Source organism: Mesorhizobium sp. M0615, assembly GCF_040320805.1.
GTDB lineage: Bacteria > Pseudomonadota > Alphaproteobacteria > Rhizobiales > Rhizobiaceae > Mesorhizobium.
Genome location: NZ_JAMYQI010000001.1, coordinates 164891 through 220251, shown reverse-complemented (window position 1 = coordinate 220251; position 55361 = coordinate 164891). Strand labels below are relative to the sequence as shown.

Sequence of the window (55361 nt, the reverse complement as noted above, 5' to 3'; positions counted from 1 at the left end):
GGGTTGCAAAGTCCCGTTCACCCGCGCTTCGGGCAAATATGTCGAACTTGGCCGATGCGCCGGGCAATGCGCGCATCAAAGGGGCGAGGAGATTGTTGTGAAGCGACGCTGGAACAAGTGACCGGTAGACACCCGCCAGAGACTCTGCGCGATGTTTGGGGTAGCCGCCGAGAATCTCGTCCGCCCCTTCGCCCGTAAGCACCATCTTGACGTCCCGCGAGGCTCGAACCGACATCAGGTAAATTGGAATGTCCGTACTTTGTGAAACAGGTGCCCCCCGATGGCGGACCATCTTAGGCAGATGATTCATCAGGTCATCCGCCTGGATGACGATTTCGCAATGATCGGTCTTGAAATGATCGGCGACGCGCCGGGCGAATGGAAGCTCGCTGTAAGCCTGTTCGCTGAAACCGACCGAAAACGTACGAATCGGGTTGTCGCTGTGCCTGGTCATCAGGGCAACGATTGCCGACGAGTCGAGCCCCCCGGATAGAAAGGCGCCAAACCGCGCATCACTGCGCATCCTGATCTCGACAGAACGGTCGAGCAATTCCAGAAATCGTCGCTTGGCGGTTCCTGGATCGATATCCGCTGTCAGATCGGTCTGATCCGGGGGCGCATAATAGCGCGTTTCCGTTACTTCCCCTTGCGACCACACAGCGTAGCTTCCCGGGTTGAGCTTACGGATCTGTTTGAAAAGCGTCCGCGGTCCAGGCACGTAACGCCAGGTCAGATACTCGCGCACTCCATCCAGATCGAGCTGCTGGCCATCCGGCTGCGCAGACAACAACGCGCTGATCTCCGAGGCAAACGACAGCAAATTTCTGCCTTGCATGAGGTAAAGGGGTTTTTTTCCAAAGGGGTCGCGAGCGAGGATCAATTCGCGCCGTTGAGCGTCCCATAGCGCAAAAGCGAACATCCCGCTCAATCGGTCGAACATGGCCAGGCGCCACTGGTCATAAGCCCTGAGCAGCACTTCCGTGTCGGAGCGTGTGCGAAAACGGTGACCGAGACCGATCAACTCCTCACGCAGCTCGATGTAGTTGTATATTTCGCCGTTGAAAATAATCCGGAGCCGTCCGTCCTCGGTCTGCATCGGCTGATTTGAATCGGCGTTTAAGTCAATAATCGCCAGGCGGCGATGCACCAATGCCAACTGGTCCTCGCCTGTATTCAGGTCCAAGAGTTCGATGCCTTCGGCATCGGGACCACGATGCTGCAAGGCATTCGACATCCCGACGGCCCGATCTTGTGGCTTCTCGACCCTGCGCCCAATCCAGCCGGCAATTCCGCACATTCTTTCCCTTGGCCCTCTTTCCCTTGTTTGCGTATGATCGAGGACACCAATCTACAGCGAATATATTAAATAGCTGCTCGGTGGAGTGATTTTAAAACTGAGCCTGATTTGGTTCGATCAGGCCCTCTCGGCTGCAACTGGAGACGACAGTCCTTGGGTTTCCACGCAATTGATCGCCAGCAACCAGGCAGACCGCTCGAACCGATCCTGACCCGATGACGAGTTATCGCAGGCCTAGTGCCCGCAACATCTCCCGGTCCGGGATCGCAGGCCCCTTGGGTTGGATAACACTCATTCCGTAAGGATTGGAGAATTCCCAGGCCGACCACGGCATCGCGAAACGTTCCGCCTCTCTGCGCACTGCCATGAGATAGCGCAGGCGATCAGCATCGAAAGCTCCCATGCGGCCATCCGCAGACATCAAGATAACGCCGAATTCGCCCACGAACAGGCGTCGGCTCGCTATGCCATGGGCTTCAGCCCAGTCGACCGCCTGACGGAAACCCGCTTCGAGCTGGCTCTGCCCCCAATTCTGCTCAAAGTATCGGGCGATCGTTTCACGCGCCGAGGCCATGTTCATCACCTCTTCGATCTGGCTCAAGCCGGCGGCGTCCATCTGCGCCTTGAGGGTTTCGGCGACCACTTCGGGCGTGCTGGCGTCGGCAGGCCAGGGAAGGCCGGAGGAGAAAGCGTTCTTGTCATCGGCCCGCTGGTGCGTGAAGCTGTGCGGATCATACATGTGGAAGCTGTAATAGACGTTAGGGTCGTCGAAGTTGGGGTCCAGGTTGACCAGTCCGGCGATGCTCCCGCCGCAGGCGCCGGTCGCGACGATGGTGAGTTCGCTGCTGACGGCGCGAATATCGCGAACCGTGCCTGCCATGATCCGCTGCCAGTCATCGCTGCCGCTTGAATCGCAAGGGTAGTAGGCGGGCTCGTTATAGGGCTCGAGGGCGACCTTGTCGGCGCCAATTTTGATCAGCATGGCAGCCACCGCCACTACCATTTTGCGATAGCGGGCAACACCCTCGCTGTCGGCCCCGCCATAGATCATTTCCATGCTGTAAGCCGGAACCTGGCTGACGCCATGCAGATCGAAAACCACCTTGAGCCCGCTTGAAACGACCCGCTGCACCGCAGCGGCAAGCATGTCCAGCGCCTGTTGTCGTTTGGCGCCCTCGCTGGCAAGCAGAGGGCCAGGGTCGACACTCAGCCGGACAAAGTCGAAGCCCATGGATCGAATGCGACCAAACTGGTCGCCGTCCGGCCAATCGGTGAGCGGCCTGCCGCCCGCAAGCCATTCCTTCTCGCTGCGATAGGGCGGCCATTTGTAGGAACCATCTTTCTCCACCGGCGACCAGTTGAGCCATTCATGGACGCCGACGCCGCGCTCAAGCGGGATCGGCGCCGCCTCGGCTGACATAGCCATGCCAAGCGCGCACGCTATGACGTAGACAACTATTCTCATCGCAAAACTCCGCGTCATGGCCGAAGATATTAACCGCGGGAACGGAAAAGAGGATGCCGCCACACGCTTTTTCGACGGGATGGTGTATGAGGATCAAAATCTTGGCGGAGCGCGGATGAGGGTCGGGTGGTATTTCAACCGATTGCGCAGCATGGAGTTGGCCGAGATATTGCATCGGTTGGACGAGCAGCGCCGGAGGACCGTTTCGCGCCGCCGCGACAACGGCTGGCAGCGCTATGCGTCGCCGCAGTTGCACCCGGTGCTGCACGGATTGCGGAATGCTGTGCCGGCCGCTGCGACACCAGCCCAGCGGCAAGCTATCGAGGCGGCTGCGCAAAACACTCTTCGGGGCCAGTTTTCAGCACTTGGGCAGACCTGGCCACAGCGAGACCCCTATACTCTCTTTCCACCCGAGCTCTGGCGCCTTGATCCGGTGACCGGCCGGCTTTGGCCAGGCCCCAAGACCCATACTTTCGATATCGATTTTCGCCATGCCACCGGCCGTGGCGATGTAAAATATGTCTGGGAAATCAACCGGCTGCAGCAACTGCCGCCACTGGCTGCCCATCTGCTTCTCACCGGCGATGATCAATCCCGTGCGGCCATCGAGGCGGCGATCGAGAGCTGGCATTTCGCCAACCCACCATTTCGGGGCGTTGGCTGGGCCTCGGGCATCGAGGTCGCGCTACGAGCCATCAGCCTGATTGTCACGCTCGACCTCGTCGGCGACCGGCTTGGCGCGGCGACACGAGAAAAAGTCGGTGAAATACTGGCGGCAAGCGCCTATTGGCTGCCGCGGTTTCCCTCCCGTTTTTCGTCCGCCAACAACCATCTCGTCGCGGAACTGGCTGGCGAATATCTGATCGGTCTGGCTTTCGGGGCCGAGGTAGCTCGCGAGTCGCTCCTGGCTGAGGTGCTCAAACAGATCCTGGCCGATGGCGCCGGGGCCGAGCAGACCCCGACCTACGCCGCCTTCAGTGCCGAACTTTTCCTGCTGTGCGCTGCGGCGGCGCGCCAGGCCGGGCTGCCTTTTCCCCAGCCCGTCGAAGCGCGTTTGGCCGCTTTCGCCAATTTCGCAGGCTGGCTCCCGCCGAAAACCAGCGGCTTCGGCGACAATGATGAAGGCCGCGTGATCACGCTGGGGGGCGAAACCGATTATGTCGGATCGGTCGCGGCCGCCATCCGTGGTTTTCTACGGATGCCGGGCAGCGCACCGGAGCCTGGCGATTTTCGTGCGCTTTTCTTCGGCGCGCCACCGCGGCCGGCGCCGGTGCCGAATGGATTGCATACATTCACGCAAGGCGGGCTCTCCGTCTGGCGCGGCGAGATGAATGGTCGCAACGTCCATCTGACATACGACCACGGCCCGCTGGGCTACCTTTCGATAGCGGCGCACGGTCATGCCGACGCGCTGTCGCTCACCCTGTGCATTGACGGCGATCCGGTGCTGGTCGACCCCGGCACATGGCTCTATGGTTCGGGGGGAGGCTGGCGGGACTGGTTCCGCTCGACGCCGGCGCACAACACGCTGAACCTAGAGGGTAAAAGCCAAAGCATCATCTCCGGGGCGTTCAACTGGTCGCACAAGGCGGTTGCGACATTGGTGGAGAGCGAGCCGGGGCCGCACTGGAGGCTGTGTGCCCGACATGACGGGTACAAAGGCCGCTTCGGCGTTGTGCATCAACGCGCCGTGACACGCGATGGCGACGGCATCCTCGTGACCGACCAACTGCTCGGCGGCAGCCGCGTCGCTGAGATCGTCTTCCAACTCGCCGCCGACCTCCAGGCCAACAGGGATGGAAACATTGTCACGATATTGCGCGGCGCTGAACCTTTGATGACTATCCACTTTCCAGACGCAGCGATCGACATCCGTTCCGGCGGCGACACACCGGGCCAAGGCGGCTGGGTTTCGCCGCGTTTTGGTGCAAGGCAGCCAGCCGAACGCCTCGCATGGCGTGGCCAAGTAGGCGAAAAGGGAGTAGTCATCCGGCTCGCGCCAAGTCCGCCGCAGACCCGATAACGGGCAGGTTGCAGGCGCAGTGTTCGACATTAATTACGTTCAGATATTTAGCGGTTTTGACACTGTTGATCTGCTAATTTGGCCATGATTGTTTTGCCAGTCGCACCCCGATACACAGTTGCCGGCAGCATATGATGGGCTTGGCAATATGTGCTTCGCGACGAGCCGGATCGCCATTTCACCACCTAGGAGCCACTGCATCGATGTTTTCGGAATTCGCCAGAGTGATCGTGGAAAAACTCTCACACATCGATCTGCTGACACTCGGTCTCCTGTTGCTCACGGCGCTGGGGAGCGCGGTGGTCGCCTACTGGCGAACGGTCGAACAGAAATCCTTCCGGGACTTTTTCGACTTCGCCTTTCCCGCGGAAGTCATCATGCACCCATCCGCGCGAGCGGACGCATTGTTCTGGATCACGAAAAGACTGGTGATGCCCTTCCTGCTCATTCCCGCCGGTGTCACCTTCGTTGCCGCCACGGGATATGCAACAAACCAGGCAGTCGGCTGGCTCTTCAGCATCTCGCAACCGCTGATACCCGGCCCCGCCGGCCCAGTGACGATCATCCTCTTCACCGCAACCATGCTCGTTGCTTACGATATCTCCTACTACCTATATCACGTTGCCCAGCACCGTTTTCCGTTCCTGTGGGAATTGCACAAGGTGCATCATTCGGCCGAAGTGATGGTTGGGATCACCAAGGACCGGGTTCACCCCCTGGACGATCTGATGAACCGGATCTGGGACGGCGTCATACCGGGGATCAGTTTCGGCTTGTGGAGCCTGATTGCGCTTAATCCGGTCGAGATCGCCATATTTGGCATCAACGTCTATGTCATTCGCAACATTCTCATGATGGACTTTGTTCGCCACACGCATCTGAAGATTTCCTTCGGCCGGTTGAACGGCGTCATCTTGTGTCCGCACTGGCACCAGGTGCATCACAGTGTCGACCCTCGCCACTACGACAAGAATTTCGGGCTGCTTTTTTCATTCTGGGATCGCATATTCGGAACGCAGTTCATCCCGGATCCGGACGAAGACCTCAAGTTTGGACTGATAGATCGCGACGTACGCGACTATCAGTCGCTTTTTGGACTTTACGTGCTGCCGCTCAGGAAAATGGCAAACCATATCGTGCGACTTTTTCAAAAGCGCATCGATGTCGCGCGGCCGCAGGACCGTCTCCAACCATGAACAAAATGGCTTCGATTGACGCTGTTGGTGCGGAGCGACTGGAAATCGTCAGTTCGACGGATCGCCTGGCCGCCATCGAAGCCGAATGGGTAGACCTATGGCATCGTACCCATGCACTGATCTTTCAGAGCCATGCCTGGGTTTCGGCATGGTGGAGCACCGTGCGCGACCGCGACCGGCGCTCGCTGCGGATCGGCCTGGTATGGCGCGATGACAGGCTGGTCGCTGTCATTCCCCTGGCGATCGGCAGACGAAAAGGACTTCGGCTCCTCGAATGGGCCGCCAATAGCTATACGGACTATGGTGATATTCTTGTCGCGCCGGAATGCTCCCTATCGGCCCTCCAGAACCTCTGGAACCGGATCTGTTCGGCGGGTGGCTTCGATCTTGCTTTTATCAATCGTCTGTCGCCGGATGCGGCAGCCCGCAGGATTTTTACACCGGGCTCTTCCAGCGGCGTCAAGCTTCGCGCCAATCACCGGGAGGAAGTCAGTTATCGCGTCGGTGGACAGTGGGCCAGCGGAGCAGCGTGGCTGGCGGACCAGTCGAAAAAGATGCGCCAGAACTATCGGCGCGGCATCAAGATACTGGAAGAAACAGGCGAAGTGAAATTCCGCCTCCTGTCGGCCGACGAGCCGCTGCAGCCATTGCTGGAGCGACTGTCGGCGCTGAAGCGCAGATGGCTGGAAAAGCACACGCGTGAATCCGACCTTTTCGAAGAGGGCGAGCCGGCTTTTGCCGCCCTGGTGGACGCGCTGTCACGCGCCGGTGTGCTGCGCATTTTCGTACTTGAATGCAATGGTGCGATGGTCGCGGTTTCCATCAACATCGTCCAGCACAACGTCATGATGGCATTCGTTACCACCTACGACCCTGATTTTAGCCGAGCGTCGCCGGGTGCGGTCCTGATTACGGAGTATATACAGTGGTCGTTTGATCACGGCTTGGGATTGGTCGATTTCCTCTGTGGCGGAGAGGCCTTCAAACATAGGTTTGCAACACAGGCCGTTACCCTCCAATCCGTTCTCGGGGCACGCACTGTGCAGGGCGCGCTCGCTTCTCTCGCTGATCGTATCTGTCAGACGATCCGCGTACGCTCACGCGGATTGGCGTCGGCGAATCCAGAGCGCCCGCCCGATGAGACTGCTTAATTTAGCTGGATAACTCGGGCAGAAGCCGCCGAGCGTCAGGGGCTTGGCGGGCGACACGGGCGCGCCATTCGAAAATCCGCGTCGATTGCGCCTCGGAATCGGGACCGAATGGGTCCGCAGGTGGAGACTTTCGAGGCGCAGTTTGTTGTCTGCGAAGCGTCGCAACACGTTCGTTGGCGTCACAATGGCAGCAGGCTAGGTCCTAAAATCATTGAAGACTTTTTCGGACAGGGCGCCTACCATAGGTCCGCGTCTTTGCTATTATTTCAATAGCTTAAGGTGGGCTGGTAGCGGGAGAGGGACTTGAACCCCCGACCCCAGGATTATGATGCTTGGTGCCATTGCTGATTTTGTTGAAGAATTTGCCTCTGTGTCGCGTCTATGTCGCACTCAACCCAAAAGCGACCGCTCGGCTGCAGCCATTTCATCGGCGTCATCGCCGCGCGGGAACAGGTGCCCATACACGTCCATCGTCATCATGATCGAGCTATGCCCGAGCCGTTCCTGAATGACCTTTGGGGGAAGACCGAGCCCGCCATCCTGCGGCCGATTGATCGACCATGAGGCATAGAAATGGCGAAGGGCGTGCATGCCGCCATACTTGCCCACCAGGACCACCTCGCCAGCGTCGTCTCGCTCATCGCTCGGCACTGTCACGCCGGCCATGACCTGGGTCGGCAGGAAACCGCGCTTGGTCATGTTCGAGCGGCTTTCAATGTTGCCGCTTCCCGTCGGGAAAACGTAGTGCAGTTCCTTCACCGGATTGCCTGCGGCATCGATGTCGCCAGTCGGTCGGCGAGGGCAGGCGAGCTTCCATTCTCTCAACGCGTTGACGACCATCGGCGGAACCGGGATCGTCCTTTCTCCCGCTTCGGACTTCGGGCGACCGATCTCGCCGTAGTCGTCGGCGCGCTGGTGCACGCTGATCTGCGCTCGCTCGAAATCGACATCCTGCCAACGAAGGCCGCGCAGTTCTGACGATCGCATGCCGGTGAAAATCGCGCTGATCAGAAGAGGGCGCCAGCGGCCTGTCGCCGCGCCGACGATAGCCTTGATCTCCTCACGGGTCGGGATGTCGACGCCAATCTTCAGCCTGCTTTTCTGACGCTTGTCGGCTTGGCGTTCCTTGCCTCTCCGCCGGGCGCCGCGGAGATCCTTGACCGGATTCCGGGTAGCAAGCCCGCGTTCCTGTGCGTCTGAAAAGATGGAGGCCAATGAACCCATGACCTTTCGAACCATGGCCGGCGAGCGGCCGTTCTCTCGCAGTTTGTCAGCGAACTCCCGAGCGCCCGGCACGGTGAAATGCGATAGGAGCGTTTGCCCGATGAACGGTTCGATGTGCAGTTGCAGGTGTCGCTTGCGCTGGTCGATCGATGACCGCTCGAGCCCGTCCTGTTCGCCGGTTGCAATCCAGAAGGCGCCCGCAGCCTTCACAGTGACGCTGGCATTGTCGGCAACGTGCGAGCCTTCGCGGACCTCGACCTTGGCCGTGGCGGCGAACTGGTCGGCATCCTTTTTCTTCGCGAATGTCTTCAGCCGGCGCGTGCCCTTGCCGTCGGCATAGTCGACCACCCAGGCCGTTTTCTCCTCGCCCTTGCCGTTGGTCCATGTGCGCTTACGGATCGACATGAGGTCAAGTCCTGTTCCTGATGAACGCCGGAATGCTGCCCTGACCTTCGTTGTCTTTGAATGCCTTGCGTTCCCAACGAGCCAATCCGCGGAGGATCTCGCCGCGCGTGTCCTCATCGACATCTGTTGTCCGTCCAGTGGCGACCGCGGTCAGCGTCGCATGAACGTGCTTAATCACATCGTCGGCAGCCTCTTTCGGGGTGGCCTGGCCGAGCATGGATAGAAGGCCATGCAGGTGGGTGACACGATCTTCTAGCGTCCACGGCTCCGGAAATTCACGCTCCAGGACGCGAACTATCTCGGCGTTCATCGATCGGCCCTCTTGATCAGCCCGGGCCTTGATCCGGTCTCGAAGGCCGTCGGGGAGTCGCAATTTTAGCTGGGGGTCTTCTCTAGTCATCGCTCGTTTCCATCCATTCCGCTTTATGGACCACCGTGGTCTTGACTGCAATGGGGCGCACTAGCTACAAGGACCACCGTGGTCCATCCAATTGGAGACATTCACATGGAATCACTTGCAAGTGTCAGCACGCCGTCAATCGCGCCGTCGACCGAGGACATCGTCTGGGAGGTGAAGAACATCGCCCTGGTGATCGGCCGGACGGAGCGCCAAACCTTCCACATGCTCAGCGCCGGACACCTGCCTGCGAAAAAGATTGGCGAGAAGTGGGTGGCTTCCCGCCGCAAGCTGCTCGCCGCCGTGCTGGGCGAGACGGCCGAAGCCAAAGGCGCCTGACCTTCATGGCGCCGGTGAACTTCGCCGGCAACGATAGGATCGCCCGATGCGCGGAATGGCTGGTCAAGACGCCGCCTTCCCAGCGCCCGCCAGCGAACGTCTATGCCAGCGTCCTTCGCGACTATTTCAAGCTTTCCTCGGCCGAGCTGATCCTCGCCGAGCGGGAGGCCGATCGGCTGCGCGAACTCAGGAATGACGGCAAGTGACCTCAAAAGTGCCGCCCTGGTATCGCTTTCAGCCCGACACTTGGGCGATAGAGACGCGCAACCTAGAGCCATACGTGGCAGTCGCTCTACTCACCATCCGCGGCGAGTCTCACCTCCGTGGTGGCGCGGTGCCTGAAGATCCGAGAATCCTGGCTTACCGCTGCAACATGACGCGGCAGGCAATGAGGAAAGCAATCGACCATCTCGTCGGCGAAGGGCTCCTCAGACGTGTCTCTGGTGGCTTGGTGTCGGACTACATTCTTGACGAGATTTCCTATCGTGAAGAGCGATTGAAAAAGGCGGGCAAAAATGCGGGTAAGCGATGGGGAAAAGATGAACAATATCAACAAAACGGCGATGCTAGGGAAGATGCTAGCAAGGCTGCTGGCCCGATGCTACGCGAGCGCGCGACACCGTTAACCAGTAGAGAGGATGACGGTCCAAAAGACCGTCATCACCCTCAATCGTCGAGCTCTACGTTTGACCATGCTCCGCGATCTACGTTCGACGGTAGCAGCAAGGGGGACGCTCGAGCTTCGCTCGCGTCCCCTGCACCACGATCAGACGTCGTCTTCAATCACGAGCCGCCATGGAGTCAAGGCGACGACGGTCCCGAAGAATACGACGGTCCAGAAGACGACGATGACATCGAAAGGTTTGGCGAATGACACGTGGTGACCGCGCGATAGCAGCTGCCCGCAACTATGTCGACGAGACGTACGACAGCATGGCTCCTCCAACCTTCCTCGAGCTCCTCTCCCGCATCGTCGCAGTCCTGCACGGTCTACCGCCGGCGCACTTCGTGGCATGTGTGACGCGTGCCATCGAGGCAGCTGTCGAGCGAGAGAACGAGAGGTTGGGATCATTCTGATGAGCATCGATCCGACCGCCCTTCAACGCCACCGCGAGTTCGGCCAGGAGATGGCCGAACGTCACTTCCGCTTGTACCCCACCGATCGATATCCGGCCGCTGTTGTCGTCGACATCATGCGCGATGCAATGCAGGAGCCCGCCGCCGACGCCGGCATCGGCAGCCGCGCGCTGGAGCCCTATGCAAGGGTCGCCGCGGCCGGCTTCATTCGGGCCTGGCGCCGGCTGCTGAGGGCAGCACGATGACGAGGGGGTGGGGGGAGTCAAATCTTCACGGGGATTGGGGTCGCCAACCGCTCGGGGCTCATGCTGAGATAATTTTTTCACCGTCCCGAGATTTTGGGAAAAATCGCGAAAACACCGAAAAAATACCCTCCCTCTTGTTCAAATCGAGCGGGCAGGATAGATTTCCTATCGCGCGCCACCATCGGGATGATGGGGCCGCACCTCTGCGACACGCTCGGGATGAGCGGTGGCGAGATCGAAAGTCGATTTCACTCACAGTCGAGGTGCGCCCGTGCGCGACCAGCTCTTGAGCTTCAAGGAAGCCGCCGATCGGTTCTTCGCCGCTCCGGTCGAGGTCAAGTTCGCCTCCGACCAGGGCGTAATCGACGGGTACGGGTCCGTGTTTGGCGTCCGCGACCAGCACGGCGATGTCGTCCTTCCAGGCGCCTTCACAAAATCCATCCAGCAGCACGCCGCCTTCGGGACACGGCCTGTCATGCTATGGCAGCACGACATCGACAGGCCGATCGGCGTCTGGGACAGCTACGTCGAGGACAGCCGCGGCCTAAAAATGTCCGGTCGGCTGAATATGGATGTGCAGGCCGGCCGCGAGACCTTTGCGCTGCTCAAGCAGGGCGCCATCGGCGGCCTGTCGATCGGCTACAGGGTCGGCCTGGGTGGCGCGGAGATCGACACCAAGACCGGTGTCCGGCGCCTCAAGGAGCTCGCGCTTCACGAGGTCAGCGTCACCGCGTTCCCATCGAACCGAAGCGCCACGATCGACGGCGTGAAATCGTTCGACACGCGCCGCGACTTCGAAACCTTCCTGAGGGATTCGGGGGTCTCACGCGCCGCTGCAACCAAACTTGCCGCCGGCGGCTGGCCGGCTCTCTCCACACAGGACAACGCCGCCGCGATCGAACTCGCCGCGGCCGTGAAGTCCGCTATCGCTGAGCTGAAAGGAACATCCAAGTGAAGCACACCTACCTCGAAATGCTGCGCGGCGCCGCGCTGCTGCGCGGCCTCTCGCTTGAGACCAAGAACGCGCCGGAAGGCCTGGACGAGCTGAAGACGGCGTTCGCTGGCTATCACGGCGAAGTCAAGACGCTGGTCACCGGGCAGAAGAAGCTCGAGACCGATTTCAAAAAAATGGATGACATCCTCGCCCAGCTCCAGGTCGCGATGCAGCGCTCACCCAACGGACTCGGCACCAAGATGCGCGACGGCAAGGCCAGCGCGCCCGAGATCGAGGCCGAATACAAAGCCTTTGGCGCCTTCATCAAAAGCGGCTCTGATATCGAGATCAAGGCGCTCTCGACCGACGAGGGGCCAGCCGGCGGCTACATCACCGGAACCAACATGGCGGCAACAATCAACCAGAAAACGTTCGACCAATCGCCGATCCGCCGTCTTTCCCGCATCATCACGATCGACAACGGCGACCTTTGGGAGGAACCGCTCGACGTCTCGGATCTCGGTGCGGAGTGGGTTGGCGAGCGTGAGACCAGGCCGGACACCGGCGATTCGGAACTCGGTTCGCTGTCGATCCCGCTGCATGAGGTCTACGCGAAGCAATCCGTCACCCAGAAGCTGCTGGATCTCTCCTTCGTCAACATCGGCTCCTGGGTCGAGGGCAAGATTTCCGACAAGTTCGGCCGCACGGAAGGGCTCGCTTATGTCGCCGGCAATGGCGTCAAGAAACCCCGCGGGTTCATGGATTACGCCGCGACCAGCGTGGCGACGTCCGACGCGACACGCGCATGGGGAGTGCTGCAGAACGTGATATCGGGATCTGCTGCGACCGTTGCCGATGCCAGCGGCCAGGCCAACGGCATCAAGGATCTATACTGGGCACTCCGGGCGCCCTACCGCACAAATGCGACGTGGCTGATGTCCAGTGCCACGGCCAATGGCCTCGACAAGCTGAAGGATTCAACCGGCGATTATATCTGGCGTGCCGGCATGACGGCCGGTGCGCCGCCGTCACTCCTCGGCCGTCCCGTTGAGTTCGACGAGAACATGCCAGCGCCCGGCGCCGGTACCTACCCGATCGCATTCGGCGATTTCAAGAAGGCTTACACCGTGCTCGACTGGCAGTCGATCAAGACGCTGCGCGACCCCTATAGCGATAAGCCGAACGTCATTTTCTACGTCTACAAGCGTACGGGCGGCGACGTCTCGAACTTCGAGGCGATCAAACTGCTGAAGTGCTCGGCCTAGTAAGGATCCGGCGAGGAATAGCGCGGCCTGGGAGGTTCACGAGGCTCCCGGGCCACGCGCTTGTAGGGACGGCGGCTCCTCCCGCAAAGAGGCCGCCGTCCTTCCCCAAAAAAGAAAGGAATGAGGATGACCGACAACATCCCCGAACTCGACGAGCGCGCGCTCGATGCCGACCCCAACGCGGAATACGACAGATTGGCGCTCGCCATGGCGACGCCGGCGCAGCTCGCCGACCTCGAGGAGTTGCCGAACCGCGTCACCTCCCTCGACATGGACGAGCTGAAGGAAGTGGCGATCGGCGCCCGAAAGGTCTGCGACCAGGTCAAGGCCACCTTGATGGAAACGATCGAGGGCGGGGTGAAAACCGAGGCGCAGGCGCAGCTGGTCCGCGGATCCATGGTCGAAGAGTACATCTTCCGCCGCACCTGCCTGATCCTCGCCGACGAGTTCCAGCGACGCCGCACTGGTTTCGCACCGCGGGCGTCGGGGATGAACTAATGTCAGCCCGCGATCTCCTCGCCGCCGCTCACCAACACATGACGCCCGACGAGATCGCCGAGCACGCGCTCAAGATGGCCGACGAGCTTGAAGGCTTGGTGGAGGCGATCGGCGGCCAGAACACCATGCTCGCCTCGCTGGCTGAACTCGTTCGGACACTGAAGGTGAGCACTCGCGCAATCAACATCCTCGTCAAGGAGGGCAAGAAGCGCGCGGCGAGGGAAGCGCTCTCGGCGATGGCCGCAATCCCGGACATCGTTCCAGTCCCGGTGGCGATATTCTCGCCAGAATGGTTGGTGGCGATGTTCAACCCTGCCGATGCAGAAGAGGTCAGACACTGATGGCAAACGAAACCGTCGTCACGGAACTCATAATCGACAGTCGGCCAGCCGAAGCCGGCTCTGCTGCATACGTCAAGGCAATGAAAATGGCCGAGGCGGCCCAGGCGAAATTCGTCGCGGGAGAGAACGCCGCGGCCACCGCCATGGAAAAGCAGGCCGGCGCACTGACGATGATGTCGGGTTCGATCTCGTCAACCGCGAAGTCATGGGATCGCCTGAAGGCCAGCGTCGATCCGGCGTTTCAAGCGACCCAGCGGATGGAACGTGCGCTGCTCACGGCCGATGCCGCAGCACGGAAGCTTGGCATTGACCAAGTCGAGATCAATAGGGTGATGGATCTTGCCCGGGCGAAGCATCTCGGCACTGCTGTTGCAGTCGAAGAGGGCGCCACCGCTGCCCGGCTCGGGTCGAGCCAGATGATGGCGTTGAGCCACGCCGCTCGTTCGGCGGCCGAAAGCATCGCCCTGGGCGCGCCTGTCTCGCAGGTGCTGACGCAGCAGCTCAACCACCTTTCCTTTGCGATGTCTGGCCCGCAGGGCCTGGTCGCCGCCAGCGCCGGCGTCAGGGCGGCGTTCGGCACATGGTTGACCACGTTGCCCGGCATGCTCTCGGCGGCGGGCGTTGCGGCCGTTGGTGCGGTTTCGGTCTTCATGCTGGCGACCCGCGAGAAGATCTTCACCGTCAACGAACTCCTCGAGAGCCACAAGACGCTGTTGGACTCGATCGCGGCGACGTATCCACACCTTTCCGCCGAACTGAAGACGTACGCCGACCAGGCCGCCAAGCTTCCGCATTCCGTGCTCGCTGCCGACACACAGACGCAAGTCGATCGGGACCGGGCCGCGCTCGCCGCGTCGCTCGATCACCTCAAAGTCGACTTGCGAGAGTTGGCGTCCGCCGAGATGGTCGTCGGTACCGCCGGCGCGGCGGCCTTCGGCAAGCTCGCCGACACGATCGATGCCGGCAACGTCAATGTCGACAATCTGGTCGGTTCGATCGGCGACCTGCGGCTCGACCCCGCACTGACGCCTGACGCCAAGAAATTCGCCGAGAACATTCAGCTTGGCGCCAATGAAACGCTGAAGCTGCGCGACATCCTCAACAACGATCTCGGCATTAAGAACGTGGGGATCGACGGCGGCCACGCGGCGAGCACGCTGTTCGACATGGCGGGCGGCTTCAAGGACGTCGGCACGAATGCCGGTGGCGCCGACGCAATCGTTTCCAAGTTCTTCGGCACGCTCAATTCCGGCTCCGACCAGCGCTTTGGCGTAAGTCGAATGGGCGGCGGGTTCCAGGGCATCGCCAGCGAGTTCGAACAGGCCAACCAGGCCATGCAGCGTGCTCGCGAAAGCCAGCTTCAGGGCATGCTTGAACTGGACAGTCAGCTTCGCCGCGTGACCGCTGACGCCGCCAAGTGGAAGGAGGCGATCGACACGGCATCCGGCGCCGACAACATCAAGAAGTTCTTCGGCGACGTCCGGGATATCAAGGGCGCGGATGATGCGATCTCCGATGCGACGCACACGATCGATCGGCTGTTCGCCACGCTCAGCACCGGCAGCACGTCGGTCAGCACCGTCTACCAAGGTCTCGACATGGTGCGGCAGACGCTGATCCATGATGGCCTTGGCGTCGATGCGGTCAACGCGTTCATCGATTCACTGATCAAGGCGCACATGCAGTTGGACGCCGACACCGGCGCAGCAGCAACACTCAATCGCACGATCCAAAGCATTCGCGACAAGACGGTCACCATCACTGTGGTTACGCGTCAGGTCGGCACCGGCACGCAGTCGACCTACGATGTGCCAAACCAGACAGGCGGCACTAGTGGCGTCGGCGTCACGCGGTACTCATCGAATGGTCCGGAGGTATCGAAAACCCCGATCTTCAACACGTCGACGAACTCATGGGGCTATACGCAGCCCAAGACCTATCAAGACCCCTATGTACTGGCGCTGGTCAACGCCAAGTACCCGCAGCGCGCGGCAGGCGGTCCAATCTCGGCTAACTCGCCATATTGGGTCGGCGAGCGTGGCCCCGAGCTGGTGGTGCCGAAATCGGCAGCTACCGTCATCCCGAACGCTCAGTCAATGGCACTTGCCAATCCGCAATCCGCCTATACCGGACAAGTAGCCACGCGCGAGACCGATCGCATGTGGCAGTTGTTCATGAACATCGAGGCCAACACGCGCAAGACATATGAGGGTGTCGAGAAGTGGGGCACGTCGAGCAGCTATAGCGGTTCCGGTGGTTCATCGGGCAGCGGCTCGTCGGCGTCGTCTGGCGCCGAGGCGGATCCTTTGGCGGCCGCATATTCGAAAGCGCTGGCGACCGCCAGGTCCAATGCCCACAACGTCAGCGGCATCATCGGCTATGGTGCACAGGGACTTTCGGCAACCCCGCAGCAGATCGCGCACCGGGCCGTCTATGGCTTCGCCAGCGGCGGCATCATGGGGCAGGACACCCAGCACGTCGAGTTCTTCAAGAACCCGAACGAGCGCGTGATCGTGGCGCGTCCGGATCAGTTCGAGGATCAGCGCGGCGGCGGCTCGTCAAGGTCAGGCGGAGGCAGTAGTCGGTCGATGCAGGTCAACGTCAACGTCAAGGTCGAGGGCGGCACGACGATTTCAAAGGACAGCATCTCCGAAATGCGCCGCCAGATGGCTCTTGCCGGCCGTGACATGCAGCGGTCGATCAATGGCCGATAAGCATGCCGTGGACGTCCACCGTGTGGCCGAGCAGTGCGGGATCAAAATCCTGAAGCCAGCGCTGCACGGCGCCAACGCTGGACGAGCAAGGGTGTGTTTCTGCCCGAAGACGCTAAAGCGCATTGGCCAGGCGCACGGCCCCGATCACCTCCGCCTGGTGCTTCGTCTGATCGTCGAGAGCGAAGGGAACGCCGGCGAGCTGCAGGGCGACACCATCACGGCGGTTTCCGCCGTCGTGCTCTCCGGCCTGGTCGAGATCCACGCCGACCTCTTCGACGATATCGACCTCGGCCAGGTCCGCACCTGGGCGCAGTTCGTCAAGCCCGGGTGTTCGACGCAGCAAACCATGGCAACTGCGCTGCTATGGCTGCTAGCGAGCCCGGAGCGCGTCATGCCGAAGCTGTCGGCCGAGGAAGAGGCCGCCGAGCTGAAGCGCGTCGAGATCGCCCGCAAAGGCCGCGAGAACGCGAAACGGCGACGGCTTATCAAGGCTGAAACAGAAAAGGCCGCCAGGTTTCCCTAAGCGGCCTTTCCAGGTGTCCGTGGTGGTTCCAACATTAACGGGCGATTTCAGACCCTCAACCTGGGGGCCTAACTCCCAGGAGCGCTCTACTCGGGAACCGCTGCTAATCGGGGCTGCAGCTGCTCAGCTACCCGAACCGGAGGCGCCAGCCGAAGCCAGCTCCACGGACGAATCAGGAATACCGCAGGTAGCTGGCTTTACGCAATCGAATTGACGCGCATCAATGGGTTATCCCCAGGGGGGAGTTTCGCTTGTGCTTGACGAGAATCGGTGCGGAGAGCATCGTGTCCGTGGGGCTTGAACACCCGGACCAGTGACGACCAGAAATCGTTGGCGCGATTTTCCAGTCGTTTATCCCGTTCATCGGGATGACGCGCAGCTTGGCGGCTGCCGCGATCGGCCTTTTCATAGGCCGGAGGCGGTGGTGCTGTCCAGACCTCGCGGTTAAAAGCCATCGGCCTGTCTCACTGGCAGGTGTTCAACCTCCGGCTTCGGCGCCGATCGCCGCGCGGGCCTTGAACAGCCCAAACCAGTGAGACCAATCAAAATGAAAAATATGGGGGTTACAATCGACCGGCGGCGCGTGCTGTTCGGTGCGGGGACAGTCGTCGCGGCATTGGGCGCCATTCCAGCCACAGCGGGGCCAGGACGAGCGATCGGCGCTCCGGAGGTCCCAGACACCGCGCCAACCCTTCCGCAGCCACCGCTGGCGCGCCTGCACGCCCTGCATGATGAACTTTGCGAACTGGTCGAGGGCCGTAACCAGCACTGTGGCGGCAAGTGGGAGTTGCGCGTCCGTGCACCCGCCGGCGACGGCTACCCGCCGATCGTCTATATGAACGTCGGATCGATAGCGCCGAGGGATCGCTTTGAGATGGCACGGCGCGAATTTATCGACGCCACGAAAGCGATGCATCCTGGTATCCATCTCTGGACCGTCCACGGCGAGGACTTCACTGGTGATCTCCCTGGATTTTCACTGATCTACGGGCAACGAGTGCAGGCCTAACCCGCCGTCGGCCCGCTGTCGAAAGGCGGCGGGCTGTCAGCCCGCGAAAGCCAACCCCACCGCAATTCCGACGCCGATCGCCACGCCAGTCATTAAGTTGCCTGCCAAGCGAAAAGCCCAAGACCTGGCAGCGGCGCGCCAGCGCTGTTCCGGCAGGCAGAGAGCGCCTATCAACTCGTCGAAAACTCGTTCCACGATGGTCCCTCGTGTCGCGTTCATGTCGCGTGGAGTTGCCGTCATCTTCGGCAACCCATTGTAAATCAACGGTACCGGTTTGCAACATGGCGCGACATGGAACTGCCGGTCGAGCCGCCTTCATGTCCGGTAAGTATCTAATTTCATTGAGAGAAATTTGGTAGCGGGAGAGGGACTTGAACCCCCGACCCCAGGATTATGATTCCCGTGCTCTAACCAACTGAGCTACCCCGCCAGGGCGGCGAAAGGCCCGAAATCCGCCTTAAATCGAAAGGCATTTCGAGGCGTTCGCCAAGGTCGCGCGGATATAAGGTTGGGAGGGCGAGCCTGTCAAGCATCGATGCGCGAGGGGCGCCGGCATATTGTCGCCGGTAAAAGCTTTGCCGGGCTGGCATCTCCGGTAAGCCACCGGGGTTGAGTTCGACGGGGCACGCCGCTATGTCTCGGCCAAGAAATTAGAGTTTGAAGCTGATGAAGCCGCGCATTGCAGTCCTCGGTTGCGGATACTGGGGCAGCAACCACATCCGCACCCTCAAGGCGCTCGGCACGCTGCATGCGGTTTCCGATGCCAATCGGGCGCGGGCCGAAGGCTTTGCCAGCGAGCAGGACTGCCTGGCGATCGAGCCCGACCAGCTGTTCGTGCGTGATGATATCGACGCCATCGTCATGGCGCTGCCGCCGCAGTTCCATGCCGATCTTGCCGTGCGCGCCGCTGAGGCCGGCAAGGACGTGCTGGTGGAAAAGCCGATTGCGTTGACCGTGCCCGACGCCGAGCGCGCCGTGCAGGCGGCCAGGGACAATGGCCGCGTGTTCATGGTCGGCCATGTCTTGCGCTTCCATCCCGCCTTCGAGACGCTGAAGGCGCTGATCGACAATGGCGAGCTCGGCGAGGTCCGCTACATCCACTCGCACCGGCTCGGCCTCGGCAAATTCCACACCGAGAACGACGCACTGTGGGATCTGGCGCCGCACGATCTGTCGATGATCCTGGCCATCACCGGCACCGAGCCGATCGAGGTCAGGGGCGAGGGGGCGGCACTCCTCGACAATCTCAGCGATTTCGCGCATCTGCACATGCGTTTTCCCAACGGGCTGCGCAGCCATCTCTTCACCTCGCGGCTCAATCCCTATCGCGAGCGGCGGCTGACCGTGGTCGGCACCAAGGCAATGGCGGTGTTCGACGATGTCGAGCCCTGGGAGCGCAAGCTGGCCGTCTACCGCCACGCGGTGTGGCAGGACAGCGGCCAGTGGGCCTTCACCACCAACGAGCCATCCTATGTCGCGGTCGGCCAGGGCATGCCGCTGACGCGCGAGCTCGAGCACTTTATCCAGTGTATCGAGACGCGGGCCGAGCCGCGCACCAGCGGCGAGGAAGCCATCAGGGTGCTCCGCATCCTGACGGCGGGTACAGTCACGCACACAAAGTCCTGAGACCGTTTCGAAACTCTGCCCGTAAGGCAGATCGAAACTAAAACTGTCTCCGAGAGGGGTAGTGTTTACTCTGCGGGAATCTGCGCCGGCCTGGCTGCGAGCCGGCTGAGCATGGCTTCGGCCTCGGCGCCGCGCTCGGAGCGCTCGATGAAGCCGCCGCCGAAGACGCGGGCTTCGTTGCCGTCGTCGGAATAGAGCACGCAGGCCTGTCCGGGCGCGATGCCGGACTCGCCGTCGACCAGTTCGACAAAGGTGCTGCCGGCGCGGTGATGCAGCACGGCCGGGCGCGGCGGCCGCGTCGAGCGGACCTTGGCGAACAGCTCCATGCCGGCGGCCGGAATGTCGGACAGCGCGCGATCGCCCAGCCAGTTCATGTTGCGCAGATAGATCTTGTGGGTCTCCAGCGCCTCGCGCGGGCCGACGATGACACGGGCCCGGTCGGCGTCGAGATGGACGACGTAAAGCGGCTCGCCCGAGGCGATGCCGATGCCGCGGCGCTGGCCGATCGTATAGCGCAGGATGCCGTCATGGCGACCGAGCACGCGGCCGTCGATATGGACGATGTCGCCTGGGTTGGCGGCAGCTGGCTTCAGCTTGGCGATGATGTCGGAATATTTGCCCTGCGGCACGAAGCAGATGTCCTGACTGTCCTGCTTGGCGGCAACGGTCAGCCCCATTTCTTCGGCGATGGCCCGCACCGCAGGCTTGGACAGCCCACCCAGCGGAAAGCGCAGATAGTCGATCTGCGCCTGCGTGGTGGCAAACAGGAAATAGCTCTGGTCGCGGTCGGCATCGACGGGCCGGAATAGCGCGCGGTGGGCGCCATTGGCCCCGGAGCGGATATAGTGGCCGGTGGCGAGCGCATCGGCGCCAAGGTCCTTGGCGGTGGCCAAAAGGTCGGCGAACTTCACCGTCTGATTGCAAGAGACGCACGGAATGGGCGTTTCGCCGGCGACGTAGCTTTCGGCAAACGGGTCGATGACCGCCTTACGGAAGCGCTCCTCATAGTCGAGCACGTAATGCGGAATGCCCAGTGTCTCGGAAACGCGGCGGGCATCGTCAATGTCCTGGCCGGCGCAGCACGACCCGGCCCGGTGCGTTGCGGCGCCATGGTCGTAGAGCTGCAGCGTGACGCCGACGACATCATAGCCTTCGCGCTTCAAAAGGCCGGCAACGACAGACGAATCCACACCGCCCGACATGGCGACGACGATGCGGGTGTTTTGCGGGCTGGCGGGAAGGTCGAGGCTGTTCATGGTTCTTTCGTTCTGCGCGGCGCTTCAATGGCAGTGGCGCGAATATAGGTCAACCACACCAGCGGCGCCAGCTTTGCGGCGGTGCCGATTTTGCGGGAAAATTGCGCGCCTGCCCGCCGTTGCCTCAAATGCCGACGAAAAGACTAACGCGGCGTTCATGATCCTTACCTACTCATTAGGGTTCGCTTAGGCAATTTTTAAAGCTGTGGCGGTAATGTGGTGGGGATTGGGTCTTTGAGTTTTTAGTAGAGAGTACGATGACCGATCTTGTTAGACCGCGAGTCAAATATGTTATTGGGCCTGACGGCAGCCCTCTTACGATTGCCGATCTTCCGCCGACGAATACACGTCGCTGGGTTATCCGGCGCAAGGCGGAAGTGGTTGCTGCGGTGCGCGGCGGGCTTTTGAGCCTCGACGAGGCATGCCAGCGCTACAAGCTGACCACCGAGGAATTCCTGTCCTGGCAAGCGTCGATCGACGAATACGGCCTTGCCGGGCTGCGCACGACGCGCATCCAGCAATACCGGCACTAGAGCCAGGACCACAATAGAAAAGGGCGCGGTAACCGCGCCCTTTTGCCTGTCGGTAATGCCTGCTTCAGACCGTCAGCACCACCTTGCCGATCGGCCTAGTGGCGAGAAAAGCGTGCGCGGCGCCCGCCTGTTCGAGCGGAAACGCCTTTGCCACATGGACCGCAAGCTTTCCCGCATCGACCAGTTTGGCAAGTTCGACGAGGCCTTCACGGTCGGGCACGACGGACATGCGCTCGACGCGGATCCCACGCGCAGCAGCCTTGGCTCGGGTGGTGTCGTGGACATTGAGCAGCGACACCAGGGCGCCACCGTCCTTCAGGACTGTCAGCGATTGGTCGGCATGGTCGCCGCCCATCGGCTCCAGCACCAGGTCGACGTCGCTGACCTCGGCGGTGAAATCTCGCTTGGTGTAGTCGACCACTTCATCGGCGCCGAGCGAGCGGACGAAATCGAGTTTCTTCGGGCTGGCGGTGGCGATGACATAAGCGCCGTGCGCCTTGGCGATCTGCACCGCCAGATGCCCGACGCCGCCGGCCGCGGCATGGATCAGCACGCGCTGGCCGCGCTTCAGGCCGCCATGGCGGACAAGGCCTTGCCAGGCGGTCAGGCCGGCCAGCGGCAGCGCGCCTGCATGAAAGTGATCGATGCCTTGCGGCTTCGGTGCGATTTCATCAGCCGGGGTGACAGCGAGTTCCGCATAGGCTGCGGCCTGCTTGGGAAAATGCGGCATGCCGAACACGGCGTCACCGACCTTGAGGCCGCCATCGACGCCTGGGCCCACCGCCTCGACCGTGCCTGAAATATCCCAGCCCAAAGTGAAGGGCGGTTCGCCCAGCAAAGGATAGTAACCGGCGCGCACCGAGCCATCGACCGGATTGATGCCGGCGGCATGCACGCGCACGAGCACTTCGCCTGACTTGGGCGAGGGCGCGGGGCGATCGGCGATGACGAGGACGTCGGGTCCGCCGACTGAATTCTGGACAACGGCACGCATGGGAGGCTCCTGCTGGGGTTTCTGTGCCACTATCATTTGGATAGTAATATTCCCTTGTCCAGTATGTACCTTTTCCATATATAGGCACCTAATGGATAGTGATAATGATTGCGGCTCCGGCTATGACGCCTTCCAGCGGACGTGTCCTTCGCACGCCGTGCTCGAGATGCTGGCCAGCAAATGGGTCTATCTGACGGTTTGTGCGCTGCGCCGTGGCCGGATGCGCAACGGCGAACTGGCGCGTAAGCTCGAAGGCATCACGCCTAAAATGCTGACGCAGACGCTGCGCGTCCTCGAGCGCGACGGGCTTGTGCGGCGCGAAATCTTTCCGGTGATCCCGCCGCGGGTCGAATATGAATTGACCGAACTTGGCCAGAACCTGGCGGGGCTGCTCACCCAGATACGGTCCTGGTCGGAAGAGCATGTGCCTGACATCAAGCAAGCGCGGGCGAGGGCAGCGGCGAACCTGGACAGGGATTTGGCACGGGCCTGAAGCTGCGGCCGCCTTACGGGCCGGATCAGCAGCGCCGGAGCCTTTTGGCGCGCTACACGCAAAGCAAAGCGCGGCGTCAGGCGGCGCCGGTCGGGTTAAAACCCTGCCGTCAGCCGATCATGGCGCTGCGACCGCCGAGTTCCGCGTCGCGGATCTTGGTGTCGCGCGATTCCAGCATCTCGGCCTTGGAAAGCTCCGCTTCAGCTTCGCCGAGTAATGATTCGGCAGCGCTTCGCTGCTGGGCGAGGTCGCTTTGAGAGTTTCTGAGGTTATCACGGCGCAGACGCGCCGCCTTGGCGAAGGTCGGATAGGCAAAATGATTGATGTCGGTGATGCCGGCCTTCTTCTCCTCGGCGGTGATCTGAAGCTCCAGTTCAACGGCCATGCGCTCGAACTCGGCGATCATCATGTCGAGCTGCAGCAGCTGCCGCCGCTTCTCATTCACCTGAAATTGCTTCAGCCGAACGAGGTTTTCACGTGACTTCATGATTCGGTACTCCCGGAAACGCACACCTGCACATATCGTCCAATCCGCCCGCCAGGGCCTGGCGCCGCCCGTATCCACCGGCATTCCCCGAACTATGGGAAACAAATCCCTAAAGTTTTTTGCCGGCGGTAACCATTCGTTTACGCGCATTGTTAATCATAAGGGCGAGGACTTAAGGCCGGGTAAAAATTCCGGCTCCCGATACGGAAGCCGGCCAGCGAGTCCCTTGAGTCACTTAGTCCGACTTATTAATGTGTTGCATTAGCGATTTGGTTCTGTGATTCATCATTAGATTCAAGAGGGTGTAGAAAGGGGTTAAAAAATCTGGTACCGTCTTTGGTGCGGAATTAGGTTTTGTTAACCATTCGATGGCAGCCTCTGTTCAGGCAATCACTGCTCCGGTCCCGGATGGGTCGTGACATGGTCCGGCGGCAGAAAAGGGGAATGAAATGCGCGTTCTGCTGATAGAAGACGACAGTGCAACCGCTCAGAGCATCGAGCTGATGCTCAAATCTGAAAGTTTTAATGTTTACACGACCGACCTCGGCGAAGAAGGTGTCGATCTCGGTAAACTTTATGATTACGATATCATTCTTCTCGACCTCAACCTTCCCGATATGTCCGGCTACGAAGTCTTGCGGACACTTCGCCTGTCCAAGGTGAAGACGCCGATCCTGATCCTGTCCGGCATGGCCGGTATAGAGGACAAGGTGCGCGGCCTGGGCTTCGGCGCCGACGACTATATGACCAAGCCGTTCCACAAGGACGAGCTGGTCGCCCGCATTCATGCCATTGTGCGCCGTTCCAAGGGCCATGCCCAGTCGGTCATCACCACCGGCGACCTGGTGGTCAATCTCGACGCCAAGACCGTCGAAGTCGGCGGCCAGCGCGTGCATCTGACCGGCAAGGAATACCAGATGCTGGAGTTGCTCTCGCTGCGCAAGGGCACCACGCTGACCAAGGAAATGTTCCTCAACCACCTTTATGGTGGCATGGACGAACCGGAACTGAAGATCATTGACGTCTTCATTTGCAAGCTGCGCAAGAAGCTCGACGCAGCATCCGGTGGCCAGAACTACATCGAGACGGTCTGGGGTCGCGGCTATGTGCTGCGCGAGCCGGAAGACATCCGCGTCAGCGCCTGAGCGAACACCATCCGATTGAACCAATGCAAAAAACCCGGCTCAGGCCGGGTTTTTTGCTGTCCTTTTTGGCCGAAAACGAGCCGAATCAGGCGGCAACCTTCAAGGTACGAAAACGTTCGAGCAGTTGCGGCCGGTTGAACGGCTTCAACAGATAACCCTGGGCGCCGGCGCGCTTTGCCTTCATGATCGAGGCAACATCGACCTCGACCAGTGAGATCAGAATCTGCGGTTTGATCGTGCTCTCCATGGCGCGAACCTGGCGAATGACGTCGACCGCTTGCATGTCCGGCAGGGCGCCGTCGACGACAATCACATCAGGCATCTCGGCAGCGCACATCTCGACAGCATCAAGTCCAGTTGCTGCTTCGATCACCACCATGTCGGAGCCGCCAAGAATCCGTTTTGCAACCTTTCTGATGACGCTCGAATCGTCGACAAACATGCAGCGCTTCATTTCCGGGTCCTCTTTGCCATGGGGCGAACCGGCGGCATCCGGGTATCGGGATGCACACTAGGCCGATCTGGTAAAGAAGCAGAAAAGCCGTTAGGTAAAGTTTTTACAAACATGTCGTTTGCAGCCCCATTCTGCAGGGGCGTTGCCGGCAATGAAACTTGCCTGTTCTGAATTGCCGCAAATATCAGCGGGAAAAGATACTTGATTGTTCTTGATGCTCGGCGTCCTGCCGAACGGCTTCGCTCAGGCCGCGGACAGCACGATCTCTTCGGCGGTCGCGTGAATCGAGATCGTCATGTTGGCCTCACGCGCCAGCAGCAGCGTGTAGTAGGGCTGGACGGTATGGGCGTCGATAGGCTCCTCGGGCTTGTTGCCGGAATGGAGTTCGAGGAATTTCGGCGGCACGCGCAGCATCGGGCCGCTTGCGGCAAGCGCAAAGCGCGGCTCGGTGTCGAGGTTTTCCAGCGTGACCACCAATCTGCCACCGCGCGGGATGGCGGCATTGGCGACAAGCAGCAAATTGAGCAGCAGTTTGACCTTGTTCTTGGGGAGCAGGGCGCGAACCCCGTTCCAGATCAATTCCGGCTTCTCGTTCTTCAGGAAGGCGATGGCGACGGACTCGGCATCGCCGGTGTCGATCATCATGCCCGCCGAACCGGCGGCACCGAAGGCGATGCGGGCGAATTGCAGGCGGGCCGAAGCGTTTCTGGCGCTCTGCCGGATCAGTTTCATGGCGTCTTCGTCGGCGCCGCCCTCGTCCAGGAGTTCAAGGCCGTTGTTGATGGCGCCGACCGGCGAAATGATGTCGTGGCAGACTCGGCTGCACAACAAGGCTGCGAGATCGGGTGCGGAGAGAGAGAAAAGCTCAGCCATCGGCGAAAAATCCCTGCTAAAATTCACATCCTGGTGGCCGCGCGGCCGACAGCCACGCTCACCACCCGAATCACGCTCTCTCCCCCCAGGCATTCTGAATACACAGCGCCCGAGCGTGCAGCAACAATCCACAATTCTTGTGAGAAAAACGGCATCTTTGCACAGGATGGGAGCCCGCGCAGACCGTCAGAAACAGCCTTCGAACCGCCATGTTCATGTGGGAGGTTAATGGTTGAAAAAGGATTACGGCATAGTTTGCCCGTAACAGTCATCCTTAACGGCCGCCTAAAGAGCCGGACGGGGTGCGAGGCGTCGGCGAAAGTGCTCCCTGACGGAGATTGGAAGCATGGTTTCCCGATTCTACGACCGGACGTTTGTCCGCGTCTTCTTCATGGCGATTGCCCTCATGGGCGCTCTCGCTTTCTCAACCTCTGCGTCGCGGGCACAGGAATACACCGCTCAGGAGATCGTCGATTCCGGTCACAAGTTCTTCGGCGCGACGTCGGGCGGTCTCGCAACCGTCGTCGAGAAGATTTTTGCCTCCTACGGCCTGCCCAATGGCTATCTGCTCGGCGAAGAGGGATCCGGCGCGCTGATCGGGGGCCTGACCTATGGCGAAGGTACGCTCTACACCAAGAATGCCGGCGACCATAAGGTGTTCTGGCAAGGGCCTTCGCTCGGTTGGGATTTCGGCGGCGAGGGATCGCGGGTGATGATGCTCGTCTATAACCTCGACGACGTCAGCAATCTCTACAATCGGTTCGGCGGCGTTGCCGGTTCGGCCTATGTCGTGGCCGGCGTCGGCTTCAACGTGCTGCAGAACAACAGGGTGCTGCTGGTGCCGATCCGCACCGGCGTCGGCGCGCGACTTGGCGTCAATCTCGGCTATCTGAAGCTGACGCAGAGGCCGACCTGGAATCCTTTCTGAGCGATTCCGACCACACTTCGACCCGATCAACAGATTCTGACCCGGTGCAGCTGCGGCAAACCCTTGCCGCAGCGCTGGATTTGCGTCATGCGAACATGGCAAAGTCCAGACTTGGCGGTTGCCGGATAGCGGCCCGCCCGTAACGGGTAGTCACCTTGGTTCAGTCGATCCTGTTCTTCGCCCTCGGCTTTCTGTGCGCAGGCTTTCTGGCGCTGCTGGTCGCGCCGGCCATCTGGCGGCGGGCGGTTGTGCTGACACGCAAGCGTGTCGAGGCGTCGGTGCCGCGAACGCTGACCGAGATCCAGGCCGACAAGGACAGCTTGCGGGCCGAGTTCGCCATGACGACGCGCCGGCTCGAAATCAGCATCAAGACGCTGCGTGAGCAGGCGAATGAGCAACTCGTCGAAATCAATCGCGGGCGCGAGGCGCTGAAGGGCCTGGCGGTCGAGCGCAAGGACAAGAAGCTGGCGCTTTCGGAGCTCGGGGAAAAAAACGAATTGCTCCTGCATCGCGAGCAGCAGATACGACAGCTGTCGGACAGGCTTGCACAAACAGAGCGCATGATGGAGAAGCGCGCGCTCGAGCTGGAAAAGCTCGAGCATATGTACGACGACGCGTCCTTCTCCTCCAGCAATCGTCAGATCGAACTGGTGGCTCGCGAATCCGAGCTGGAAAAACTTGCCAACGACATTTCAGTGCTGCGCGGCCAGCGCAAGGAGGCCGACAAGCGCCATCAGGAAGTCGTCGCCGAAGGCAAGGCCGCGCGCGATGCCTTGAAGGCCGAAAAGAAAAGAACCGCCGACCTCGACAGAAAGCTCGAGCGCCTGCTCGCCACGCTTGCCGATCGCGAGGACAAGCTCGATCGCCGCGAAAAGGAACTGGCCCGGCTTCGCGAGCGGGTGAAGGGCGAGGCTACAGGAGGCGCCGCGGCTGCTGGCCTGGTTGGTGCGCAAGACAGTGCCCGCGCCAGGAACGAGGACATCGACAAGACGCTCGCCAAGCTCGAAGGCGACCGAGAGCGGCTCGAAGCCAGGCTGACGACGCTGGCCCGCGAAAACAAGCGGATGAAGGCGGAGCTTGGCGGTTCTGGATCCGCGAAGCCCCGGAATGGCTCCGGCAATGGCAATGATGCCGGTTCTGCCTTGCGCGAACAGATGAACAATCTGGCGGCTGAGGTCGTCCATTTGACGGCCAAGCTCGAAGGACCGGATTCACCGATCGCCAAGGCGCTGGCGGCGCCGCAGGAAACGCGGTCAGGAACCACCAGCCTCGCCGATCGCGTCCGGGCGTTGCAGAAGGCGGACTCGCCGAGCTGAGTTTCGAGCCTCGGCTTGGAATTGCCCGACTACCCCTATCAGCGCGAAAAATGATGCAGCGCGATGGCTGAGGCGGCCGCAACATTCAGGCTGTCGAACCCTTCCGACATCGCGATCCGCACCGTCCGCAGGCGAGTGAGCAGCCTCTCCGGGAGGCCCTCGCCTTCGGTGCCGAGATAGAGCGCCAGTCGTTTCGGTCGCGCGGCATCGCGAATGTCAGCCTCACCACGCGGCGACAAAGCGACCTGGCCGAAGCCCAACTCGCCGAGCTTCGCGATGAAAGCTTCAGTGTCGCCGAAGGACGCAAAGGGCACCTTCAACGCGGCGCCGACGGAGACGCGGATCGCCTTGCGATACAGTGGGTCGCAACAGGTGGCGTCGACGAAGACGGCATCGGCGCCGAAGGCGGCGGCATTGCGGAAGATCGATCCGATATTGTCATGGTTGGCGATGCCGATGAGAACGACGATCAACGCTTCGGCAGGCAAGGTGTCGAGCAAGGCCTCGGCGGGCTGTGGCGTGCCCTTGCTGCCGATCGCCAATATACCGCGATGCATGTGGAAGCCGGCGATCCTGTCCATGACGGCGCTTGCCGCAACGTAGACCGGCAGGTCGGCAGGGGCCTTGCGCAGGATGTCGTCGAGCCCGACCAGCCGGTTTTCGAGGACCAGGACCGACTCCGCAGCAAAGCGTCCGGCTGACAGCAGGACGTCCAGCACCACCTTGCCTTCGGCGACGAACCGGCCATGGCGGCCGATGAGATCGCGCTCGCGGATGTCAAGATAGGCGGCGACCCGCGGATCGCGCGCGTCGTCGATCTGGATCGGATCCATCAATACCTCGGCCGGCGAAAAATCGTCAGCGACGTAAGGAGCGATCGGAGCCGCCAGTCAAGCCCTGCAGGTCAAGTCCCGGCGCGGCGCAGACGCGTTGCCATTTGGGACAAGTCGCCTATCCCGAAAATGCCGTCCAGCATGCGCAACAGTTCGCGCACGGCTTCGGACTTGCAGGAATAGTAGATCATCTGCCGGTCGCGGCGGGTCTCGACAAGATCGAGCGCCCTGAGCTTGGCCAGATGTTGCGACAAAGCGGACTGGCTGAGCATCACCTTTTCGGCGATGGCGCCGACCGACATTTCACCGTCGGCCAGATAGCTCATGATCAAGAGCCGCTTTTCGTTGCCCATAAGGGTCAGAAATGTCGCCGCCGATTCGGCATTGGCGATTAGTTTGGTCGAGACCATCGATGCCCCATGTTTTCCTGCTCATCCAAACGCTATGGGGGCAAATAGCGTTGGCTGCTATAATTCAGCTATGGATCACGCTGCTGATTCAGCGTCGCCTGAATCGTAGATCATTTCGCCCAAATCTCAAGACGTGCTTTTGATTCATGACGATTATCCTTGCGTAGCTGGCGCACGACCCGCTTTGGCCAGGTCGACCAGAACCGACCGCAGGTCGCGCGCGGTCTTCAATGGCTGCGGAAAATAGACCCTGCAAACGGTGTCGCCCGATGCCAGGTCAATGCCATCGGCATCGAAGCCGGTCATGGTCCAACCATCACCTTCAACCCTGGCGAAATGATGGGCATAGACGGCGATGGCGTCGAGATGGTCGGCATTCATGTGGTCGAGAGCGGATTGTTCGCTGGCGGCCAGCTCGTCGACGATCAACCCCTCGGTGATGAGATCGGCACGGTCGAGCAGGTAGGCCTTGCCGAAGCCGCCATTCAGGCTGGCGCGCTCCGGCTCGAGGCGAAAGATCGAGAAATCGCCGAGCTCGGCATAGAGCTTTGCCTTGGGATTGCGGTTGAGATAGCGCCGCTCGGCGCGGGCATGCGCGCTCGACCCGCGTTCCAGCGGCTGCGCCCGGCAGACCAGCGTTATCCTGGGATGCGCCAGCGGATCGCCCTTGCCGGGTTCGCCGACAAGCAGCGAGCAGCGCGGCTCGGCAAGGATGGCGCCGGTATGGGCTGACAGCGCCGAGACAAGGATTAGAGGCGTGCCATCGATGTCGGTGGCGACTCCGACCCTGGAGGCCAGCGGTGCGCCGGTCGAGGGCTCGATCACCGCGAGGGCGCCGAAACGGGCGCTGCGGATCAGCGTTGCGGCCAGCCTGATCGCCTCGGCGTCCGTCGCGCGAATGACGTCCTTCTTCGGCTGGTCCAAAATGCTCACCAGGTAAGTTGATTTTCTAAATCCAGTTATTGGCCAATCATGCCGGCTTTGACAAGCGCTTTGATCTCGGCTGTCGAAAAGCCGAAGCGCGCCAGCACGGTCTGAGGTCGCTGATCGTCATCTTCAGGCATGCCGGCAAGCGCCGGCTGCGAGGCCGAGAAGCGTGGCGCGGGTGCGGGCCGCTCGAGCGCACCGGCTTTCACAAATGCGTGACGCGCCCGGTTGTGCGGATGATCCCTGGTTTCGGCCAGCGACAGAACCGGCGCCACGCAGGCATCGCTTGCGGCAAACAGCGCGTCCCAGCCGTCGCGTGTCTTCTGCCGGAACCGGTCGGCAATGGCCGCGCGCATGTCCGGCCACAACGCCTTGTCGTATTGGCCGCGGACAAAATCCTCGCCGAGCGGCAGCAGCCTTGCGAATGCGGCGAAGAAGCGCGGCTCAAGGCAGCCGACCGCAACGTGGCGTGCGTCCGCCGTCTCATAGGTGTCGTAGAAGGGCGCACCGGAATCGAGCAGGTTGGCGCTGCGCCGGTCGCTCCACAGACCTGCCGACATGAAGGCGTGTATGGGGGCCGCCAGCATCGAAGCGCCCTCGACCATCGCTGCGTCGATCACCTGGCCTTTGCCGGAGCGCGAGCGCTCGAACAGCGCTGCAAGCACCCCGGCGATCAGCATCATGGCGCCGCCGCCATTGTCGGCGATCAGATTCAGCGGCGGCACCGGCCGGCCTTCCTCCCGACCGATGGCATGCAACACACCGGAATAGGCGAGGTAGGTGATGTCGTGGCCGGCGCGACCTGCGAGCGGCCCGTCCTGGCCGAAGCGGGTTATGCGGCCGTAAATCAGCGCCGGATTGCGCGCCAATGCAGCATCCGGGCCGAGACCAAGCCTCTCCATCACACCGGGGCGAAAGCCTTCGACAAACAGATCGGCCTTTTCGGCAAGGCGCAGCAGCAGTTCCGTTCCTTTGGCCTGCTTGAGGTCGACGTGCAGGATGGAGCGGCCGTGACGGTCGAGATTGTACGCATCGGAGAGCGGCAGTAGGGGTTGGTCCGAACCGGTGCGCTCGATGCGCAGCACCTCGGCGCCCATCTCCGACAGCATCAGCCCGGCCAGAGGCACCGGGCCGAGCCCAGCCATCTCGATGACTTTCAGGCCGGCCAGCGGACCGGTCTTCACTGCGCCGGCCGCCATGGCCGTCTATTTCGGCGCCATGCGGATTGCCCCATCGAGGCGGATGGTTTCGCCGTTCAGCATCTGGTTTTCGACGATATGCAGGGCGAGCGCGGCATATTCGGACGGCTCGCCGAGGCGGGACGGGAAGGGCACGGCCGCGCCGAGCGAATCCTGCACCTCCTGCGGCATGCCGGCCATCATTGGCGTCTTGAAGATGCCGGGCGCGATGGTGCAGACGCGAATGCCGGAGCGCGCCAGGTCGCGGGCAACCGGCAGCGTCATGCCGACGACGCCGCCCTTGGATGCGGCATAGGCGGCCTGGCCGATCTGGCCATCATAAGCGGCCACCGACGCGGTGTTGACGATGACGCCGCGCTCGCCGCCCTGCAGCGGTTCGAGTTTGGCGGCACGGTCGGCGACGAGGCGGATCATGTTGAAGGTGCCGATTAAATTGATCTCGATCACCTTGCGGTACTGGTCGAGCGGATGTGGACCATCCTTGCCGATCGTCTTCACGCCGATGGCAATGCCCGCGCAATTGACCAGGATGCGCGCTGGCCCAAGTCTCTTTTCCACCTCGGCGACCGCGGCCGCACCGCTGTCGGCGCTGCTCACATCGCACTGGATGGCGGCGCCGCCAATGTCGCCCGCCACCTTCGATGCCCGGTCGATGCCGATATCGAAAATGGCGACGCGCGCGCCCTTGTCGGCCAGCGCGCGGGCGGTTGCCTCGCCGAGGCCGGAGCCGCCGCCGGTTACGATCGCAATCTGGCCGTTCGGGTTCATGCTGCATGCTCCGTGCTGTTCCGGGTCATGCTACGGAGGTCGCCGCCATGGTGCAACCTGACCAATGGGGATCCATCGCGACCGGTGCCGCGACCGATCCTGGAGCTCAGGCCATCATTGGTGCCTGCTCCGCGATCCTGGCAAGGCTGGCATGGCCGACCTCGCCGGAGAGCCGCGCCACGGCACCGGGCACGATCTCGTGCGACAGCAGCCGGTCGAGGTCGACCGGGCGCGGCATGGAGATCTGGCCGCGGGGGATCTTTCTGAAGCCGAGCGGGCCGTAATAAGGCTCGTCGCCGACAAGGATCACCGCCGGCGCGCCGGCCTTGGCGGCCGCCTCCAGCGCGATCGCCACGAGCCGGCGGCCGATACCGAGATTCTTGAAGGCGGGCCGCACGGCGAGCGGCCCGAGCATCAGCGCGCGTCCGGCGCCGGCGGCGATGCGGGTCATGCGCACCGAAGCAACGACGATGTCGCCATCCATGGCGACAAAGGATAGCGAGCGCTCGTGGCCGCCGGTCTCGCGAATCTTGTAGGCGGCCAGCACGAAACGGCCGGGGCCAAAGGCTTCGTCGTTGATGGCTTCGATTTCGGGATCATGCGCCGGAGTTTCCGGCAGGTATTTCACGTCGGCAAGGCTCATGGTCTTCGCGGTCCGATAAAGAGGAAAGGTTGCTGCAAGCGGCAGCGTTCGCCAGTCAGCGCTTTCTAAGCGCGGGCGCCCTTTCGTCGTCGGTCAAACCGGATCAAGCCAAGATCGAACATGCGGAGTGTCCGCTAGCATCAATTTCCGGCGGCTGCAATCGGCTGTTTTCATCCGGCGTTTCATACGAGTGACGCTCTGTTCAGCAGATGACGGCTTCGGCATTGCCGCCTTGCGACTACATTGGCCAAGGCACGCAAGGAGATTTCGTATGGGATTGCTGGTCGAAGGCAAATGGCAGGACCGTCCGGCCAATGTCGATAGCAGCGGCAGGTTCATCCGCACCGAGACGCAGTGGCGTGACTGGATCACGCGCGACGGCGCGCCGGCGCAAGGTCGTACGCGCGGCTTCAAGGCCGAGCCCGGACGCTACCATCTTTATGTCTCGCTCGCCTGTCCGTGGGCGCACCGCACGCTGATCTTTCGCGCGCTGAAGAAGCTAGAAGACATCATCCCGGTTTCAGTCGTGCATCATTTCCTCGGTGCTGAGGGCTGGACGTTTTTGGCCGAGGATGGCGCCACCGGCGACACGCTCTACGGCCTCGACTTCCTGCACCAAATCTACACCAAGGCCGATCCAGCCTATTCGGGCCGGGTTTCGGTGCCGGTGCTGTGGGACAAGAAGGAAGAGACCATCGTCTCCAACGAATCCGCCGAAATCATCCGCATGCTCAATTCGGCCTTCGACGAGTGGGGCGATGCCGCTCTCGATTCCTATCCGCCAGGCCTGCGCGGCGAGATCGACAAGGTCAATGCGCTGGTCTTTCCCGCCGTCAACCGCGCCGGCTTTGCCCACGCAAGCGGCCTATGAAGAGGCGTTCGGCGAGCTGTTCGCGGCGCTCGACACGCTGGAGGGCCGACTGTCAAAACAGCGCTATCTCACTGGCGAGCGTGTCACCGAGGCCGATTGGCGGCTGTTCACCACGCTGGTGCGTTTCGACCCGGTCTATGTCGGCCATTTCAAATGCAATCTGCGCCGCATCGCCGACTATCCGAACCTTTCGAACTATCTGCGCGACCTCTACCAGGTGCCCGGTATCGCCGGCACGGTGAACCTGCACCACATCAAAATGCACTATTACGGCAGCCACGAGAGCATCAACCCGACGCGCATCGTGCCGGTCGGGCCTGGGCTCGACTATGGCGCGCCGCACGACCGGGCGCGGTTCAGGCAGGCGGCGTGAGCATCGGATTGACAGCCTACCAGTACGGCGATACCGGCTCGCCTTCAAAAACCTCGGCAAGCCGCCGCAGCGTCGCCGGCGTCGTGCCATGCGGCAAGCGGTCGAGCGGAAAGAAGCCTGCTTCGGCGATCTCGTGGTCCGGCAGTTTCGGCGCGGTCTGGTTGAAGGTTTCGATGAGATAGAGGCCGACATGGTCGCGGCGGCTGGAGCGGCAGTTGAAATGCATCGACTTCAGCACCGGCGGGGCGGTGAGCGCGATATTGCCTTCCTCGGCCAGTTCCCGCGCCAGCGCTTCACCAAGCGTTTCGCCGACCTCGACGCCGCCGCCCGGCAATTGCCAGCCGGGAACATAGGTGTGGCGGATGAGGAAGACGGTGTTCGAGGCGCGATCGTGGATCAGGCCGCGCACGCCCAGCGTCATCGGCCGCCGCAGCAGGAAATAGAGATGGAACAGCCTTGCTCTGAGGCCTGCCCAGCCGGTCTGGCGAAACGCCTGCTCCGGGTCCGACATAGCCATGACTAGCGAAACCGTGGATGGACAGGAAACAGTGAGTGGAAAGCGGGGAGCGCGTCGCCTATGAAGGAAGGATGTTCAGGCTCGCGCATATTTCCGATGTCCATCTGGGGCCGCTTCCCGGTGTAACCTATCGCGAACTCGCGTCCAAGCGCGTCGTCGGCTACGTCAACTGGCAGCGCAACCGCCGCCGCCATATGCACGATGCCGTCATCGACACCATCGTCGCCGACATGAAGGCGAGCACCCCCGACCACCTCACCGTTACCGGCGATCTGGTCAATCTGGCGCTCGACGGCGAGATCGAGATGGCCAAGCACTGGCTTGAGACGCTGGGTTCGCCGGAGGATGTCTCGGTGGTGCCGGGCAACCACGACGCCTATGTGCCGGGCGCCTTCGACAAGGTCTGCCGCTCCTGGGCGGCGTGGATGAGCGGCGACGGCGTGACTGCGCCGATCGACCGCAACGCTTTTCCCTATCTGCGCGTACGCGGCAATGTCGCGCTGATCGGCGTTTCGACGGCGCGCGCCACGGCGCCGTTCATGGCCAACGGCTTCTTCCTCGAAGGTCAGGCGCAAAGGCTGGCGACAGTGCTCGACGCAACGAACAAACGCGGCCTGTTGCGGGTGATCATGATCCATCATCCGCCGGTGCGCGGCGCCGTCGCCCAGCAAAAGCGCCTGTTCGGCATCTCCCGCTTCCACAAGACCGTTCATAGGCATGGCGCCGAACTCGTGCTGCACGGCCATTCGCATCTGCCGTCGCTGTTCTTCATCGGCGGGCGCGGCGCCAGGATTCCTGTCGTCGGCGTCGCCGCCGCCGGGCAGTCGCCAGGCAGCAAGAACCCGGCGGCACAGTACAATCTGCTCGATATTGACGGGGAGAAGGGCAATTGGCTGATTCGCCTGACGCGGCGCGGCCTGACCGGGCCGGCCTTGCCGCCATCGGACCTGCAGGTCATTGAACTCGGCGCGCAGACACCGAGGCCTTCAGATCGTTGATCAGAAGCTGATCTTCATCGCCATCAGGCGATCCCAAAACAGCGCGGCCGCCACCGCCAGGCCAACAAGCGCGCCGGCGGCGACGAAGCCCAGGCCTGCAAAGAAGGTCGACCAGCTCTTGCCTGGCGCGGCTGCTTGCAAGGGCGGCTCCGCTTCGACCACCGCAGGGCGTTTCAGGTCGGCGACGGCCGGCTCGACACCGCCCTCCATCATGCGCTGGCGCTCGACGATACGCTCCGCCACATAGCGCGTGACCTGATCGGCGACCGGTTTCATATCGGTCGATTCGGCGAGCACGACGCGGCCGATGCGGGTATCCCTGAGAAAGCGGTAGGTGCGGCGGTCGCGCCCCATGGCGACATGGCTGACGGCGTCGATCCACAGGCGGGGCTGCAGGCCGGAGGAGACGACGAAGTCGAAATTGTCCATGTCGGCGGGCACGTCGGCAAAGACCGGGGCGAGCTCGGCGGCGAGCAGATCAAGCCGCATCCGGTGCGCCTCGCGCATGTCGACCACGACATCGTCGCGATCGGCGAAGGCATTTTTCACATCGCGAACGGCGTCGGACAGTTTGCGGGAGGTGTCGATGGGGGTGATGTTTTCGCCAGTGTCCTTCATCGGCGTCGCCTCGCTGATATGGTTAATTGCGAGTTAACACAGGCGGCGGCAAAATGCACTGGCGAGATGCGGGGCGCAAGTAACTTAGCTCGCCGCGGCCTCGAATGTCGGACGCAGGCGCCTGCCGCGGCGTGCCATGTTTCGGCGCACGGCCTGGGCGACCACATCAGGCACTTCCTCGACCAGCATATGGCCGGCATCGAGCACGTGATGAATATGAAAATGCGCCGGCAGACAATCAGCCTGGGTAAAGGGCAGCACCGGATCGTCCGTTCCCCAAACCACCATCACCGGCATGTCGAGGGTGTCCAGCTGTTCGCGGGGTATGACCCCCTGCCGCTCGTTCCTGGTCATGACGGCCGATATCTCAATCAGCTTGCGCAACTGGCCGGGGCGACGGCGTAGGTCCGCCAGGACGCCAACGATGCGTTCGGGCGGCGGGCTTCGCGGTCCCGACATGGCGGCAAGGCAGGCGCGGATTTCCCGTCTGTCGGCGGCCGCGGCGTAGCGGCGCAACAGCGGTCCGTTGATCTCGGGGCCAACACCGCCCGGCGCCAGAAGCGTCAGCGAGCCTATCCTTTCAGGCTCGGCAAGCGCCATCAGGGAGGCGACCGCGCCGCCCATCGAATGACCGGCGACATGCACCCTTGCTATCCCGCGTGCGGCGATATCGGCGAGAACCGCTCGCGCCGCTGTTTTGGCCGGGCCGCTGCCAGGAAATTCGAGAGACAGTCCGTGTCCCGGAAGATCGTAGGCCAAGGTCCTGACATCGGGCCCTAGCGACGCGGTCACCTCGCGCCAGATATCATGGCAACCACCGAAGCCATGCAGCAGGACGACCGTCTTCGGCCCGGCGCCCCGCTCGGCAACATAGAGGGATGAGACCATGAAAATGTGCGATTATTGCAAGACTGGAGAGGAAATTCGAATCGAGGCTGGATTGCTCCCAGTCCAGACCGATGGCCAGTAAAGTTTTCGCGATCCGGAAAGACTAGCTGGCGTTGCCGAGGCCCGCGGCGCGCAGCGCCTCAACCAGCCGGTCGGTCAGATCGGCGGGATATTTGCGCTCGGCGAAGGCCGCGCGCGGATCGGCGGCGAATTTCGGGAATTTGGTGGTCAGCTCATCCAGAAGCTTGGCTGCCAGCTGTTCGCGGCCGGCAGCCTTGGCGCCGATCAGCCGCGCCGCCAGATAATGCGATTTCATCGCCGTCGTGCGCAGCGACTCGCTGGCTATCGCGGCCTTGTTCATGTCGCCCAGCATGAATTGCCCGGCGAAAAGCCCAAAATCCCACCATGTCGGATGGCCGCTGAACGTCTCGACGGCATGGGTCAGGATGGGTGTTCCCTCGGCATATTTGCCGGCAAAGATCAGGCCATAGCCGTAAGCGGCAGCCATGCCGAGGTCGTAGGGGTTGAGCTCATAGGCCTTGCGCATCCAGCGGATCGATTCCTCGGTGTTGCCGAGGCGCGAATTGAGGTAGCCATAGGCGCGGTGCGCATAGGGGCTGGTCGGTCCCATCTGGATGGCGCGATGGGCGAAAGACATTGCTTGTTCGACCGTCGCGCCAGGCGGATAGGCGTAATGATCGGTGGCGGCCTCAAGGGTCAGGGAGGCCAGTTCCGAATAGACCAACGACGATTTCGCACCCTGGCCGGCGAGGTTGTCCAGGCAGCGATAGGCGGCCTCGTGCGTCCTGGTGCTCTGGTCGAGATAGTATCTGTCGTTGAGGATCAGGCAGCTCGTCAGCCCGGTCTGAATGCCGTTCTGTTCGATGTAGCTGTAGAGCGGGCCGGAGGCGGGAACGGTCGAGCTGAGGATGGCGGCGATACGATCCTCGACGGTGCCAGGTGCGCTGTCGGCGGCCGTCAGACTGCGGGACAAAAGCACGCGGCCGGTCGCCACGCTCTGCAGTTCGAGCGTCACGTCACCTGCCATTGGTCCCGGCAGGACATCGAAAACGAAGCTGGTCGGGTCGGTGCTCGGATCGCGCTTGCTGTCGGCGTCGCGGCCGATGAAGTCGATCGTGTCGAAACCGGCAAGGCCGGCGCGCAGCGAAGCGGCGACGCGGCCGGCCTCGGGGCCGGTGGCCTTCACCGCGATGTAGACGAGGGGCAGGGCCTCCATCGACGGCGATGCGATGCTGCTCGTTACGCCTGCGGTCTCGACCACCGCGGTAGGATCGCTGCTGGCAAGCAATGCGCCGCTGCCCTGGCGCAGGATGAGCACGCCCAGCATGAGAATGACCAGCGTCATGGCGACCCAGAAGAACTGGAGATGGCGCGCCAGCGAAGGCCCAGGTTCTGTAACCCCCGAAGCTGTCGCGGCAGCGGGAACGGCGTCAAGAGCCGCCTGGTCGGGCGATCCGGGCAAGGCGGCTACCGCCGCCGCAAGCGGCTCCTGCCCAACCGGCAGGCGTATGGCGTTGAGCTCATAGGACGGCACGTAGCCGCCGCGCGGAATGGCAATGCGAACCGGTTCGGCTATGCCTTCATTGGCGAAATAATGCTGGAGAAGTTCGCGCAGCCGGCCTGCCTGCACCCGGACAACGGCGTCGGTCGACGAATCGAAATCGCCGTCCTTGCCGAAGACGTCCATGGCGATGGAGAAACCCTTGAGCCTGTCGGCTTCGCCGGCCTGCTCGCGCTCAACAAGATAGCGCAGCAACTTGCGCGCGCGCTCGGAACGTCCGAACGTTTCGCTGGCGAGCAGTCGCTCCAGTGTCTCGCGCACTGCGGGGGCGGCAGGCGTGGCATGCTGCAAGTGTCGATCCTCTCGAAGTCGGCACAGGTTGAGGCGCAATCATATAGAGCCTGCACTTCCATACAAGCATGCTTATGTTATGCGATCGCGTAACACACCGGATAGTTGCCGGTGGTTGACACAAAAGACCGGAATTTCCCTCGGCAAATGGGGGATTTCCGGGCGCCGCGGACATTCGGCGCCCGGGAAAATATCAGCCGGCCTTGCGGCCGATTATCCGGTTGGCGGCCGAAACAACGGCTTCCAGCGAGGCGGCGACGATGTTGGTGTTGATGCCGGCGCCGAACAGCTTGCCGCCGGGATATTCCATCTCGACATAGGAAATCGCCGAGGCGTTCGAGCCGCGCTGGAGCGAATGTTCGGAATAATCAAGCACCGACATGTCGACGCCAACATGACGCGACAGCGCATCGACGAAGCCGTCGATCGGGCCGGTGCCGGAGCCGGCGATGGTCGTCTCCTTGCCGTTGTCGAGGATCACCGCCTCGACCACGCGCTGGCCCTTTTTCTCGGTGTCGGGATAGGTGTGATGGTCGAGGAACTTCAGTCGTGCGCCGGGCTGGTCGACATAGGTTTCGATAAAGCGGTCATGGATGCGTTTTGCCGGCACTTCCTTGCCTTCGGCGTCGGTGATCGCCTGGATCTCCTGGCTGAACTCGATCTGCAGGTTGCGCGGCAGATTGAGGCCGTAGTCGGCCTGCAGCACATAGGCGATGCCGCCTTTGCCCGACTGCGAGTTGATGCGGATGATCGCCTCGTAGCTGCGCCCGACATCGGCCGGATCGATCGGCAGATAGGGCACTTCCCAGACCGGCGTGTTGGCCTTCTTCAAGGCCTTCATGCCCTTGTTGATGGCGTCCTGGTGCGAGCCGGAAAAGGCGGTGTAGACGAGTTCGCCGACATAGGGATGGCGCTCTGAGATCTTCAGCTGGTTGGAGTATTCGTAGACGTCCTTCATCCGGTTGATGTCGGAGCAATCCAGATGGGGATCGACCCCTTGCGTGTACATGTTGAGCGCCAGCGTCACGATGTCGACATTGCCGGTGCGCTCGCCATTGCCGAACAGCGTGCCTTCGACGCGGTCCGCACCCGCCATCAGGCCGAGCTCGGTGGTGGCGATGCCGGTGCCGCGATCGTTGTGGGGGTGCAGCGAGATCAGCAGGTTCTCGCGGTCGTCCAGGTTGCGGCACATCCATTCGATCCGGTCGGCATAGATGTTGGGCGTCGACATCTCGACCGTCGACGGCAGGTTGATGATCAGTCTGTTGTCGGCTGTCGGCTTCACGATCTCGGTGACGGCGTTGCATATCTCCAGCGCGACTTCGAGCTCGGTGCCGGTAAAGCTTTCGGGCGAATATTCGAAGCGATAACCGCCGCCGGCCTTGGCCGCCATGTCGGTGATCATCTTGGCCGCGTCGGTGGCGATGCGCTTGATACCGCCGACATCCTTCTCGAAGACGACGCGACGCTGCAACTCGCTGGTCGAATTGTAGAAATGCACGATCGGGTTGGTGGCGCCCTTCAGAGATTCGAAGGTGCGGGTGATGAGTTCGGGACGGCACTGCACCAGCACCTGCAGCGAAACATCAGCCGGCACATTGCCTTCCTCGATGCACCAGCGGGCGAAATCGAAATCGGTCTGCGAGGCCGAGGGGAAACCGATCTCGATCTCCTTGAAACCCATGTCGAGCAGCAGGGCGAACATGCGCGCCTTGCGCTCGTGACCCATCGGATCGATCAGCGCCTGGTTGCCGTCGCGCAAATCGACCGAGCACCAGATCGGCGCCTTGTCGATGACCTTGTTGGGCCAGGTGCGGTCGGTGAGACCGACCGTCGGATAGGGCTGGTATTTTCGGGCCGCGCCCGGCATGTGGCCGGCCGCGCGTTTTACGCTTTCGGCTTCGCCGGCGCGGATGTCTTCTCGTGCGTCCATCGTCTTGTTCTCCCGGCGGCTCGCGGATCGGTCTTCGGACGGATTCCAGGGCGAGCAGCGCCTTATCAGATTTTCGTTCGCTTGATGTGAATTGCCAATTTCTGAACTGGCCAAGGAGCGTGCGCGTAAGCGGCGGTTCGACCGCCGGGCGCTCCTTCAGCGAACCCGGCGATCGCCGATAAGGCCGAGAAGAAGCAGGGTCGATGCCAGCGCGCGCACGGTCTCCCCGGCAAAGCCGGTCGGACGGGAAGCGACGGAGGAGACGCGCGTGTTCATGGCGGGTTTCATACAGGAGCCGCCATGGACAGGCAAGTGGGCTGCCATTCCACCACTCGCGAGCACTCTTCCCCATGCGCGGCAAATGCGCCAGACTTGCGTGTAGCCGGGGCCGCAATGCTTCGCCGTCTGAGGGGTCATCCGTGAATTTCGTTTTCTTCTCGCCGCATTTTCCCGCCAACGGCGCCGATTTCTGCGACCGGCTGAAGAAGGCCGGCGCCACGGTGCTGGGCATTGGCGATGCGCCTTATGAGGCGCTGGACGGCAAGCTGAAGGTGGCCCTGTCGGAATATTACCGCATCGCCGACATGGAGGACTACGATCCGGTGTTCCGGGCGATGGGTCATTTCATCCACAAATGGGGCCGCATCGAGCGCTTCGAGTCCCTCAACGAGCATTGGCTGGAGCTGGAAGCCAACATCCGCACTGACTTCAACATCTACGGCACCAAGCTCGATTTCGTGAAGAATTTGAAGCGCAAGAGCCGCATGCGTGCATTCTTTCGCAAGAGCGGCGTCGACACCATCGCCCAGCGCAAATGCTCCGACCGGGCCGGTGCCATGACCTTCATCCGCCGCGTCGGCTATCCCGTGGTGGTGAAGCCCGATTCCGGTTCCGGCGCCTCGAACACCTTCAAGATTTCCAACGCCAGGGAACTTGACCAGTTCTTCAGAGACAAGCCCGAGGACGTGACCTTCGTCATGGAGCAGTTCATCGAGGGGCTGGTGGTGACCTTCGATGGGCTGGTCAACCGTGACGGCGAGGTGGTGCTGGCGGCCAGCCACCGCTACGACCAGAGCATCATGGAAGTGGTCAACAAGGACCGCCACATGAGCTACACCTGCTTTCCCAAGGTCCGACCGGCGATCGAAGAAGCCGGCCGCAAGATCCTCAAAGCGTTCGACGTGCGCGAGCGCTTCTTCCACATCGAGCTGTTCGAAACCAAGGACGACCGCGTCATCGCGCTTGAGGTCAACATGCGGCCGCCCGGCGCCTGGATGACCGATGCGATCAACTACACGTTCGACATCGACGTCTACGCGGCCTGGGCGGACATGGTGGTGAAGGATGCCGCCGGCGGGCCTTACGAGGGCAAATATTTCACCGCCTATGCCAGCCGCAAGCGGCGCCTCGACTATTTGCACAGCCATGAGGACGTGATAGCCGCGCATCGCGACAAGATCGTCCATCATCAGCCAATTGAAGAGGTTTTCAGCCGCGCCATGGGAAATTACGCCTACCAGATGCGCTCGAAAGACGAAGCAGCACTGCGCGCGGCCGTCGCCTACATCCACGCGGAAAAGGCTTGAACGCGATGGACATCTCCTATCACAAGCATTTCTCCGGCAATCTCGGCCGCGACATGGAATACAAGCGCTACGGCCATGCCGGCCGGCCGGTGGTGGTGTTCCCGACGTCGCAGGGGCGGTTCTACCAATTCGAGGATTCCGGAGGGGTTGGAGCGCTGGCCGAATTCATCGATACCGGCCGCATCCAGCTGTTCGCGGTCGACGGCGTCGATTCGGAATCGTTCTTCAACAAGCATGCCGGCGCCGCCCACCGTATCGGTCGCCACGAGGCTTATTTCCGATATGTGCGCGAGGAGGCGCTGCCGGAGTTTCTGGCGACCGCCGAGCAAGCCAATGGCGGGCGCAAATTAAAGCCGCTGTTCACCGGCTGTTCGATGGGCGGTTATCATTCCTCGAACTTCGTCTTTCGCTTTCCCGAACTCGCCAGCGGCGTCATCGCGCTGTCGGGCGTCTATTCGGCGGGCGACTTCTTCGGCAAGGTGCTGGAAGGCGACATTTTCTACAATTCGCCGCTCGACTATCTGCCCGGCATCGTAGACCCAAAACTGCTTGCCCGGCTGAAGTCGCTGAGGATGATCTTCTGCTGCGGGCAGGGCGCCTGGGAAGAGCGGATGCTGGTCGAGACCCGCAGGCTGGAACAGATCCTGCGCGACAAATCCATTCCCGCCTGGGTCGACTATTGGGGCGGCGATGTCAGTCATGACTGGCCATGGTGGCACAAGCAGCTGGTCTATTTCTTCGGCCGCTGGCTGGATGATGATCTGATGCACCGGCTCGATTGATGACCACACCCGAACCTATCCGCCGCTTTATCGAGGCCACCAATGCGGGTGATAGCGAAGCCGTTCTCCACACGTTCACAGCCGACGCGTCCCTGACCGACTGGGGGCGGTCCTTCCAAGGCCGCCAGCAGATCGCGCGCTGGAACCAGTCGGACAATATCGGCGTGAAGTCCAATCTTCGCATTGTCCGCATCGCCGAGGTCGAGGGCAGCTACCGCGTCCGCATTGCCGTGAAAGGCAATGGCCTCAACGGCGAGGGTGACATGACCTTCGTGCTGGACGGCCACCGCATAGCGAGCCTCGTCATCTCCTGACGCGGCTCAGCTACCCTTCCTGGCAAACCGGCAGAGCAATGGTCTCGTGTTCCACCGCCGATCCACGGCGCAAGCCGAGAAAGACGACAAGGGCGGTGACGATGGTGATTGCCGCCAGCACGATCAGCAGCCTGTCGAACGCGATCTCATAGGCCTGGACCAGGACCGTGGCTCCGGCACCCGGCAAGCGGGCTGCCGCTTCGCCGATGTTGCCGGTCACCAGCAGCTGCGCGGCGGCGGTTGCATCCAGGGAAGACGCCGTTCCCTGAGCCGCCAGTTGGGCTGCCGTGAAACCCGACAGGACTGCCATGACGATCGCCAGCGCCACGCCTTCGCAAGCGACGCGGGTGGTGTTGAAGATGCCGACCGCCATGCCGGCACGCTCTTTCGGCACGACGCCGACGGCAAGTCCGTCCATCAGCCCCCAGGGCAAGGCGATGCCGACGCCGATGAGGATCAGCGGCGCCACCAGCGCTGCGACGACAGGCGGTGTCAGGCTCAGCCAGACAAGGCCGCCGGCGGCCACAAGCAGGCCGACACCGCAGATCGTTGCCGGAGCGATCCAGCGCGCTACCTGGCCGGCGAGCAGTGGCAGGATCAACAGCGGTCCCGACAGGCAGATCATCAACTGCCCCGCCTTGATCTCGCTCATCCCCTCGATGCCGATGAAGCGGATAGGCAACAGCACCAGCAGGACGACGAAGCCATAGGCGGGAGCGGCCGCCAGGAACTGGACGCCGACGAAGCGGGGAAAGCGGAACAGCGAGAGATCGAGCATCGGCCGGCGCACGCGCCGCTCGACGACGACGAAAGCGGCAAAGCAAAGGGCGGCCGCCACGAGAAGCCCGATCACCAGGGGATCGGTCCAGCCGCTCTGCGGCGCTTGCAGCACGCCGTAGGTCAGCGATGCCAGCGCGATCGTAAAGGTGCCGGCTCCCGCCCAGTCGAGGCCGGTCGCATCCGGATCGCGCGATTCCCTGATGGTGCGCAGGCCGAGCAAAGCGGCTGCAATCGCGAGCACTGCCACCAAGACGAAGATCGATCGCCAGCCGAAAGCATCTATGAGCAGGCCCGACGCGATCGGCCCAAAAGCGAGGCCGATGCCGAAACTGGTGCCGAGGAAGGAGAAGGCGCGCAGCCGCAATGGCCCATCGAATTCCTGGGCAAGAGCGGAGGCGCCGCCGGCAAAGGCGGCGGCACTGCCGAGCCCTTGCGCAGCCCTGAGCACATCGAACCAGACGATATCAGGGGCAAACATCGATCCCAGCGATGCCAGCACATAGGTGGCGAGGCCAACAAGGAAGAGCCGCTTGCGGCCATGATTGTCGGCCAGCGCGCCTGATGCCATCAAGGTGGCGGCGAAGGTCAGCATGAAGGCGTTGGTCACCCAGTTGAGCGCGATCGGGCTGCCGCCGAGGTCGGCCGCAATGCGGGAAAGCGCGACGGCCGGGCCGGTGAAGGTCAAGGGCATTGTCATGGCGGCAAGGCATACCGACAACAGGACAAGCCATGGCGCGACCGCGCCGTTTGTGGTCTTCGAGGTCATGGATTTCCTATCTGAACCAGGATCCGCCGGCCTGCCGCAAGCTTGCTGCGCCGGTCGTAACGGGAAGATAGGCTCGCGACACTTCGAGAAAAATAGTGTTAAATCTCCAGATATACCGGACTGAAACGCTCGAATGGAGAGATGCGATGGAACGCCTCAATGGGCTCCTGGCCTTTGCCCGCACGGCTGAGTTCGGCAGCTTCATCGCTGCGGGCCGCACGCTCGGCATCTCGGCATCGGCCGTCGGCAAGAGCGTCGCCAGGCTCGAGCAGGATCTCGGCGTCAGGTTGCTTCAGCGCAGCACGCGCCGCATCGGCCTGACCGAAGAGGGCAAGCTGTTCAACGAGCGGGTGCGGCGCATCCTCGACGACATCGACGATGCCGAGGCGATGCTGTCGCGGAGCCGCGAAACACCGCATGGGCGGCTGCGCGTTTCGACGCCGATCGTGACCTATCATTTGCTGTTCCCGGTGCTGTCCGAGTTCATGGCGCGCTATCCCGAAATCGAACTCGACATCGACTTTAACGACCGCATCGTCGACCTCATCGACGAAGGCGTCGACATCGCGATCCGCAGCGGCGACCTGCCGGATTCGCGCCTGGTGGCGCGGCCGCTTGCACCCTTCCGGCTGCTGTTGTGTGCGGCACCCTCCTATATCGAGCAGCACGGCAACCCGAGCCGCCCGGACGATCTCGTGAACCATTACGGCATCCGCTTCCGCTTTCCCAACAGCGGCAAGCTGCAAGGCTGGCCGTTCATCGGCGGCAGCGCCGAGCCGCAGGTCCGCTCGATGCTGACCTGCAACAACACGGAGGCGCTGAAGGGCGCCACGATGGCCGGGCTCGGCATCAGCTCGATGCCCGATTTCCTGGTCCGCGAGGCGCTGCGTGACGGCCTGCTGCGCACGGTGCTGGACGATCATGTCGACGGCCGCGGCCAGTTCCGGTTGCTTTGGCCGTCCAATCGCCATTTGTCGCCAAAGGTTCGCGCCTTCGTCGACTTTCTTCCCGACCGGCTTGCCGCGACGCTGAGCGGCTCTTGAATTAGTCCTTCGCGGCCGACAGCGACTGCGACAGCAAGGAACAGCGGCGCTTCTCAGTAGGTGGCGCGGCCGCCGGAGAGATCGAACGTTGCGCCGGTGGTGAAGGAATTTTCGTCCGATAGCATGAAGGCGATCATCGCAGCCGCCTCTTCGACTTCGACGAACCGGCCTCGCGGCACCTTGCCCAGCATGTAGGCGACCTGGGCCTCAGTGAGCTGTTCGAGGATGCGGGTGCGGGCGGGCGATGGGGTCAGCGCGTTGACGGCGATGTCGTGGCCAGCCAACTCCTTACCGAGCGATTTTGTCAGCGCGAGCACGCCGGCCTTGGCGGCGGAATAGGCGGCGGCATTCGGATTGCCTTCCTTGCCTGCGACCGAGGCGATGTTGACGATGCGGCCGTAGCTGCGCGCGATCATGCCGGGCACCAGGCGCTTGCAGCAGTAGAAGACGCCGTTGAGGTCGATGTCGATTATCTGGCGCCAGGCGGCAGGATCATAATCCGCCACCGCCGCTGCCGGTCCGGCGATGCCGGCATTGTTTACCAGCAGATCGACCGGACCAAGCGAGCGCTCGGTTTCGGTCGCGGCGCTGTCGACGGCCTCCATCAGCGATTGATCGCACAGCAAACCCTCGACCCGGCCGAGCGGGGCGAGTTCGGAAACGGCCTTCGCCATGGCGGTCTCGTCCACATCCCAGATGGCGACGCTGGCACCCGATGACAGCAGTCGCCGGGCGACGGCAAGGCCGATGCCTTGCGCGCCGCCGGTCACCACGGCGACCCGGCCTGAGAGATCGACGGAATTCACACGACGGTTCATGGGCACTTTTCCTCTTCCCTGCATATTTGAATCTCAGTCCCTGACGGCTCTCGCCACCAGCCGCGCTATGCTCGGCCCGGCGATGAGCACGACCAGGAAGCGGGCCGACTGCAAGGCCATGACGAAGGATATGTCGACGTTCTGGGCGGCGGCGGCAATGATGGCGACGCTGTCCATGCCGCCGGGGCTGGTCGCGAGATAGGCGGTCAGCGGATCGATACCAAGGACGTGGCTGATCAGCCAGGCTAGCCCGCCGCAAAAGGCGATCAGCACGACGATAGAACCGACGATCTGCGGCAGCGCCCGTGTGGCATGACGCAGGATCGCCCGGGTAAAATTCAGCCCTATCGACCAGCCGACCATCGCATAGGAGAGCGCCAGCAGCCATGGCGGCAATTGCATCGCCACGCCGAAGCCGAGATGGACGATGGTGCCAAAGATGAAAGTGCCGAGGAAGAAGGGTGACGGCAGCCGGCACAACCGGCCGAGCAGGCCGCCGAACAGCGCCACGCCGAGCGTGGCGGCAAAGGCTGCCGGTTCGATCGGCGGGAACCAGACGATGGCTGGTACCTCGATGCCCGAAGTGTCGACCCACATCTTGGCGACGAGTGCTGCCGTCATCGAGACGAAGATGACGCGCAGATACTGCATGAAGGCGACGAGGCGCTGATCGGCGCCAAAGGCACCGGCCATCAGCACCATGGCAGTGGCAGCACCCGGCGACGAACCCCAGACCGCGGTGGTGCCGGGCAGGATGCGCCAGCGGCTGATCAGCCAGCCAAGCAGGCTGGACGCCGCAAGGGTCGCCAACACCACGACGAGGAACAGCAGCCATTCCTTGTAGAACACCGAAAAGATGTCGACCGAGATCGACGCCGCGACCAGACAGCCGACCACGGCCTGGGCAGCGGCGAACAGCAGCCGCGGCACGCGCACCGTGGCGCCATTGGTGCCGGCAAGGATCGCCGCCAGCATCGGGCCGATCAGCAGGGCCGCCGGCAGTGCGGCGTATTCCAGCGCGCCGGCGAACAGCAGCGAGACGATCAGCAGCACCAGCCATTGTCGGACCGGACGCATGCCCGCCATGCGTTCGACGGCCGGTTGGTCTGGCGAAGAGTCCATGTTTGGGTCTTAGACCTGGAGGAGAAAAATGCGAACGCTGTCTCGGAAGAAATTAACGACCCCGACCCCGCGTTGGGATGTCACTCGTTCTTGACAGCGGGTAAGCCGAAACCGCCGGCCGGATGGGTCTCGACCTGGAATTCGAAGCCGGCGATGATCGGCCGGGCCTTGGCGATCGCTGCGTGGACCTCCGGCAGCTGCAGCGAAGCCTTGTGGCTTGCGGCGTCGGTCCACACTTCGGTCACCCAGATCGCGTCGGCATCGGCCGGGTCGCGGGCGATGACATAACTCAGGCAACCCGGCATGGCGCCGGTCGAGGCTAGCAGCACATCCATGATCGCGTCGCGCTGGCCGCGCGCCGTCCGCATCTTTCCGATCAATCCGTACATTGCCTCTCCCCTTTCTTCCAACCTCAGCAAACGTGCGCACGACATGCATGGTTGCGAGACGCAGTATGCAATTGCCGGCTCACGGCATCAACTGGCCACCGTTCACCTCGATCACCTGGCCGGTGATGTAACCACTCAGGAGATCGGAGGACAGGAAGAGATAGGCGCCGACGCAGTCTTCGGCCGTGCCGGCACGCCCTTGAGGAATGGTGGCGACCATGCCCTTCATCTGCTCGTCGGTGGAATAGCGCTCATGGAAGGGTGTCGCGATGGTGCCCGGCGCCACCGCGTTTACGCGGATGCCGAAGCCGATCAGTTCCTTGGCCATGCCGCGCGTCACATTGGAGACAAAGGCCTTGGCCGAGCCGTAGAGCCCGGCGCCGCCGCCGGCGCCATTGCGCGCGGCGATCGACGAGGTGTTGACGATGAAGCCGCCCTGCTTCTTCAGCCATGGCATCGCCTTGCGTGACGCCGTCAGCACCGAGCGGGCGTTGAGGTCCATCACCGCGTCGTAATGCGCCTCGGTTTGCTCGGCATAAGGTACGCGGCCAAGCATGCCGCCGGCATTGTTGACCAGCCCGTCGAGCCGGCCGAAATGCTCTGCGCTCTCCTCGACGACACGCTCGACATCCGCGGCCTGCGAGAAGTCGCCCTGGGTTAGAAACACCTCGCCGCCGTCATCGCAGATGGTCTTGGCCAGCGTCTCGGCCGCCTCGCGGCTCGAATTGTAATGCAGCGCGACACGGCATTTCTGCGCGGCATAGGCGAGCGCGAGGGCCGCACCTATGCCGGTCGAGGCGCCGGTGACCAGCACCGCCTTGCCGGCAAGATCTGGGATGACAAGAGCGGTCGCGGTCATGGGCACTTTTCCTTCGGGATGTCTGCTCTCCCTTCGTAAGCTTACACCGCCTTCACGTTCAAGTCCGTGGCGGCTTATGGCCTGAGATAAGCGTAGCCCTGGCGCTGCAACTCGGCGAGTTTGACGACGCCGCCCTTGTCGGCGGCGTGAAAACCATCGAGCAGGTCGGCAAGGGTGATCTCCATGCTTTGCATTGTGTTGCCGCAAGCATGCGGCTCAAGACCCTGCTGGACGAGGCCGGCAAAGCGTCCCGAAATCGCCGCCGATATGCCTTTCGACTTGAAACCGGCAAGGGCGGGACCATGCACGACCAGCACGATGTCGAAATTGCCGCCGGTGCCTTCATAGTGGTTCTTGATGTTGCCGAGCACAAAATTGACCTTGTCGAGGTCGCTGAGATGATAGGCCACCTTCGGTCTGTCCTCGGCGGCGGCCGCCCGGCCCAGGCCGAACAGGCCGGCGGCGCCGGCAAGGCTGGCACGGAAAATGTCGCGTCGGCGCATGGCATCCTCCTCGGCTGGTGCTCATAGAAAATTGCGTGGCTGCGGCCATGATACTAGCATAAATTGACGTTACGTCCTGTCGATGCGAGGAGGGGGTCCAGTGGCATTCAGGAAGTGGAAGAATTTCGCCGTCGCCGGATTTGGCGCCATGCTGCTCGGCGCACTTGCGGGTTCGGCCGTGGCCGACGATGCGCTTAAATTGCCCCAACTCAGTGCGAGTGGCGCCGATGCCTGTTTCGGCCGTGTCTATGACGCAGCCCATCTCAAGGCGCATCCGAAGCAGAAGGTGGCGCGGATTTTCTTCCTCTATGGCCATGATCCGGTGAGCCATCCGAACGAGGAGCCGACGGCGAATGCGGACACCTCCTACAATGGCTTTCTCACCACCACGGTGCGTGGCGCCAAGACGCCGCAATGGGCCGGCGGCTGGTGCAATCACGAGTCGGAGGACGGCAAGTCGGGCCCGATCCGCTGCGGCATGGACTGCGACCGCACCATGGCTTCGCTGAAACTCGATGACAAAGGCCGCCTGATCCTCACCGATGTTTCGTCCGATCTCTATCTCGACGCCGGATCGGAAGACGAACTGGGCGAGGCTGAATATGATCGGCAGGCGCTGGGCTCAGAGGACGACAATTTCCGCCTCGACCCGATGCCGGCGGCAACCTGCAAGGCCGAATTCGCCAAGATCGATCCGATCGATCCGGCGCTGGGTGCGCCGTTGCGCGAGCGGCTGAAGCCGGACCAGCCTTTCTGCTTCGGACGCAATTACGATGCCGCGCACCTGAGCTCTCACCCAAGCTGACGCAGTCGATCCGGGTCTTCCGCGGACCGGTCGAGCTTGCCTCCTTCGCCTCAGGCGGCGATGTCACAAATTGGCCCGACGGCGCAGACATCGCGGTTTCGGTGACCACCAGGAAGAACGGGACGAAGGTCACGCAGACCTATTCCTGCCAGGGCGAAGCGGATCAATGGCGCTGCGCGGCCAGTTCGAGGATGAGCAATTTTTCCTGCGATATCGCGCAAAAGGAAATCTTCCTCAAGCGCGGCGCCAACGGCACCCTGATGCTGGCCAACCCCAATAGCAGCCTGGCGATTGTCGATCTGTGCTCGGCGGATGGCAAGACCAAGTCCGATGACAAGGTCTACCGGTTGGAGGCTATGCCACAGTCGGCCTGCACTCGTTGAGTTCGATCTTGTCTATGACGCTACCATGGTATATATCTTTGCTATATCTCATTTGAGGATAGCACATGGACAAGGCAAAGGTGTTCTGGTCAGGCCGGTCACAAGCTGTGCGCTTGCCTAAGGAGTTTCGGTTCGAGGCAGACGAGGTTTCGATCCGTCGTCATGGGCAAACTGTCATCTTGGAGCCGCTTGCGCAGGATTGGGCATGGCTCGACCAGGTCATCGGACCTGTTGACGACGATTTCGTCCAGGGAGCGCTGGAGCGTCAGGATGGTCAGGATCGACCTGCTTTGGATGACCTCTTTAAGTGACCTACCTGCTCGACACCAATGCCGTCATAGCGATCATCGCGGGCGACGAGGGCCTGCTGGCTTTGCTCAAACGGCATGCACCACAAGACTTTGCTCTCTCGGCGGTCGTTTTGCATGAGCTGTACTACGGCGCTGAAAAGAGCCAGCGAAAGGTCCAAAATCTGGCGCGCATCGAAGCTTTGCAGTTCCCGGTACTCGAATTCGACCGAGACGACGCGAGACATGCCGGTGAGATTCGTGCTGGGCTTGCGGCACTGGGAACCCCGATTGGTCCCTACGATGCGCTGATTGGCGGGCAGGCACGTGCTCGGGACCTCACACTGATAACCCGCAATATCCGGGAATTCGAGCGGATCAAAGATCTCACTATCGAAACGTGGTAACTCGCCTTACGCGAACGGCACCGCCGTCGTGCCTTTCGGCAGCTTCGCCTCGTCGTCCGGTTCGACATGGATGGTGACGCGCACCGAGGGGATTTCGGCCTTCAGCGCGTCCTCGATGCGGTCGCAAATGACGTGGCTGGCGCCGACCGTCATGTCGGCGTCGACGACCAGGTGGAACTCAATGAAGGTGGCGCGGCCGGCGATGCGGGTCTTGAGGTCATGAACCTCCAGCGCGCCCTTGCAATTGGCCGAGATGATGTCGCGAATGTGCATGTGTTCGGTCGTGTCCACTGCGCGGTCCATCAGCCCGTTCATCGACGAGCCGATGACGTGCCAGCCCTGCCACAGGATGTTGAGCGCGACGATGACGGCAAGCGCCGGATCAAGGATCTGCCAACCGGTCAGGATAGCGCCGACGAGGCCGCCGAAGACGCCGACCGAGGTCACGACGTCGGTCATGATGTGCCGGCCGTCGGCGACCAGCGCCGGTGATTTTGCGCTGCGCCCGGCGCGGATCAGCGTCCAGGCCCAGAAGGCGTTGATGACGGTGGCGACGCCGTTGATCGCCAGGCCCTCCCAGGGTTGTTCGAGCGGGGTCGGCGTCTGCCAGAAGCGCCAGACCTCGTTGAGGATCAAAAGCGCGGCGAGCACGATCAGCACGCCTTCCAGCACCGCCGAAAAATACTCGGCCTTGTGGTGGCCGAACGGATGGTCCTGGTCGGCCGGCTTGTAGCTGACCAGGACCGCCCAATAGGCGGCGGCCGAGGCTATGACGTTGACGATCGACTCCAGCGCATCCGAATAGAGCGCAACGGAGCCGGTGACGTACCATGCGGCAAGCTTGAGCGCGAGCACCACGCAGGCGATGACAATCGACCAGAAGGCAAGGCTGGCGATCCTTTGCCTGGCCGCTGCCTTCGCTGCGATCGCCGCCATGTTGTCCGTCGCCGCCATCGTTTCTAAGCGGCCTTTTCCTTGGCCTTGCGCGGCAGATGCGCAACGATGTTTTCGATGATGCGCATGCCGGCATTGTGGCCGAGCGTCATGATCGATTCCGGATGGAACTGGACGGCGGCGATCGGCTCCTTGCGGTGTTCGAAGGCCATGATGATGCCATCCTCGGTCTCGGCGGTGACGATGAAATCGTCGGGCAGCCGCACCGGATCGGCAAAGATCGAGTGGTAGCGGCCGACGGTCACTTCCTTGGGCAGGCCGGAGAAGATGATTCCGGGCTTGGAGACGCGGATGCGCGACGGCTTGCCGTGCATCGGCACGTGCAACTGCCTGAGTTCGCCGCCATAGGCCTCGGCCAGCGCCTGCAGGCCAAGGCAGACGCCGAAGATCGGCAGGTCGCGGGCGCGGGCGTTCTTGATGGTCGCGGCGCAGTCGAAATCCTTCGGCGTGCCCGGTCCGGGCGACAGCACGACGAGATCGGGCTTCAGCCGTTCGAAGACTTCTTCCGGCACCGGCGAACGCACGGTCGAGACATTGGCACCGGTCTGGCGGAAATAGTTGGCCAGTGTGTGGACAAAGGAGTCCTCGTGGTCGACGAGCAGGATGTTGACGCCGTCGCCAACGCGCGCGGTGGTGCGTTCGGCGCCTGCGGCATTGCCCAATTTGGCGTCGCGGATGGCGGAGAGCATGGCGGATGCCTTCAGTTCGGTTTCGGCTTCTTCTTCCTCGGGGATGCTGTCGAAGAGCAGCGTGGCGCCGGCGCGCACCTCGGCGATGCCGTCCTTGATGCGGATGGTGCGCAAGGTCAGGCCGGTGTTCATGTCGCCGTTGAAATTGACCATGCCGATGGCGCCGCCATACCAGGCACGCGGGCTCTTTTCGTTCTGCTCGATGAAGCGCATCGCCCATAGTTTCGGCGCACCGGTGACGGTGACCGCCCAGGCATGCGACAGGAAGGCGTCGAAGGCGTCCATGCCTTCGCGCAGGCGCCCTTCGATGTGATCGACTGTGTGGATCAGGCGCGAATACATCTCGATTTGGCGGCGGCCGATGACGCGCACCGAGCCCGGATCGCAGACCCTGGACTTGTCGTTGCGGTCGACGTCCGAGCACATTGTCAGCTCGGATTCATCCTTCTTGGAGTTGAGCAGCTTCAGGATCTGCTCGCTATCGGAAATGGCGTCGTCGCCGCGCTTGATGGTGCCGGAGATCGGGCAGGTCTCGACGCGGCGGCCGTTGACGCGCACGAACATTTCGGGCGAGGCGCCGATCAGATACTCGTTTTCGCCGAGATTGATGAAGAAGGAATAGGGCGACGGGTTGATCGACTTCAGCTTGCGCGAGATTTCGGAAGGCTGCGTCTCGCAGCGTTCGTAGAACATCTGCCCGGGCACGACCTCGAACAGGTCGCCGCGCTTGAAACTATCCATCGCCTTGCGCACCAGATTGGCGTATTCGCCAGGCTCATGGTCGCCGCGCGGCGGGATGCGGTCGGCGGTCTTGAACGGTTCGGCGATTTCGTCGCGCGGCAGCCCCTCGGTTGAAAAACCGTCGCCGGAATAGTCGTAGCGGTCGGTCCAGGCCTTGGTCGAATAATGGTCGACGACCAGGATCTCGTCAGGCAGGAACAGCACGAGATCGCGCTGGCTCTGTTTGCGCTCGAGCTTGTAGTCGACTGGATCGAACTGGAAGGCGAGGTCGTAACCGAAGGCGCCGTAAAGGCCGAGATTGGCGTCTTCATCGGTCTTGAACAGAGCGGTGATGGCGCGCAGCACAGTAAACACAGAGGGGACGCGGCTGCGCTCTTCCTCTGTGAAGACGCGGCCGGGCTTGGCGACATCGAGGCGGATCAGCTTTTTCGAGGTTTCAGCAATCGTCACCTCGGCAACGCCGGCCAGCGTCTTGCCGATCACCGGCAGCAGCACTTCGCCACGGCCATTCAGCGCCTCGATGCGCATGGCGCGGCCACGCGCGGAAATCACCAGCGGCGGATCGATGATGGCCGTATCCCAGCGTGTGTAGCGGCCCGGATATTCGTAATTCGAGGAAAACACCGCACCACGGCGCGAGTTCAAGCCATCGACATAGGCATCGATCGCACCGGCGTAAGGCTTGTCGTGGCGTTCGCGGGTGATGGTGACACCACCTGCGGTCACGAAGCTTTCCGCGCCGTTTTCCAGAGCCTTCATCGTCATTGCCGTCTCCATATGGCTTGTTGGGGCAACGGACCCGGGACTGGCTTTGAAAAAACAAATGGCCGCCCGGACATTCCGTTGCGGCCACCCTCTATTTTCACGCGCACGCGTTCGAACAGGCCGCTGTCAGCGAGCCCACCACCAAATGGTCTTGATCGAGCGCATGTTCATGGGCGAAATCCATAGCGGCGAATAGCCGGATGCGCAACAGGTTTGAAAGGCCTGTTTGTGGCCGCCGCTTCTGCAGCCCATGGCACATCGCCAAGGCTTGGGGTCCTGCCTAGACTGTTCGTCCAACATCGGAAAGAC

Annotated in this window: 58 protein-coding genes, 1 tRNA gene and 2 pseudogenes (1 of these 61 cut by a window edge); 30 read left to right on the top strand and 31 right to left on the bottom strand. The window is 62.2% G+C overall.

Annotated elements, in window-relative coordinates; translation table 11 throughout:
* Both asnB and NKI46_RS01155 read right to left on the bottom strand, forming a co-directional pair.
* Positions 1–1297: the 5' portion of an asparagine synthase (glutamine-hydrolyzing) gene (gene asnB, locus NKI46_RS01160; RefSeq protein WP_352459817.1), read on the bottom strand. The gene continues 593 nt to the left of window position 1, outside the view; the window shows 1297 of its 1890 coding nt (coding positions 1–1297); the start codon lies at positions 1295–1297; its stop codon lies off the left edge, out of view.
* A 223-nt stretch (positions 1298–1520) separates the two neighbouring features.
* Complete coding sequence (locus tag NKI46_RS01155; RefSeq protein WP_352744353.1) at positions 1521–2762, bottom strand: glycoside hydrolase family 5 protein; 1242 nt, start codon at positions 2760–2762, stop codon at positions 1521–1523.
* Positions 2763–2778: 16 nt separating this feature from the next.
* Between NKI46_RS01155 and NKI46_RS01150 the strand changes: the two genes are divergently transcribed.
* The 3 genes from NKI46_RS01150 to NKI46_RS01140 all read left to right on the top strand — a co-directional run bounded on the left by NKI46_RS01150 (position 2779) and on the right by NKI46_RS01140 (position 7132).
* The gene (locus NKI46_RS01150; protein ID WP_352459819.1) at positions 2779–4785 is read left to right on the top strand and encodes a heparinase II/III family protein; all 2007 of its coding nucleotides are present in this window, start codon (positions 2779–2781) and stop codon (positions 4783–4785) included.
* A 203-nt stretch (positions 4786–4988) separates the two neighbouring features.
* Positions 4989–5981: a sterol desaturase family protein gene (locus NKI46_RS01145; protein WP_023737711.1), complete on the top strand. Its 993-nt coding sequence runs from the start codon at positions 4989–4991 to the stop codon at positions 5979–5981.
* Positions 5978–7132, top strand: a complete 1155-nt coding sequence (locus NKI46_RS01140; RefSeq protein ID WP_023713986.1) for a GNAT family N-acetyltransferase — start codon at positions 5978–5980, stop codon at positions 7130–7132. The genes NKI46_RS01145 and NKI46_RS01140 overlap by 4 nt, the downstream gene beginning before the upstream one ends.
* A 390-nt stretch (positions 7133–7522) precedes the next feature.
* Here the strand turns inward: NKI46_RS01140 and NKI46_RS01135 are convergent, their stop codons facing one another.
* The 3 genes and pseudogenes from NKI46_RS01135 to NKI46_RS30925 form a co-directional block, all read right to left on the bottom strand.
* On the bottom strand, positions 7523–8761 hold the full coding sequence (locus NKI46_RS01135; protein ID WP_352744635.1) for a tyrosine-type recombinase/integrase: 1239 nt from the start codon (positions 8759–8761) through the stop codon (positions 7523–7525).
* A gap of 4 nt (positions 8762–8765) precedes the next feature.
* The gene (locus NKI46_RS01130) at positions 8766–9071 is read right to left on the bottom strand and encodes a hypothetical protein (RefSeq protein ID WP_502896786.1); all 306 of its coding nucleotides are present in this window, start codon (positions 9069–9071) and stop codon (positions 8766–8768) included.
* A gap of 9 nt (positions 9072–9080) precedes the next feature.
* A pseudogene (locus tag NKI46_RS30925) lies at positions 9081–9161 on the bottom strand (Arc family DNA-binding protein); the annotation flags it as partial.
* 105 nt (positions 9162–9266) lie between these two features.
* On the opposite strand from NKI46_RS30925, the gene NKI46_RS01125 reads away from it, so the two are divergent.
* The 10 genes from NKI46_RS01125 (at position 9267) to NKI46_RS01080 (ending at position 17094) form a co-directional block, all read left to right on the top strand.
* On the top strand, positions 9267–9497 hold the full coding sequence (locus NKI46_RS01125) for a DNA-binding protein (protein ID WP_352744346.1): 231 nt from the start codon (positions 9267–9269) through the stop codon (positions 9495–9497).
* A gap of 5 nt (positions 9498–9502) precedes the next feature.
* Positions 9503–9703, top strand: a complete 201-nt coding sequence (locus tag NKI46_RS01120; RefSeq protein ID WP_352744343.1) for a hypothetical protein — start codon at positions 9503–9505, stop codon at positions 9701–9703.
* Positions 9700–10371: a hypothetical protein gene (locus tag NKI46_RS01115; protein WP_352744341.1), complete on the top strand. Its 672-nt coding sequence runs from the start codon at positions 9700–9702 to the stop codon at positions 10369–10371. The genes NKI46_RS01120 and NKI46_RS01115 overlap by 4 nt, the downstream gene beginning before the upstream one ends.
* A gap of 202 nt (positions 10372–10573) precedes the next feature.
* The gene (locus NKI46_RS01110) at positions 10574–10819 is read left to right on the top strand and encodes a hypothetical protein (RefSeq protein WP_352744339.1); all 246 of its coding nucleotides are present in this window, start codon (positions 10574–10576) and stop codon (positions 10817–10819) included.
* Between the two features lie 271 nt (positions 10820–11090).
* Complete coding sequence (locus NKI46_RS01105; protein WP_352744336.1) at positions 11091–11774, top strand: HK97 family phage prohead protease; 684 nt, start codon at positions 11091–11093, stop codon at positions 11772–11774.
* Entirely contained in the window at positions 11771–13018 is a 1248-nt protein-coding gene (locus tag NKI46_RS01100; RefSeq protein WP_352744334.1) for a phage major capsid protein, read from the top strand. Before NKI46_RS01105 ends, NKI46_RS01100 begins: the two co-directional genes overlap by 4 nt.
* A gap of 126 nt (positions 13019–13144) precedes the next feature.
* A complete protein-coding gene (locus tag NKI46_RS01095) occupies positions 13145–13516 on the top strand; it encodes a hypothetical protein (protein ID WP_352744332.1) in 372 nt (123 codons plus the stop codon).
* On the top strand, positions 13516–13857 hold the full coding sequence (locus tag NKI46_RS01090; protein ID WP_352744329.1) for a hypothetical protein: 342 nt from the start codon (positions 13516–13518) through the stop codon (positions 13855–13857). Before NKI46_RS01095 ends, NKI46_RS01090 begins: the two co-directional genes overlap by 1 nt.
* A complete protein-coding gene (locus tag NKI46_RS01085; RefSeq protein ID WP_352744326.1) occupies positions 13857–16571 on the top strand; it encodes a hypothetical protein in 2715 nt (904 codons plus the stop codon). Before NKI46_RS01090 ends, NKI46_RS01085 begins: the two co-directional genes overlap by 1 nt.
* Complete coding sequence (locus tag NKI46_RS01080) at positions 16561–17094, top strand: hypothetical protein (RefSeq protein ID WP_352744323.1); 534 nt, start codon at positions 16561–16563, stop codon at positions 17092–17094. The genes NKI46_RS01085 and NKI46_RS01080 overlap by 11 nt, the downstream gene beginning before the upstream one ends.
* 197 nt (positions 17095–17291) lie before the next feature.
* Here NKI46_RS01080 and NKI46_RS01075 read toward each other — a convergent pair whose 3' ends face one another.
* Positions 17292–17549: a hypothetical protein gene (locus NKI46_RS01075; protein ID WP_352744320.1), complete on the bottom strand. Its 258-nt coding sequence runs from the start codon at positions 17547–17549 to the stop codon at positions 17292–17294.
* Positions 17550–17641: 92 nt separating this feature from the next.
* Between NKI46_RS01075 and NKI46_RS01070 the strand changes: the two genes are divergently transcribed.
* The gene (locus NKI46_RS01070; RefSeq protein ID WP_352744317.1) at positions 17642–18103 is read left to right on the top strand and encodes a hypothetical protein; all 462 of its coding nucleotides are present in this window, start codon (positions 17642–17644) and stop codon (positions 18101–18103) included.
* Between the two features lie 353 nt (positions 18104–18456).
* Here the strand turns inward: NKI46_RS01070 and NKI46_RS01065 are convergent.
* A tRNA-Met gene (locus NKI46_RS01065) sits at positions 18457–18533 on the bottom strand.
* Positions 18534–18769: 236 nt separating this feature from the next.
* Between NKI46_RS01065 and NKI46_RS01060 the strand changes: the two genes are divergently transcribed.
* Positions 18770–19729 carry a Gfo/Idh/MocA family protein gene (locus tag NKI46_RS01060; protein ID WP_023737767.1) on the top strand — a complete coding sequence of 320 codons (960 nt, stop codon included), beginning with the start codon at positions 18770–18772 and terminating at the stop codon, positions 19727–19729.
* 65 nt (positions 19730–19794) lie between these two features.
* Here NKI46_RS01060 and mnmA read toward each other — a convergent pair whose 3' ends face one another.
* A complete protein-coding gene (gene mnmA, locus NKI46_RS01055) occupies positions 19795–20985 on the bottom strand; it encodes a tRNA 2-thiouridine(34) synthase MnmA (RefSeq protein WP_023683624.1) in 1191 nt (396 codons plus the stop codon).
* A gap of 257 nt (positions 20986–21242) precedes the next feature.
* Between mnmA and sciP the strand changes: the two genes are divergently transcribed.
* Positions 21243–21518, top strand: a complete 276-nt coding sequence (gene sciP / locus NKI46_RS01050; protein WP_013529904.1) for a CtrA inhibitor SciP — start codon at positions 21243–21245, stop codon at positions 21516–21518.
* Between the two features lie 64 nt (positions 21519–21582).
* On the opposite strand, the gene NKI46_RS01045 is transcribed toward sciP, so the two are convergent.
* The gene (locus tag NKI46_RS01045) at positions 21583–22512 is read right to left on the bottom strand and encodes an NADP-dependent oxidoreductase (protein WP_023737768.1); all 930 of its coding nucleotides are present in this window, start codon (positions 22510–22512) and stop codon (positions 21583–21585) included.
* 91 nt (positions 22513–22603) lie between these two features.
* Between NKI46_RS01045 and NKI46_RS01040 the strand changes: the two genes are divergently transcribed.
* Positions 22604–23005, top strand: coding sequence for a winged helix-turn-helix transcriptional regulator (locus tag NKI46_RS01040; protein WP_023691645.1), 402 nt, complete (start codon positions 22604–22606; stop codon positions 23003–23005).
* 109 nt (positions 23006–23114) lie between these two features.
* Here the strand turns inward: NKI46_RS01040 and NKI46_RS01035 are convergent, their stop codons facing one another.
* Entirely contained in the window at positions 23115–23492 is a 378-nt protein-coding gene (locus tag NKI46_RS01035; protein WP_023669945.1) for a flagellar export protein FliJ, read from the bottom strand.
* 449 nt (positions 23493–23941) lie between these two features.
* On the opposite strand from NKI46_RS01035, the gene ctrA reads away from it, so the two are divergent.
* Positions 23942–24637, top strand: coding sequence for a response regulator transcription factor CtrA (ctrA, locus tag NKI46_RS01030; RefSeq protein ID WP_006203583.1), 696 nt, complete (start codon positions 23942–23944; stop codon positions 24635–24637).
* Between the two features lie 85 nt (positions 24638–24722).
* On the opposite strand, the gene NKI46_RS01025 is transcribed toward ctrA, so the two are convergent.
* Entirely contained in the window at positions 24723–25091 is a 369-nt protein-coding gene (locus NKI46_RS01025; RefSeq protein ID WP_023669946.1) for a response regulator transcription factor, read from the bottom strand.
* A 243-nt stretch (positions 25092–25334) separates the two neighbouring features.
* Positions 25335–25964 carry a histidine phosphotransferase ChpT gene (gene chpT, locus NKI46_RS01020; protein ID WP_023669947.1) on the bottom strand — a complete coding sequence of 210 codons (630 nt, stop codon included), beginning with the start codon at positions 25962–25964 and terminating at the stop codon, positions 25335–25337.
* A 391-nt stretch (positions 25965–26355) separates the two neighbouring features.
* On the opposite strand from chpT, the gene NKI46_RS01015 reads away from it, so the two are divergent.
* A complete protein-coding gene (locus tag NKI46_RS01015) occupies positions 26356–26892 on the top strand; it encodes a DUF1134 domain-containing protein (RefSeq protein ID WP_245259859.1) in 537 nt (178 codons plus the stop codon).
* A gap of 155 nt (positions 26893–27047) precedes the next feature.
* A complete protein-coding gene (locus NKI46_RS01010; protein ID WP_352459820.1) occupies positions 27048–28208 on the top strand; it encodes a coiled-coil domain-containing protein in 1161 nt (386 codons plus the stop codon).
* Between the two features lie 38 nt (positions 28209–28246).
* Here NKI46_RS01010 and NKI46_RS01005 read toward each other — a convergent pair whose 3' ends face one another.
* The 6 genes from NKI46_RS01005 to NKI46_RS00980 all read right to left on the bottom strand — a co-directional run bounded on the left by NKI46_RS01005 (position 28247) and on the right by NKI46_RS00980 (position 32988).
* Entirely contained in the window at positions 28247–29041 is a 795-nt protein-coding gene (locus NKI46_RS01005; RefSeq protein WP_352459821.1) for a TrmH family RNA methyltransferase, read from the bottom strand.
* Positions 29042–29112: 71 nt separating this feature from the next.
* Positions 29113–29451: an ArsR/SmtB family transcription factor gene (locus NKI46_RS01000; RefSeq protein WP_023669951.1), complete on the bottom strand. Its 339-nt coding sequence runs from the start codon at positions 29449–29451 to the stop codon at positions 29113–29115.
* Positions 29452–29604: 153 nt separating this feature from the next.
* Positions 29605–30375, bottom strand: coding sequence for a HugZ family pyridoxamine 5'-phosphate oxidase (locus NKI46_RS00995; RefSeq protein WP_352459863.1), 771 nt, complete (start codon positions 30373–30375; stop codon positions 29605–29607).
* A gap of 35 nt (positions 30376–30410) precedes the next feature.
* Positions 30411–31577: a CaiB/BaiF CoA transferase family protein gene (locus tag NKI46_RS00990; RefSeq protein WP_352744312.1), complete on the bottom strand. Its 1167-nt coding sequence runs from the start codon at positions 31575–31577 to the stop codon at positions 30411–30413.
* Between the two features lie 6 nt (positions 31578–31583).
* Positions 31584–32345, bottom strand: a complete 762-nt coding sequence (locus tag NKI46_RS00985) for a 3-hydroxyacyl-CoA dehydrogenase (protein WP_023683632.1) — start codon at positions 32343–32345, stop codon at positions 31584–31586.
* Positions 32346–32451: 106 nt separating this feature from the next.
* On the bottom strand, positions 32452–32988 hold the full coding sequence (locus tag NKI46_RS00980; protein ID WP_023754965.1) for a GNAT family N-acetyltransferase: 537 nt from the start codon (positions 32986–32988) through the stop codon (positions 32452–32454).
* A 271-nt stretch (positions 32989–33259) separates the two neighbouring features.
* Here NKI46_RS00980 and NKI46_RS00975 point away from each other — a divergent pair.
* Positions 33260–34232, top strand: a pseudogene (locus tag NKI46_RS00975) (glutathione S-transferase family protein).
* 16 nt (positions 34233–34248) lie between these two features.
* Here NKI46_RS00975 and NKI46_RS00970 read toward each other — a convergent pair.
* Complete coding sequence (locus tag NKI46_RS00970) at positions 34249–34749, bottom strand: NUDIX domain-containing protein (RefSeq protein ID WP_502896773.1); 501 nt, start codon at positions 34747–34749, stop codon at positions 34249–34251.
* 71 nt (positions 34750–34820) lie between these two features.
* Between NKI46_RS00970 and NKI46_RS00965 the strand changes: the two genes are divergently transcribed.
* Positions 34821–35747: a metallophosphoesterase family protein gene (locus NKI46_RS00965; RefSeq protein WP_023695843.1), complete on the top strand. Its 927-nt coding sequence runs from the start codon at positions 34821–34823 to the stop codon at positions 35745–35747.
* On the opposite strand, the gene NKI46_RS00960 is transcribed toward NKI46_RS00965, so the two are convergent.
* The 4 genes from NKI46_RS00960 to leuA all read right to left on the bottom strand — a co-directional run bounded on the left by NKI46_RS00960 (position 35748) and on the right by leuA (position 40996).
* The gene (locus NKI46_RS00960; RefSeq protein WP_023686189.1) at positions 35748–36365 is read right to left on the bottom strand and encodes a hypothetical protein; all 618 of its coding nucleotides are present in this window, start codon (positions 36363–36365) and stop codon (positions 35748–35750) included. It lies immediately after the preceding gene.
* A gap of 84 nt (positions 36366–36449) precedes the next feature.
* Positions 36450–37253, bottom strand: a complete 804-nt coding sequence (locus NKI46_RS00955) for an alpha/beta fold hydrolase (RefSeq protein ID WP_023686188.1) — start codon at positions 37251–37253, stop codon at positions 36450–36452.
* 103 nt (positions 37254–37356) lie between these two features.
* Positions 37357–39126, bottom strand: coding sequence for a tetratricopeptide repeat protein (locus NKI46_RS00950; RefSeq protein WP_023669961.1), 1770 nt, complete (start codon positions 39124–39126; stop codon positions 37357–37359).
* Between the two features lie 193 nt (positions 39127–39319).
* Entirely contained in the window at positions 39320–40996 is a 1677-nt protein-coding gene (gene leuA, locus NKI46_RS00945; RefSeq protein ID WP_352744630.1) for a 2-isopropylmalate synthase, read from the bottom strand.
* 482 nt (positions 40997–41478) lie between these two features.
* On the opposite strand from leuA, the gene NKI46_RS00940 reads away from it, so the two are divergent.
* From NKI46_RS00940 to NKI46_RS00930, 3 genes are read left to right on the top strand one after another with little or no spacing between them, the layout of a single operon-like run.
* Complete coding sequence (locus NKI46_RS00940; RefSeq protein WP_023686186.1) at positions 41479–42645, top strand: ATP-grasp domain-containing protein; 1167 nt, start codon at positions 41479–41481, stop codon at positions 42643–42645.
* A 5-nt stretch (positions 42646–42650) separates the two neighbouring features.
* A complete protein-coding gene (locus tag NKI46_RS00935) occupies positions 42651–43427 on the top strand; it encodes an esterase family protein (RefSeq protein ID WP_023705945.1) in 777 nt (258 codons plus the stop codon).
* Positions 43427–43741: a nuclear transport factor 2 family protein gene (locus tag NKI46_RS00930; RefSeq protein ID WP_031199220.1), complete on the top strand. Its 315-nt coding sequence runs from the start codon at positions 43427–43429 to the stop codon at positions 43739–43741. Before NKI46_RS00935 ends, NKI46_RS00930 begins: the two co-directional genes overlap by 1 nt.
* Positions 43742–43751: 10 nt before the next feature.
* Here the strand turns inward: NKI46_RS00930 and NKI46_RS00925 are convergent, their stop codons facing one another.
* Positions 43752–45287 carry an MFS transporter gene (locus NKI46_RS00925; RefSeq protein WP_023686183.1) on the bottom strand — a complete coding sequence of 512 codons (1536 nt, stop codon included), beginning with the start codon at positions 45285–45287 and terminating at the stop codon, positions 43752–43754.
* 146 nt (positions 45288–45433) lie between these two features.
* On the opposite strand from NKI46_RS00925, the gene NKI46_RS00920 reads away from it, so the two are divergent.
* Positions 45434–46330 (top strand): LysR family transcriptional regulator, encoded by an 897-nt coding sequence (locus NKI46_RS00920; RefSeq protein ID WP_023669967.1) that lies wholly within the window; start codon positions 45434–45436, stop codon positions 46328–46330.
* 53 nt (positions 46331–46383) lie between these two features.
* Here the strand turns inward: NKI46_RS00920 and NKI46_RS00915 are convergent, their stop codons facing one another.
* From NKI46_RS00915 to NKI46_RS00895, 5 genes are all read right to left on the bottom strand, one after another.
* Positions 46384–47136, bottom strand: coding sequence for an SDR family NAD(P)-dependent oxidoreductase (locus NKI46_RS00915; protein ID WP_502896784.1), 753 nt, complete (start codon positions 47134–47136; stop codon positions 46384–46386).
* 45 nt (positions 47137–47181) lie between these two features.
* A complete protein-coding gene (locus NKI46_RS00910; protein WP_352654024.1) occupies positions 47182–48270 on the bottom strand; it encodes an AbrB family transcriptional regulator in 1089 nt (362 codons plus the stop codon).
* A gap of 80 nt (positions 48271–48350) precedes the next feature.
* Positions 48351–48659 (bottom strand): putative quinol monooxygenase, encoded by a 309-nt coding sequence (locus NKI46_RS00905; RefSeq protein WP_352744305.1) that lies wholly within the window; start codon positions 48657–48659, stop codon positions 48351–48353.
* 79 nt (positions 48660–48738) lie between these two features.
* Positions 48739–49518 (bottom strand): SDR family NAD(P)-dependent oxidoreductase, encoded by a 780-nt coding sequence (locus NKI46_RS00900; protein WP_352673447.1) that lies wholly within the window; start codon positions 49516–49518, stop codon positions 48739–48741.
* A 74-nt stretch (positions 49519–49592) separates the two neighbouring features.
* Positions 49593–50021 (bottom strand): DsrE family protein, encoded by a 429-nt coding sequence (locus tag NKI46_RS00895; RefSeq protein WP_352654030.1) that lies wholly within the window; start codon positions 50019–50021, stop codon positions 49593–49595.
* Between the two features lie 100 nt (positions 50022–50121).
* Between NKI46_RS00895 and NKI46_RS00890 the strand changes: the two genes are divergently transcribed.
* The 4 genes from NKI46_RS00890 to NKI46_RS00875 all read left to right on the top strand — a co-directional run bounded on the left by NKI46_RS00890 (position 50122) and on the right by NKI46_RS00875 (position 51903).
* Positions 50122–50826 carry a hypothetical protein gene (locus NKI46_RS00890; RefSeq protein WP_352744301.1) on the top strand — a complete coding sequence of 235 codons (705 nt, stop codon included), beginning with the start codon at positions 50122–50124 and terminating at the stop codon, positions 50824–50826.
* Between the two features lie 101 nt (positions 50827–50927).
* Positions 50928–51209 carry a hypothetical protein gene (locus NKI46_RS00885; protein ID WP_352744299.1) on the top strand — a complete coding sequence of 94 codons (282 nt, stop codon included), beginning with the start codon at positions 50928–50930 and terminating at the stop codon, positions 51207–51209.
* Between the two features lie 65 nt (positions 51210–51274).
* Entirely contained in the window at positions 51275–51520 is a 246-nt protein-coding gene (locus NKI46_RS00880; RefSeq protein ID WP_023724992.1) for an antitoxin, read from the top strand.
* Positions 51517–51903, top strand: coding sequence for a type II toxin-antitoxin system VapC family toxin (locus NKI46_RS00875; RefSeq protein WP_023724991.1), 387 nt, complete (start codon positions 51517–51519; stop codon positions 51901–51903). The genes NKI46_RS00880 and NKI46_RS00875 overlap by 4 nt, the downstream gene beginning before the upstream one ends.
* A 6-nt stretch (positions 51904–51909) precedes the next feature.
* Here the strand turns inward: NKI46_RS00875 and NKI46_RS00870 are convergent, their stop codons facing one another.
* Both NKI46_RS00870 and NKI46_RS00865 read right to left on the bottom strand, forming a co-directional pair.
* Positions 51910–52839: a cation diffusion facilitator family transporter gene (locus tag NKI46_RS00870; RefSeq protein ID WP_196814886.1), complete on the bottom strand. Its 930-nt coding sequence runs from the start codon at positions 52837–52839 to the stop codon at positions 51910–51912.
* 23 nt (positions 52840–52862) lie between these two features.
* Entirely contained in the window at positions 52863–55052 is a 2190-nt protein-coding gene (locus NKI46_RS00865) for an anthranilate synthase (protein WP_023669977.1), read from the bottom strand.
* Positions 55053–55361: the final 309 nt, after the last annotated feature.

What these genes read in the sequence shown, in the direction of transcription:
- NKI46_RS01130 (WP_502896786.1), bottom strand. Translation starts at nt 9,071, where the DNA reads ATGAACGCCGAGATAGTTCGCGTCCTGGAGCGTGAATTTCCGGAGCCG.
- NKI46_RS01000 (WP_023669951.1), bottom strand. Translation starts at nt 29,451, where the DNA reads ATGGTCTCGACCAAACTAATCGCCAATGCCGAATCGGCGGCGACATTT.
- NKI46_RS01045 (WP_023737768.1), bottom strand. Translation starts at nt 22,512, where the DNA reads ATGCGTGCCGTTGTCCAGAATTCAGTCGGCGGACCCGACGTCCTCGTC.
- NKI46_RS00910 (WP_352654024.1), bottom strand. Translation starts at nt 48,270, where the DNA reads ATGGACTCTTCGCCAGACCAACCGGCCGTCGAACGCATGGCGGGCATG.
- chpT (WP_023669947.1), bottom strand. Translation starts at nt 25,964, where the DNA reads ATGGCTGAGCTTTTCTCTCTCTCCGCACCCGATCTCGCAGCCTTGTTG.
- NKI46_RS01035 (WP_023669945.1), bottom strand. Translation starts at nt 23,492, where the DNA reads ATGAAGTCACGTGAAAACCTCGTTCGGCTGAAGCAATTTCAGGTGAAT.
- NKI46_RS01040 (WP_023691645.1), top strand. Translation starts at nt 22,604, where the DNA reads ATGGATAGTGATAATGATTGCGGCTCCGGCTATGACGCCTTCCAGCGG.
- NKI46_RS00955 (WP_023686188.1), bottom strand. Translation starts at nt 37,253, where the DNA reads ATGGTCTCATCCCTCTATGTTGCCGAGCGGGGCGCCGGGCCGAAGACG.
- NKI46_RS01110 (WP_352744339.1), top strand. Translation starts at nt 10,574, where the DNA reads ATGAGCATCGATCCGACCGCCCTTCAACGCCACCGCGAGTTCGGCCAG.
- leuA (WP_352744630.1), bottom strand. Translation starts at nt 40,996, where the DNA reads ATGCCGGGCGCGGCCCGAAAATACCAGCCCTATCCGACGGTCGGTCTC.
- NKI46_RS01070 (WP_352744317.1), top strand. Translation starts at nt 17,642, where the DNA reads ATGAAAAATATGGGGGTTACAATCGACCGGCGGCGCGTGCTGTTCGGT.
- NKI46_RS00920 (WP_023669967.1), top strand. Translation starts at nt 45,434, where the DNA reads ATGGAACGCCTCAATGGGCTCCTGGCCTTTGCCCGCACGGCTGAGTTC.
- NKI46_RS01135 (WP_352744635.1), bottom strand. Translation starts at nt 8,761, where the DNA reads ATGTCGATCCGTAAGCGCACATGGACCAACGGCAAGGGCGAGGAGAAA.
- NKI46_RS01080 (WP_352744323.1), top strand. Translation starts at nt 16,561, where the DNA reads ATGGCCGATAAGCATGCCGTGGACGTCCACCGTGTGGCCGAGCAGTGC.
- NKI46_RS00990 (WP_352744312.1), bottom strand. Translation starts at nt 31,577, where the DNA reads ATGGCGGCCGGCGCAGTGAAGACCGGTCCGCTGGCCGGCCTGAAAGTC.
- NKI46_RS00905 (WP_352744305.1), bottom strand. Translation starts at nt 48,659, where the DNA reads ATGTACGGATTGATCGGAAAGATGCGGACGGCGCGCGGCCAGCGCGAC.
- NKI46_RS00895 (WP_352654030.1), bottom strand. Translation starts at nt 50,021, where the DNA reads ATGCGCCGACGCGACATTTTCCGTGCCAGCCTTGCCGGCGCCGCCGGC.
- NKI46_RS00985 (WP_023683632.1), bottom strand. Translation starts at nt 32,345, where the DNA reads ATGAACCCGAACGGCCAGATTGCGATCGTAACCGGCGGCGGCTCCGGC.
- NKI46_RS01155 (WP_352744353.1), bottom strand. Translation starts at nt 2,762, where the DNA reads ATGAGAATAGTTGTCTACGTCATAGCGTGCGCGCTTGGCATGGCTATG.
- NKI46_RS00925 (WP_023686183.1), bottom strand. Translation starts at nt 45,287, where the DNA reads ATGACCTCGAAGACCACAAACGGCGCGGTCGCGCCATGGCTTGTCCTG.
- NKI46_RS00900 (WP_352673447.1), bottom strand. Translation starts at nt 49,518, where the DNA reads ATGACCGCGACCGCTCTTGTCATCCCAGATCTTGCCGGCAAGGCGGTG.
- NKI46_RS01005 (WP_352459821.1), bottom strand. Translation starts at nt 29,041, where the DNA reads ATGGATCCGATCCAGATCGACGACGCGCGCGATCCGCGGGTCGCCGCC.
- NKI46_RS01150 (WP_352459819.1), top strand. Translation starts at nt 2,779, where the DNA reads ATGGCCGAAGATATTAACCGCGGGAACGGAAAAGAGGATGCCGCCACA.
- NKI46_RS01145 (WP_023737711.1), top strand. Translation starts at nt 4,989, where the DNA reads ATGTTTTCGGAATTCGCCAGAGTGATCGTGGAAAAACTCTCACACATC.
- NKI46_RS00965 (WP_023695843.1), top strand. Translation starts at nt 34,821, where the DNA reads ATGTTCAGGCTCGCGCATATTTCCGATGTCCATCTGGGGCCGCTTCCC.
- NKI46_RS01095 (WP_352744332.1), top strand. Translation starts at nt 13,145, where the DNA reads ATGACCGACAACATCCCCGAACTCGACGAGCGCGCGCTCGATGCCGAC.
- NKI46_RS01120 (WP_352744343.1), top strand. Translation starts at nt 9,503, where the DNA reads ATGGCGCCGGTGAACTTCGCCGGCAACGATAGGATCGCCCGATGCGCG.
- NKI46_RS01085 (WP_352744326.1), top strand. Translation starts at nt 13,857, where the DNA reads ATGGCAAACGAAACCGTCGTCACGGAACTCATAATCGACAGTCGGCCA.
- sciP (WP_013529904.1), top strand. Translation starts at nt 21,243, where the DNA reads ATGACCGATCTTGTTAGACCGCGAGTCAAATATGTTATTGGGCCTGAC.
- NKI46_RS01060 (WP_023737767.1), top strand. Translation starts at nt 18,770, where the DNA reads ATGAAGCCGCGCATTGCAGTCCTCGGTTGCGGATACTGGGGCAGCAAC.
- NKI46_RS00970 (WP_502896773.1), bottom strand. Translation starts at nt 34,749, where the DNA reads ATGGCTATGTCGGACCCGGAGCAGGCGTTTCGCCAGACCGGCTGGGCA.
- NKI46_RS00870 (WP_196814886.1), bottom strand. Translation starts at nt 52,839, where the DNA reads ATGGCGGCGATCGCAGCGAAGGCAGCGGCCAGGCAAAGGATCGCCAGC.
- NKI46_RS01090 (WP_352744329.1), top strand. Translation starts at nt 13,516, where the DNA reads ATGTCAGCCCGCGATCTCCTCGCCGCCGCTCACCAACACATGACGCCC.
- NKI46_RS00935 (WP_023705945.1), top strand. Translation starts at nt 42,651, where the DNA reads ATGGACATCTCCTATCACAAGCATTTCTCCGGCAATCTCGGCCGCGAC.
- NKI46_RS01140 (WP_023713986.1), top strand. Translation starts at nt 5,978, where the DNA reads ATGAACAAAATGGCTTCGATTGACGCTGTTGGTGCGGAGCGACTGGAA.
- NKI46_RS00960 (WP_023686189.1), bottom strand. Translation starts at nt 36,365, where the DNA reads ATGAAGGACACTGGCGAAAACATCACCCCCATCGACACCTCCCGCAAA.
- ctrA (WP_006203583.1), top strand. Translation starts at nt 23,942, where the DNA reads ATGCGCGTTCTGCTGATAGAAGACGACAGTGCAACCGCTCAGAGCATC.
- NKI46_RS01125 (WP_352744346.1), top strand. Translation starts at nt 9,267, where the DNA reads ATGGAATCACTTGCAAGTGTCAGCACGCCGTCAATCGCGCCGTCGACC.
- NKI46_RS00930 (WP_031199220.1), top strand. Translation starts at nt 43,427, where the DNA reads ATGACCACACCCGAACCTATCCGCCGCTTTATCGAGGCCACCAATGCG.
- mnmA (WP_023683624.1), bottom strand. Translation starts at nt 20,985, where the DNA reads ATGAACAGCCTCGACCTTCCCGCCAGCCCGCAAAACACCCGCATCGTC.
- NKI46_RS01015 (WP_245259859.1), top strand. Translation starts at nt 26,356, where the DNA reads ATGGCGATTGCCCTCATGGGCGCTCTCGCTTTCTCAACCTCTGCGTCG.
- NKI46_RS00865 (WP_023669977.1), bottom strand. Translation starts at nt 55,052, where the DNA reads ATGACGATGAAGGCTCTGGAAAACGGCGCGGAAAGCTTCGTGACCGCA.
- NKI46_RS01025 (WP_023669946.1), bottom strand. Translation starts at nt 25,091, where the DNA reads ATGAAGCGCTGCATGTTTGTCGACGATTCGAGCGTCATCAGAAAGGTT.
- NKI46_RS00880 (WP_023724992.1), top strand. Translation starts at nt 51,275, where the DNA reads ATGGACAAGGCAAAGGTGTTCTGGTCAGGCCGGTCACAAGCTGTGCGC.
- NKI46_RS00980 (WP_023754965.1), bottom strand. Translation starts at nt 32,988, where the DNA reads ATGAGCCTTGCCGACGTGAAATACCTGCCGGAAACTCCGGCGCATGAT.
- NKI46_RS01075 (WP_352744320.1), bottom strand. Translation starts at nt 17,549, where the DNA reads ATGGCTTTTAACCGCGAGGTCTGGACAGCACCACCGCCTCCGGCCTAT.